Source organism: Streptomyces sp. TOM-9 (genome assembly GCF_056858595.1).
This window is the reverse complement of the sequence record NZ_JBXEQB010000001.1, coordinates 9,631,255-9,688,076: the sequence shown is the minus strand read 5'-3', so window position 1 is coordinate 9,688,076 and position 56,822 is coordinate 9,631,255. Positions and strand designations below refer to the sequence as shown.

Annotated in this window: 48 protein-coding genes, 1 tRNA gene and 6 pseudogenes (1 of these 55 running past the window's edge); 26 read left to right on the top strand and 29 right to left on the bottom strand. The window is 68.5% G+C overall.

The annotated features are described in order from the left end of the window. Positions 1–299 precede the first annotated feature (299 nt). Entirely contained in the window at positions 300–728 is a 429-nt protein-coding gene (locus tag AC1VWI_RS44250) for a BlaI/MecI/CopY family transcriptional regulator (RefSeq protein WP_499516659.1), read from the bottom strand. Positions 729–873: 145 nt separating this feature from the next. On the opposite strand from AC1VWI_RS44250, the gene AC1VWI_RS44245 reads away from it, so the two are divergent. The 4 genes from AC1VWI_RS44245 (at position 874) to AC1VWI_RS44230 (ending at position 5,571) form a co-directional block, all read left to right on the top strand. Then, a complete protein-coding gene (locus AC1VWI_RS44245; protein WP_499516658.1) occupies positions 874–2,316 on the top strand; it encodes a glycosyltransferase in 1,443 nt (480 codons plus the stop codon). Continuing rightward, positions 2,313–3,110, top strand: a complete 798-nt coding sequence (locus AC1VWI_RS44240) for a polysaccharide deacetylase family protein (RefSeq protein WP_499516657.1) — start codon at positions 2,313–2,315, stop codon at positions 3,108–3,110. The genes AC1VWI_RS44245 and AC1VWI_RS44240 overlap by 4 nt, the downstream gene beginning before the upstream one ends. A 428-nt stretch (positions 3,111–3,538) precedes the next feature. Continuing rightward, the gene (locus tag AC1VWI_RS44235) at positions 3,539–4,204 is read left to right on the top strand and encodes a response regulator transcription factor (RefSeq protein ID WP_499516656.1); all 666 of its coding nucleotides are present in this window, start codon (positions 3,539–3,541) and stop codon (positions 4,202–4,204) included. Then, positions 4,201–5,571 (top strand): sensor histidine kinase, encoded by a 1,371-nt coding sequence (locus AC1VWI_RS44230; protein ID WP_499516655.1) that lies wholly within the window; start codon positions 4,201–4,203, stop codon positions 5,569–5,571. The genes AC1VWI_RS44235 and AC1VWI_RS44230 overlap by 4 nt, the downstream gene beginning before the upstream one ends. Before the next feature lie 61 nt (positions 5,572–5,632). Here the strand turns inward: AC1VWI_RS44230 and AC1VWI_RS44225 are convergent, their stop codons facing one another. Then, positions 5,633–6,460, bottom strand: coding sequence for a COG4705 family protein (locus AC1VWI_RS44225; RefSeq protein WP_499516654.1), 828 nt, complete (start codon positions 6,458–6,460; stop codon positions 5,633–5,635). Between the two features lie 93 nt (positions 6,461–6,553). Here AC1VWI_RS44225 and AC1VWI_RS44220 point away from each other — a divergent pair, with 93 nt between their 5' ends. After that, on the top strand, positions 6,554–7,606 hold the full coding sequence (locus tag AC1VWI_RS44220; RefSeq protein ID WP_499516653.1) for a bile acid:sodium symporter family protein: 1,053 nt from the start codon (positions 6,554–6,556) through the stop codon (positions 7,604–7,606). Positions 7,607–7,725: 119 nt separating this feature from the next. Here AC1VWI_RS44220 and AC1VWI_RS44215 read toward each other — a convergent pair. Further along, a protein-coding gene (locus tag AC1VWI_RS44215; RefSeq protein WP_499516481.1) for an IS3 family transposase occupies positions 7,726–8,963 on the bottom strand; the annotation gives its coding sequence in 2 pieces (ribosomal slippage) (positions 7,726–8,669 and positions 8,669–8,963; 1,239 coding nt in all). A gap of 601 nt (positions 8,964–9,564) precedes the next feature. On the opposite strand from AC1VWI_RS44215, the pseudogene AC1VWI_RS44210 reads away from it, so the two are divergent. Beyond that, positions 9,565–10,766, top strand: a pseudogene (locus tag AC1VWI_RS44210) (IS3 family transposase). 428 nt (positions 10,767–11,194) lie between these two features. Here the strand turns inward: AC1VWI_RS44210 and AC1VWI_RS44205 are convergent. After that, the gene (locus AC1VWI_RS44205) at positions 11,195–12,484 is read right to left on the bottom strand and encodes a L,D-transpeptidase (RefSeq protein ID WP_499516652.1); all 1,290 of its coding nucleotides are present in this window, start codon (positions 12,482–12,484) and stop codon (positions 11,195–11,197) included. Positions 12,485–13,313: 829 nt separating this feature from the next. Here AC1VWI_RS44205 and AC1VWI_RS44200 point away from each other — a divergent pair. After that, positions 13,314–13,715, top strand: a pseudogene (locus tag AC1VWI_RS44200) (MmyB family transcriptional regulator); the annotation flags it as partial. Between the two features lie 218 nt (positions 13,716–13,933). Here AC1VWI_RS44200 and AC1VWI_RS44195 read toward each other — a convergent pair. The 4 genes from AC1VWI_RS44195 to AC1VWI_RS44180 form a co-directional block, all read right to left on the bottom strand. Further along, positions 13,934–15,009 (bottom strand): IS630 family transposase gene (locus AC1VWI_RS44195; RefSeq protein WP_499516651.1). Its coding sequence is split into 2 segments (ribosomal slippage): positions 13,934–14,560 and positions 14,563–15,009, totalling 1,074 coding nucleotides; the frame shifts between segments, so codons are not numbered across the junction. 148 nt (positions 15,010–15,157) lie between these two features. Continuing rightward, entirely contained in the window at positions 15,158–15,712 is a 555-nt protein-coding gene (tpg, locus tag AC1VWI_RS44190; protein ID WP_499516650.1) for a telomere-protecting terminal protein Tpg, read from the bottom strand. A gap of 102 nt (positions 15,713–15,814) precedes the next feature. Next, positions 15,815–16,066, bottom strand: a complete 252-nt coding sequence (locus tag AC1VWI_RS44185; RefSeq protein ID WP_499516649.1) for a type II toxin-antitoxin system RelE family toxin — start codon at positions 16,064–16,066, stop codon at positions 15,815–15,817. Next, the gene (locus AC1VWI_RS44180; protein ID WP_499516648.1) at positions 16,063–16,320 is read right to left on the bottom strand and encodes a type II toxin-antitoxin system Phd/YefM family antitoxin; all 258 of its coding nucleotides are present in this window, start codon (positions 16,318–16,320) and stop codon (positions 16,063–16,065) included. Before AC1VWI_RS44180 ends, AC1VWI_RS44185 begins: the two co-directional genes overlap by 4 nt. An 849-nt stretch (positions 16,321–17,169) precedes the next feature. Between AC1VWI_RS44180 and AC1VWI_RS44175 the strand changes: the two genes are divergently transcribed. The 4 genes from AC1VWI_RS44175 to AC1VWI_RS44160 all read left to right on the top strand — a co-directional run bounded on the left by AC1VWI_RS44175 (position 17,170) and on the right by AC1VWI_RS44160 (position 19,016). Continuing rightward, positions 17,170–17,589, top strand: coding sequence for a hypothetical protein (locus AC1VWI_RS44175; protein WP_499516647.1), 420 nt, complete (start codon positions 17,170–17,172; stop codon positions 17,587–17,589). Positions 17,590–17,755: 166 nt separating this feature from the next. After that, a complete protein-coding gene (locus AC1VWI_RS44170; RefSeq protein ID WP_499516646.1) occupies positions 17,756–18,070 on the top strand; it encodes a transposase in 315 nt (104 codons plus the stop codon). A 17-nt stretch (positions 18,071–18,087) separates the two neighbouring features. Next, the gene (locus AC1VWI_RS44165) at positions 18,088–18,819 is read left to right on the top strand and encodes an IS3 family transposase (protein WP_499517066.1); all 732 of its coding nucleotides are present in this window, start codon (positions 18,088–18,090) and stop codon (positions 18,817–18,819) included. Beyond that, entirely contained in the window at positions 18,729–19,016 is a 288-nt protein-coding gene (locus AC1VWI_RS44160; protein WP_499517065.1) for an integrase core domain-containing protein, read from the top strand. Before AC1VWI_RS44165 ends, AC1VWI_RS44160 begins: the two co-directional genes overlap by 91 nt. Before the next feature lie 315 nt (positions 19,017–19,331). On the opposite strand, the gene AC1VWI_RS44155 is transcribed toward AC1VWI_RS44160, so the two are convergent. Beyond that, positions 19,332–19,405: transfer RNA gene (locus AC1VWI_RS44155), tRNA-Met, on the bottom strand. Between the two features lie 200 nt (positions 19,406–19,605). Between AC1VWI_RS44155 and AC1VWI_RS44150 the strand changes: the two genes are divergently transcribed. The 4 genes from AC1VWI_RS44150 (at position 19,606) to AC1VWI_RS44135 (ending at position 21,073) form a co-directional block, all read left to right on the top strand. Then, positions 19,606–19,737 carry a hypothetical protein gene (locus AC1VWI_RS44150; RefSeq protein WP_499516645.1) on the top strand — a complete coding sequence of 44 codons (132 nt, stop codon included), beginning with the start codon at positions 19,606–19,608 and terminating at the stop codon, positions 19,735–19,737. Positions 19,738–19,929: 192 nt separating this feature from the next. After that, a complete protein-coding gene (locus AC1VWI_RS44145; RefSeq protein WP_499516644.1) occupies positions 19,930–20,166 on the top strand; it encodes a hypothetical protein in 237 nt (78 codons plus the stop codon). Beyond that, complete coding sequence (locus AC1VWI_RS44140) at positions 20,166–20,540, top strand: fic family toxin-antitoxin system, toxin component (protein WP_499516643.1); 375 nt, start codon at positions 20,166–20,168, stop codon at positions 20,538–20,540. The genes AC1VWI_RS44145 and AC1VWI_RS44140 overlap by 1 nt, the downstream gene beginning before the upstream one ends. A gap of 11 nt (positions 20,541–20,551) precedes the next feature. Next, positions 20,552–21,073 carry a hypothetical protein gene (locus AC1VWI_RS44135; protein WP_499516642.1) on the top strand — a complete coding sequence of 174 codons (522 nt, stop codon included), beginning with the start codon at positions 20,552–20,554 and terminating at the stop codon, positions 21,071–21,073. Here the strand turns inward: AC1VWI_RS44135 and AC1VWI_RS44130 are convergent. Then, complete coding sequence (locus AC1VWI_RS44130) at positions 21,045–21,386, bottom strand: hypothetical protein (protein ID WP_499516641.1); 342 nt, start codon at positions 21,384–21,386, stop codon at positions 21,045–21,047. The genes AC1VWI_RS44135 and AC1VWI_RS44130 overlap by 29 nt on opposite strands. A gap of 514 nt (positions 21,387–21,900) precedes the next feature. On the opposite strand from AC1VWI_RS44130, the gene AC1VWI_RS44125 reads away from it, so the two are divergent. Then, positions 21,901–22,200, top strand: a complete 300-nt coding sequence (locus AC1VWI_RS44125) for a transposase (RefSeq protein ID WP_499508795.1) — start codon at positions 21,901–21,903, stop codon at positions 22,198–22,200. Continuing rightward, a complete protein-coding gene (locus tag AC1VWI_RS44120) occupies positions 22,197–23,084 on the top strand; it encodes an IS3 family transposase (RefSeq protein ID WP_499508794.1) in 888 nt (295 codons plus the stop codon). Before AC1VWI_RS44125 ends, AC1VWI_RS44120 begins: the two co-directional genes overlap by 4 nt. Positions 23,085–23,165: 81 nt before the next feature. Here the strand turns inward: AC1VWI_RS44120 and AC1VWI_RS44115 are convergent, their stop codons facing one another. Both AC1VWI_RS44115 and AC1VWI_RS44110 read right to left on the bottom strand, forming a co-directional pair. Continuing rightward, positions 23,166–23,690: a ferredoxin gene (locus AC1VWI_RS44115; RefSeq protein ID WP_499516640.1), complete on the bottom strand. Its 525-nt coding sequence runs from the start codon at positions 23,688–23,690 to the stop codon at positions 23,166–23,168. 219 nt (positions 23,691–23,909) lie between these two features. Further along, the gene (locus AC1VWI_RS44110; RefSeq protein ID WP_499516639.1) at positions 23,910–24,650 is read right to left on the bottom strand and encodes an SOS response-associated peptidase; all 741 of its coding nucleotides are present in this window, start codon (positions 24,648–24,650) and stop codon (positions 23,910–23,912) included. A 125-nt stretch (positions 24,651–24,775) separates the two neighbouring features. Here AC1VWI_RS44110 and AC1VWI_RS44105 point away from each other — a divergent pair, with 125 nt between their 5' ends. The 3 genes and pseudogenes from AC1VWI_RS44105 to AC1VWI_RS44095 form a co-directional block, all read left to right on the top strand. Next, a complete protein-coding gene (locus AC1VWI_RS44105; protein WP_499516638.1) occupies positions 24,776–25,837 on the top strand; it encodes a DNA polymerase Y family protein in 1,062 nt (353 codons plus the stop codon). A gap of 15 nt (positions 25,838–25,852) precedes the next feature. After that, positions 25,853–26,359: a DUF6233 domain-containing protein gene (locus tag AC1VWI_RS44100; RefSeq protein ID WP_499516637.1), complete on the top strand. Its 507-nt coding sequence runs from the start codon at positions 25,853–25,855 to the stop codon at positions 26,357–26,359. A gap of 169 nt (positions 26,360–26,528) precedes the next feature. Beyond that, a pseudogene (locus AC1VWI_RS44095) lies at positions 26,529–27,173 on the top strand (NB-ARC domain-containing protein); the annotation flags it as partial. Positions 27,174–27,272: 99 nt separating this feature from the next. Here AC1VWI_RS44095 and AC1VWI_RS44090 read toward each other — a convergent pair. After that, a complete protein-coding gene (locus tag AC1VWI_RS44090; RefSeq protein WP_499516636.1) occupies positions 27,273–27,470 on the bottom strand; it encodes a hypothetical protein in 198 nt (65 codons plus the stop codon). On the opposite strand from AC1VWI_RS44090, the gene AC1VWI_RS44085 reads away from it, so the two are divergent. Next, the gene (locus tag AC1VWI_RS44085) at positions 27,469–28,665 is read left to right on the top strand and encodes a WD40 repeat domain-containing protein (RefSeq protein WP_499516635.1); all 1,197 of its coding nucleotides are present in this window, start codon (positions 27,469–27,471) and stop codon (positions 28,663–28,665) included. The genes AC1VWI_RS44090 and AC1VWI_RS44085 overlap by 2 nt on opposite strands. A gap of 169 nt (positions 28,666–28,834) precedes the next feature. Here the strand turns inward: AC1VWI_RS44085 and AC1VWI_RS44080 are convergent, their stop codons facing one another. Genes AC1VWI_RS44080 through AC1VWI_RS44070 form a run of 3 tightly spaced genes read right to left on the bottom strand, consistent with a single transcriptional unit; the run spans position 28,835 to position 32,638 of the window. Continuing rightward, complete coding sequence (locus AC1VWI_RS44080) at positions 28,835–29,944, bottom strand: glycosyltransferase family 4 protein (RefSeq protein ID WP_499516634.1); 1,110 nt, start codon at positions 29,942–29,944, stop codon at positions 28,835–28,837. Then, positions 29,941–31,326 (bottom strand): hypothetical protein, encoded by a 1,386-nt coding sequence (locus AC1VWI_RS44075; RefSeq protein WP_499516633.1) that lies wholly within the window; start codon positions 31,324–31,326, stop codon positions 29,941–29,943. Before AC1VWI_RS44075 ends, AC1VWI_RS44080 begins: the two co-directional genes overlap by 4 nt. Before the next feature lie 52 nt (positions 31,327–31,378). Then, positions 31,379–32,638 carry a nucleotide sugar dehydrogenase gene (locus tag AC1VWI_RS44070; protein WP_499516632.1) on the bottom strand — a complete coding sequence of 420 codons (1,260 nt, stop codon included), beginning with the start codon at positions 32,636–32,638 and terminating at the stop codon, positions 31,379–31,381. Positions 32,639–32,668: 30 nt separating this feature from the next. On the opposite strand from AC1VWI_RS44070, the gene AC1VWI_RS44065 reads away from it, so the two are divergent. Beyond that, entirely contained in the window at positions 32,669–33,442 is a 774-nt protein-coding gene (locus tag AC1VWI_RS44065; protein WP_499516631.1) for a glycosyltransferase family 2 protein, read from the top strand. Between the two features lie 126 nt (positions 33,443–33,568). Here AC1VWI_RS44065 and AC1VWI_RS44060 read toward each other — a convergent pair whose 3' ends face one another. Further along, entirely contained in the window at positions 33,569–34,468 is a 900-nt protein-coding gene (locus AC1VWI_RS44060) for a TauD/TfdA family dioxygenase (protein ID WP_499516630.1), read from the bottom strand. 451 nt (positions 34,469–34,919) lie between these two features. Between AC1VWI_RS44060 and AC1VWI_RS44055 the strand changes: the two are divergent. The 3 genes and pseudogenes from AC1VWI_RS44055 to AC1VWI_RS44045 form a co-directional block, all read left to right on the top strand. Then, positions 34,920–35,012, top strand: a pseudogene (locus AC1VWI_RS44055) (hypothetical protein); the annotation flags it as partial. Beyond that, positions 35,009–36,178, top strand: coding sequence for an NsdA family TPR-like regulatory protein (locus tag AC1VWI_RS44050; RefSeq protein ID WP_499516629.1), 1,170 nt, complete (start codon positions 35,009–35,011; stop codon positions 36,176–36,178). The pseudogene AC1VWI_RS44055 and the gene AC1VWI_RS44050, both read left to right, overlap by 4 nt. 137 nt (positions 36,179–36,315) lie before the next feature. Next, complete coding sequence (locus tag AC1VWI_RS44045) at positions 36,316–39,822, top strand: NB-ARC domain-containing protein (RefSeq protein WP_499516628.1); 3,507 nt, start codon at positions 36,316–36,318, stop codon at positions 39,820–39,822. A gap of 936 nt (positions 39,823–40,758) precedes the next feature. On the opposite strand, the gene AC1VWI_RS44040 is transcribed toward AC1VWI_RS44045, so the two are convergent. The 12 genes and pseudogenes from AC1VWI_RS44040 to AC1VWI_RS43985 form a co-directional block, all read right to left on the bottom strand. Further along, positions 40,759–41,163: a DUF6283 family protein gene (locus AC1VWI_RS44040; protein ID WP_499516627.1), complete on the bottom strand. Its 405-nt coding sequence runs from the start codon at positions 41,161–41,163 to the stop codon at positions 40,759–40,761. Between the two features lie 200 nt (positions 41,164–41,363). Next, positions 41,364–41,891, bottom strand: coding sequence for a hypothetical protein (locus AC1VWI_RS44035; protein WP_499516626.1), 528 nt, complete (start codon positions 41,889–41,891; stop codon positions 41,364–41,366). A 610-nt stretch (positions 41,892–42,501) separates the two neighbouring features. Then, positions 42,502–44,238, bottom strand: a complete 1,737-nt coding sequence (locus tag AC1VWI_RS44030) for an IS1634 family transposase (protein ID WP_499516625.1) — start codon at positions 44,236–44,238, stop codon at positions 42,502–42,504. A 213-nt stretch (positions 44,239–44,451) separates the two neighbouring features. After that, complete coding sequence (locus AC1VWI_RS44025; protein WP_499516624.1) at positions 44,452–44,883, bottom strand: hypothetical protein; 432 nt, start codon at positions 44,881–44,883, stop codon at positions 44,452–44,454. A gap of 378 nt (positions 44,884–45,261) precedes the next feature. Further along, entirely contained in the window at positions 45,262–46,113 is an 852-nt protein-coding gene (locus AC1VWI_RS44020) for a hypothetical protein (RefSeq protein ID WP_499516623.1), read from the bottom strand. 932 nt (positions 46,114–47,045) lie between these two features. Further along, positions 47,046–50,162, bottom strand: a complete 3,117-nt coding sequence (locus tag AC1VWI_RS44015) for an ATP-binding protein (protein WP_499516622.1) — start codon at positions 50,160–50,162, stop codon at positions 47,046–47,048. 7 nt (positions 50,163–50,169) lie between these two features. Continuing rightward, positions 50,170–50,565, bottom strand: a complete 396-nt coding sequence (locus AC1VWI_RS44010) for a hypothetical protein (RefSeq protein WP_499517078.1) — start codon at positions 50,563–50,565, stop codon at positions 50,170–50,172. A gap of 153 nt (positions 50,566–50,718) precedes the next feature. Continuing rightward, a pseudogene (locus AC1VWI_RS44005) lies at positions 50,719–50,841 on the bottom strand (double zinc ribbon domain-containing protein); the annotation flags it as partial. A gap of 179 nt (positions 50,842–51,020) precedes the next feature. Next, positions 51,021–52,259: a hypothetical protein gene (locus AC1VWI_RS44000; protein ID WP_499516621.1), complete on the bottom strand. Its 1,239-nt coding sequence runs from the start codon at positions 52,257–52,259 to the stop codon at positions 51,021–51,023. Between the two features lie 399 nt (positions 52,260–52,658). Continuing rightward, complete coding sequence (locus tag AC1VWI_RS43995) at positions 52,659–53,327, bottom strand: hypothetical protein (protein ID WP_499516620.1); 669 nt, start codon at positions 53,325–53,327, stop codon at positions 52,659–52,661. Between the two features lie 212 nt (positions 53,328–53,539). Further along, on the bottom strand, positions 53,540–53,764 hold the full coding sequence (locus AC1VWI_RS43990; RefSeq protein ID WP_499516619.1) for a hypothetical protein: 225 nt from the start codon (positions 53,762–53,764) through the stop codon (positions 53,540–53,542). Between the two features lie 533 nt (positions 53,765–54,297). After that, a pseudogene (locus tag AC1VWI_RS43985) lies at positions 54,298–54,941 on the bottom strand (ISL3 family transposase); the annotation flags it as partial. Positions 54,942–55,738: 797 nt separating this feature from the next. Here AC1VWI_RS43985 and AC1VWI_RS43980 point away from each other — a divergent pair. Next, on the top strand, positions 55,739–56,822 hold the 5' portion of the coding sequence (locus AC1VWI_RS43980; RefSeq protein WP_499516618.1) for a Pls/PosA family non-ribosomal peptide synthetase. Its footprint extends 1,721 nt past the window's final position; 1,084 of the gene's 2,805 nt are visible here — the first part of the coding sequence; the start codon lies at positions 55,739–55,741; the stop codon falls past the right edge of the window.

Here is a 56,822-nt window from a genome sequence, read left to right as displayed (position 1 = left end):
ACGCTTCGCTCCGGGCCAGCCGGAGAACTTCATCAATGGTGTGCTGAAGGTACCGCGACTGTTCCAGCGCCTCGCCGTAGCAGCCGTCAGGTCTGCTCCCGGAGTGGACAGTCAGAGTTGAGAGCCAGTCCGGCCGGTCCTCCATCCTTCGACCAGGGAACCGTACGGGCTTCTACTACATCTTGTAGATAGACATGAGACCCTGCCGACGAAGGGCATCCCGCGTGAGCAAAGGACCCCACACAAGCCAGACCTCAATCGCCGGCTCCACAGACGGAGCGACGCCCATCCAACGGGCCTTACCGCCCCGTTCGAGTGCGACGGGAAGCGGTCCCGTCGCGCGCCTCGTTGCCGGCTAGGAGTCGTTGCAGCATCTGCTCGTCTTCGCTGGACAGTTCGGAAACGAAGCGGGCGAGCACGGCTTCCCGGTCCGATCCTGCGTCGAGCAGAGTGCGCATGCGCTGTGCGGTGTGGGACGCCTCGTCGCGGGTGGCTTCGTAGACGTAGCCGCGCCCTTGACGTCGGCGGAGCAGCATGCCCTTGCCGTACAGTCGGACCAGGATGGTCAGGACGGTGGTATAGGCCAGGTCTCCCAGCAGCCGTTCCTGTACCTGGCCTGCTGTCATGGGGCCGTCGGCCGCCCAGAGTGCGGCAAGGACGTCGCGTTCGAGTTCGCCGCGTGCGCGGCGGGGTGTCGCATCGGTCTCGTCGCCCCTGGCTTCGGGCACTGGGCTTGCCCCCTTCTCGGCTCGGCCCTCCAGGTTACCGCCGGACCTACTACCGCCTGTAGAGGGCGGGGCATCGACGGCGGTCACGCGAACTACTACATGTTGTAGAGTTTCGCCGCTCCCATCAGCGCACGGAGGAAAGCCCATGTCGCACGTCGGCGGAACGGTTGACCCGAGCACGGCGGACGCCGCTCCAGGATCCGGGTGGCCGGTGCCACCAGGCAGAGTCGCGATCATCTCCGCCAGCATGGGAGCGGGCCATGACGGCGCTGCCGCCGAACTGGCCCGGCGCATTGCTGTCAGCGGCGCTACTGTGGACCGGTTCGACCTACTTAATCTGCTGCCGGGGCGGTTCGGCCGGGCGCTCAGTGACGGCTATCACCGGCTTCTGGTCCATGCGCCGTGGGCCTATCAGCGGATCTACAGCAGCACCGAGGATGCGGGCGGCACCAGTGCCCCGGCCCGCGCTCTGCTGCGTGCCGCCGAGCGGCCGGTGCTGAGGGCACTGTCTGCCGATACCCGCGTGGTCGTGTCGACCTATCCGGGTGCCAGTCGCGTCCTTGGCGCTCTGCGTCTCGATGGCCAGCTGGCCGTGCCCGTTCTCACTTACCTGACCGACTTCTCGGTGCATCCTCTGTGGGTGGCGCCTGGGGTGGACATTCATCTGGCGGCGCATGCTGTTCCCGCCGCGCAGGCGCGGGCTCTTGGCGCGTCCGATGTGCGGGTGTGCGGGCCGGTGACGGATCCGCGGTTTGTTCCAGGTGGCCTGCTGGAGCGGCAGGTGGCGCGTGCCCGGCTGGGGCTGCCGGCAGGCGTTCCGCTGGCGTTGCTGGTGGCCGGTTCCTGGGGTGTGGGGCCGGTGCGGCAGGTCGCTGCGGAGATTCGTGCCAGCGGTGCTGCGCTCCCGGTTGTTGTCTGCGGCCGCAATAGCGCTCTGGCTGAGCGGCTGCGGGCGGATGGTGTCGGGCATGTCTTCGGGTGGACCGACGACATGCCGGCGCTCATGCACGCCGCAGATGTTCTGGTGCAGAACGCGGGTGGTCTCACGTCGCTGGAGGCGTTCGCCTGCGGGCTGCCTGTCGCCAGTTATCGCTGCATACCCGGCCATGGCTTGACCAATGCCGCCGCTTTGGATGAGGCGGGTCTGGCTGCCTGGATTCGCGAGCCCGACGATCTCGCCCCTGACCTTGCCGACCTCATCCACGGCCCTCGCGGACTGCGGCAACGTGCTGCGGGGCTGGCCCTGTTCGCCGCCGGGCCGGACACCGGTCCGGCGGCCGTCGTCCTGCGGGCTTCCAACGGCGTCAAGGCCGTCGCCGCGGCGCCTGGCCGCGCGGCGGCTGTCAGCGCTGAGATCGCACGCACGGCGAGGCCGCTCCCCCGTACTCCTCGGCCGACCCGTCCGCGTCTGGCCTTTCAGCGGCTTGCCGCCACCGTCGTTGTGGCGTGCGCGCTGTGGGCGGGGGGTGTCGGCCTGGGCATGGCGGCTACCTCGCACGACTATCCCGGCCTGCTGCGTGCCATCGACCAGCGGCTCGACCCCGACGACTTCACGCCCGCGCCGACCTTCGAGGGAACCCAGCCGTGACCGCTGCCCGACTCCTGCGCGCCACTGCTCTCGTGGCGCTGCCTGCTCTCGCGGCCGCCCATGCGGCGCCCGTCGTCTCCACCTTCGGGCCGCTGCGCAACCGCGTCATGCCCCGCCTGTCCGGGCAGGGCCGGAGCGACCATGTGGCCCTGACCTTCGATGACGGCCCCGACCCGCTGTCTACGCCGTTCTTCCTGCGCTTGCTCGCCGCCCGCCGGGTGCACGCCACGTTTTTCCTCCTGGGCACCGAGGCACGCCGCTCCCCCGGGCTGGTCCGCGACATCGCCTTGACCGGGCACGAGATCGCCATCCACGGGTGGCATCACCGCCCCCTGCTGTTGCGCGGGCCTCGGGCCACCTACGACGAGCTGGCCCGCACTCGTGATCTTGTCGCTGACCTCACCGGCCGGCAGCCCCGGCTGTTCCGGCCTCCGTATGGGGTGATGACCACTGCCGCACATCTGGCTGCGCGCCGGCTGGGGCTCACCCCGGTGCTGTGGACCTGCTGGGGTGAGGACTGGCGGGCGCGTGCCACACCGCGGTCCGTCCACCGTACGGTCACCGCCGACCTGCGCGGGGGCGGGACGATCCTGCTCCACGATTCCGACTGCACCTCCGCCCCCGGTGCCTGGCGCTCCGCGCTCGGTGCCCTGCCGCGCATCCTCGACACGTGTCAGGAGCGTGGGCTCACTGTCGGGCCGCTGCGTGATCACTGGACCGGGAGGCGGCCGCCGGTCCGCGGTCCGGTGGGTGACATGCCTGGCCGGCCGACCGGATCGTCTACAGTGACGTAGAACTTCTACACACCTGTAGATGATCGTGGTGTGTGCGGCCCCCGCACTCGCCGGATCGCCGACCGTGGAAAGGGGCTCACGCCGATGTCCGTCCCGTTGCTCGCAGCGGCGCCTTCGCCACTGGCCAACACGGTCCTGCCCACCCCGGCCGGGGCTGTCGTCCGACATGCCGAGCGGCAGCGGGCGATCGCCGCCGAAGCCGCCGCGCGGCGCCCAGTGGCAGGCCGCACGGTGCCGGACGTGGCCGCACGTCAAGGAGCGCGTCCGCGCATCCTGGGCCGGACCGCACACGCTCAGCCTGCCGGTCAGATCGCCTGCCCACGGGGCGGTGCCGTCGTCGTCCGCGTGCTTCCCGGTCCCCCCACGGCGGGGGCGGGGCACCATGCCGGGGAGCAGGCCCCGAGGGCCGAGGCCGGGTGACGCGGCCCGTGAACCGCCGGCGCGTCCTGGTGGTGGAGGACGACGCGGCACTGCGCGATGTGCTGCTGCGAGGGCTACGGGACGAGGGGTTCGACACGGTGCCCGCGCCGGACGGCGCCACGGCATTGCGGCTGGTCGCGGGGACGGTCGACGCCGTGGTCCTGGACGTCGGTCTGCCCGACGCGGACGGGCGTGATGTGTGCCAGGCGATGCGCGCCAACGGGTTCCTCGCGCCCGTGCTGTTCCTGACCGCTCACCATCGGCTCACCGACCGCCTCAGCGGTTTCTCCGCTGGGGGCGATGACTACCTGCCCAAGCCCTTTCATCTGGAGGAGCTCACCGCCCGGCTGCACGCCGCGCTCCGGCGTGCCGGGCCGCCTGCGCCGGTGGCAGTGGGCGATGTGGTGCTGAACCCCGTGTCGTACACCTTCACTATGCGGGAGGCGGAGGTGGCCCTGACTCCTACGGAGTTCCGTCTGCTGGCGGCGTTCATGGCCGCGTCCGGGGTCATGGTGCGCAGAAGGGACCTGGTCCGGGCGGGCTGGCCCGAGGGGGCTCACGTCAGCGACAACACCCTCGACCAGTACCTGACCCGGTTGCGGCGCAAACTGCGAGAGGCCGGCAGCGAGTTGACGATCGGTACCGTCCGCGGCATCGGGCACCGCCTGTCATGACGGTGCTCTACCGCCGTCTGCGGCCCCGCACCCTGCGTGGCAGGCTGTCCCTGATCACGCTTGCTGCCGCGGCCCTGCTGATGATCATCTTGACCGTGGTGTTCAACGCCGTGGCGCGCGTCCATCTGCAGCATCAGGCAGACGACGAACTCCGTACCCGTGCCGCCGCGGTCATGGCCACGGTCGACACGCGCCACGTGCCGGTGCGCGTGATGGAGATGCCGGACGACGCGCTGTTCGACACCAACGTATGGATCTTCGACGGCACCCGGCTGATCGAGCACCCCGCCTCCGCCCCGATCAGCAGCCGGCTGTCCCAGGCAGCAGAAGGACTCGCGGCACCGCGTGGCCGCCGTTGCGTCACCGTCGCAGGCGGCGATCCGGTACGGCTTTGTTCGGCACCTGCCGGGGACACCCGCACCCAGACCGGTCCGGCAGCCGCGGTGGTGACCGCCTTGGACCTGTCCCCCTACCAGGCATCGGCCGACACCCTGCTGGCCGGCTCGCTCGCACTGGATGGCGCGGTCCTGGCCTGCATGTACGGTCTCGCCAGGCTGGCGGTCGGGCGGGCGCTGCGTCCCGTGGGAGAGATGACGGAACAGGCCACCCAGTGGAGCGCGGCTGCCTCCCAGGAGCGTTTCGGCGCGCCGGGCGGTCCGACCGAACTTGCCCGGCTCGGTGTGTCCTTGGACGCGTTGCTGGACCGCATACGCGCCGTGCTGCGCCATGAGCAGCAGCTGACCAGGGAACTGTCGCACGAGCTGCGCACCCCGCTCGCCCGGATCGTCGCCGAAGTCGACTGGCTTCAGGCACAGCCCCGCTCCGGTCCCGACACCCGCGCCGCGCACGCCGTCATCGCCGACGCCGCCCGGTCCATGGGCACCATCTGCGACACCCTGCTGGCGGACGCGCAAGGCGCGGCCCGCACCGCTCGTGGAACGACCCCGGTCATGCCGGTGCTGCGGCGGCTGGCGGACCGGCGGGGTGCCGCGGAGAAGGTCGCCCTCACCGTCGACGGTGGCGGCACGGTGGTGGCCGGAGTATCGGCGGCCCTGCTGGAGCGCATGATCAGCCCCCTGGTGGACAACGCGCTACGCCACGCCCGGACGCAGGTGACCGTGCACGTCCTGAAGGACACCCACCAAGTGCGGGTGGAGGTACTCGACGACGGCCCCGGCGTTCCGGTTTCCTTCGTCCCGCACCTGTTCCAGCCGGGCCGACGGGCCGACCCCGGCGACGGGCACCACGGAGCGGGCCTGGGCTTGCCGCTTGCGCGGCGCCTGGCCCGCTCGGCCGGTGGCGATGTCCACTTCGAGCCCCGGCTGCCGTCGGGAGCGCGCTTCGCGGTCACGCTGCCGGCCGGCTGACACCGCCGAAGCATGCGCAGGCGTACGCAGTGGCTCCGCGGCCCTGGCGGGTGGGCCTGTGTCAGTTCGCCTGCAGAGGGCGGCGGTCGGCTTCGATGACGTCGCGCCGGGACACGGTGAGGTGGATGACCAGTCCGAGGATGACTGCCAGGAACAGGACACTGGTGATCACGGTGCCCAGACCCAGGCCGCCGTCGGCTGTGGGCTGGGAAAGGTAGTCGCCGATCGACGCGCCCAGCGGCCGGGTGAGGACGTAGGCGATCCAAAAGCTCCACACCGCGTTGAGACCGAGGGCGAAGTGTGCCACCGCGACTGCGGCGATCGCCAGGGCGAACAGGCCGGCGGAGATCCAGTAGCCGAGGTTCATGCGCTCGGCGACCAGGTCGCCGGCGGCGGTGCCGAGGGCGAAGGTGAACAGCACTGCCAGCCAGTAGAAGGCCTCGCGGCGGACGGTGTCGACGTGGTGGATGGAAAGAGTGCGTTCGGTGCGGTACCAGGCGGCAAACACTGCCACGAGCGCGATGGCGAACACCGTGGTGCTGGTCTCCAGCGGCACGTTCAGGTTATCGGTAAGGTTGTCGCTGATCAGGGTGCCGACGACGCTTATCAGCGCCACGGCCAGCCAGTACACGGCGGGACGGTAGGCGCGGGTGCGGAACTGCACCACGAGCACCCCGGCCAACAGCACGCTCATCAGGAGCGACACCCCGGTCAGGCCCAGCCCCAGCTTCTCGTTCAGCAGGTCCGCGGCCGTCTCACCGACGGTCGTACAGAGCACCTTGATCACCCAGAAGTACACGGTCACCTCGGGCACCTTGTTCCACCGAATGTGCCGACCGGAGGCGGCGGCTCCGGAGGAGCCAGAGGTCTCAGACATCTCAGTAGTCATAGGGCCCGACGGTGCCACCGGGAACCTGAACGCATCCTGAGCGTCGGCCGGTCACACGGCCGCGGGCGCGTTGTGTGACGGAGCATGCCAGGCATGCCTGCCCGTACCCCGCTGTCTTCGCAGGCGCCTGCGGCTACCTGGCTGCGGCGCCGTCTGACAAGCGCCGTCGTCGTGGCCTACGTAGCCGCTGTGGTCTGGCCGTCGCCGGGTCGCTGGCTGCGCCGGCCGCTCGATCTTCGGGCGGCCGGGCAGGCGGTGCACTGGAACCTGCCCCAGGCGCTGCTGTGCCTGATCTTGTTCGCCGCCGGGTTGCAGGTGCCGCTGCGCATGCTGGGCGGCCGCCTGCGTCGGCCGGTGGCTCTGCTGGCAGGGCTGCTACTGCACGTGGCCGCCCCGCTGCTGGTGATCCCCATGGTCGCTTTCGTCCTGCACCACACGCCGGACACCGACGGCGGCAGCGGCATGATCACGGCGATGATCCTGATCGCAGCGATGCCTGTCGCAGCGGGCGCCACGGTGTGGACCGCTCAAGGCGGCGGCGACCAGGCAATCATGGTGGGCATCGTGCTCGCGTCCACCCTTGTCAGTCCCTTCACCATCCCCTGGACGTTCAAGATCCTGTCTCCCCTGCTCCGCGGCAACTACGCGGGCACGCTGTCGCGCGCTGCGCACGTCGCCGCAGACGGCTTCGCCATCACCTCCGTGCTGCTGCCCTGCGCCGCAGGCCTAGCCTGCGCGGTGATGCTGCCACGCAGCGTGCTGCATCGGCTCTCCAGCACGGTGCTTCCCGCCTCACTCGGGGGCTCGGTCGTCCTCACCTACACCAACGCCAGCGGCGCGCTCAGCTCCTTCTTCGCTCACCCACGGCCGGTGCCGTTCGTGGCGTCCCTGGCGGTGGCGTCAGCGCTGTGCGTCCTGTCGTTCACACTGGGCCGGACCGCCGCACGTTTACTGCGCCTGGACGCGGGTGCCCAGTCCTCTGTGACCCTGGCCTGCGGGATGAACAACAGCAGTGCGAGTGCCGTCCTGATTTCCACGGCGCTGCCTGACCGGCCGCATCTGCTGCTGCCGGTCCTCGCTTACGGCCTGTTACAGAAGGCCGCCGCCAACCAGGTCATGCGCAAGCACCCCTCCCATGGGAGATGACGCCTGCACCCTCAGGCGCCAGGCGACCTGTTTTGAGGACGCGTCGGCTGGACGGTGCCTGTCGTCGACATTCAGGAACAGCTCAATGAATCGCTCCGGGTTTGGTGTCGAGCGGGATGTCACGCGCTGACGGGTTCGTCGGCGTGGGTGTGTTGGTGATGGTAGGCGTCTTCGTACTCGGCTGGGGTGGTGTGGCCGAGGGCTCCGTGTAGGCGCTGGTGGTTGTACCAGTCGATCCACTCGGCAGTGGCGAACTCGACGTCGGTGAAGGTCTTCCAGGGCTTGTTGCGGTTGATGAGTTCGGTCTTGAACAGGCCGATCGCAGACTCGGCCAGGGCGTTGTCATACGCGTCGGCGACGGTCCCGATCGAGGGTGCGATGCCGGCCTCGGCCAAGCGCTCGGTGAACGCGATCGAGGTGTATTGACTGCCGGCATCCGAGTGATGGATCAAGCCGCTGACCTGCTCGTTCGGCCGGTAGCCGCGCTGCCACAGGGCCTGCTCGACCACGTCCAGGACCAGGGATGTCTGCTTGCTCCGCGACGCCTTCCAGCCCAGGATCCGGCGCGAGAAGGCATCCACGCAGAATGCGACATAGACGGTCCCGGCCCAGGTGGGCACGTAGGTGAAGTCCGCGACCCACAACCGGTTAGGCCGCTCGGCGTCGAAGTCACGGTTGACCAGGTCACCTGCCCGGCACCCATCCTTGCCCGGCAAGGTGGTCCGTATCCGTCGTCCGCGGACCGCTCCAGCCAGGCCTGCCTGGCGCATCAGACGCTCAACGGTGCACCGCGCAACCTCGGTGCCCTCACGCCGTAACTGATGCCAGACCTTCCGCGCCCCGTAGACGCCATAGTTGACCTGATGGATCCGCCGGATCTCCTGGATCAACTCGGTATCGCGCACCGACCGCGCCGAGGGAGGCCGACGCTTGGCCGCGTAGTAGGTGGAGGCCGAGGCGGGGGTGCCAGCCCAGGTCAAGGTGCGGCAGATCGCCTCAACGCCGAACCGTTCGCGGTGAGCATCGATGAAACGGATCAACGCGGCGGCTTCGGGTCGAGTTCGGAGGCGAAAAAAACGGCCGCAGCCTTGAGGATCTCATTCGCCCGCCGCAGCTCGGTGACCTCCTTCTCCAGTTCCCTGATCCGCTCACGCTCCTGCTGAGCGGCAGCCGCCCGCGGATCGGCCTGGGCCTCGGCCTTCTTCACCCAGTGCCGCAGGGCCTCGGGATGAATCCCGAGAAGATCTCCGACCTCCCGGATGATCCCCGACCGCCCCGGAGACTGCCCCCGCTTCTCAGCGACCATCCGCACGGCCCGCTCGATCAGCTCCGCTGGGTACTTCCTCTGCGCCGGCATGAGCGCATCCTTCCAAGGTTCAACGCTCTGCACCGAACCCGGAGCGATTCACAACGCCTGGCAAGGCAGACGCGCATGGCACCGGCCAGGAATGACCGCGTCGTCACCCAGGTGGCTGACTGCGCGTGCACTCGGAACAGCAGCGGCCCAGGCTGGACCAGGCAGGACAGGCTCGAAATCCATCAGGGTGTTCCCAGCCCGGTCAGTTGGCCCCCGCCTTGGTACTGCGGCGGGGGCCGGCCTCATTGCCCGGATGAGGCGGCAGTGGCGGCTGAGGTCAAAAGTGGTGGAGTCACTGCGTCGATGAGGACTCGCACGTCCAGCAGAGTGTTGTCAGCTGCGGCTTCCGGAGTCCGGGCGAGGCCGCCCCGAGGCCATCCGGGTGGCCTCGAAGGAGGCGAGTGCCCCCGAGGCCAGCCGCCCGGTGAACACGGCGCGGTGGTGATCGGCCATCGCGTACCCGACTACCTCGCGGGTCGCCAGGTCGATGACCGTGGCCAGATACCACCAGCCGGCCAGCGTGGGTGAGCTGCACTGATCTTCGTGGAGTCCCTGAAGTCTGGGTTTGTTACGATCCAGGCGTAAAGGAGAACTACCAGCAGTGCCAGCACCCCGTAAGTACCCCGATGAACTGCGCGAGCGCGCCGTCCGTGAGGTCCGCTCGACCGGTCGTCCCGTCGTCGCCCGTGACCTCGGCATCCACAAGGAGGCCCTGCGCTCCTGGGTCCGCCAGGCCGAGGCAGACGCCGGCGAGCGCGACGACCGACTCACCACCGCCGAACGCGACGAGCTGAAAGAACTCCGCAAGGAGAATGCCGAGTTGCGGCGGGCGAACGAGATCTTGAAGGCCGCCTCGGTGTTTTTTACCCAGGAGATCGACCGTCCCCGGACGAGGCCGAGCAGGTGATCGACCATCTGCGCGACATGGGCCTCGGGGTCGATCTCCCCCAGAGGGGGCACCCCCAGTCTGCCGGGTGCTGGACCTGTCGCCGTCGACCTACTTCGCCCGCAAGACACGACCGAAGTCGGCCCGCCGCCTGCGCGATGAAGAGTTGATTCCGCTGGTCAGAGCTGTGTGGGAGGACTCAGGTCGCACCTACGGCGCCCGCCGGATCACCCGCGCGCTGGTCCGCTCCGGACGCCAGGTGGCGCGCTGCACGGTCGAGCGGCTGATGCGCGAGCTCGGGATCGAGGGCGTCATCCGCGGACAACGGCGTCGCACCACGATCCCGGAGCCGGCAGCGCCGCGCCCGCCGGACCTGGTCAACCGGCGTTTCACCGCCGAGCGCCCGAACCAGCTATGACTCGCGGACCTGACCTACATCCGCACTTGGTCAGGCTGGGTCTATGTGGCGTTCGTCCTGGACGCGTACTCCCGCCGGATCGTGGGCTGGCAGGCCGCCACCCACATGCGCACCGACCTGCCACTGGATGCGCTGGAGATGGCGCTGTGGCGCCAGAAGATCAAGAAGGACGCGGGGATCCACCACAGCGACCGCGGGTCGCAATACGTGTCCATTCGCTACACAGAGCGATTGGCAGAAGCCGGCGCCTCCGCCTCGGTCGGGTCCGTCGCGGACAGCTACGACAACGCGATGGCCGAGGCCCTGAACGGCACGTTCAAGGCTGAATTGATCGAGCATCAGGGACCGTGGCGGGACTTCGACCAGGTCGAGCGCCCTCGTCCAATGGGTCGCATGCTACAACAGCGAACGACTCCACTCCGCCCTCGGCTACGTCCCGCCCGACGAATACGAACAGGCGTACTGGGCGCAGCTAGAGGAAACCCCGCAGACCGCTTGATCACACGCTCGCGGACTCCACGAAATTCGGGGCAGCTCAGACAGTGGATGGAAAGGTCGCCTGGGCCGAAGCATGTGACAGGCGCGGATGTCGTTCTCGCGTGCCGTCGTAGCTTCCACGCCGACTGCGCTCTTCCAGAACGACCGCCGTCCGTCAGCGACGGTGAAGAAAGCCATCTGCGCGCCTGTGATCGCCAGGGCTAGGTGCGCGATGTCGTCGAACGCCCGCTCGGGCCCGGTGTCCAGCAGCCCGGTAGCGGCCACTGCCTCCAACCGGGCCGGGTCGAAGACCGCTTCGGGCAATTCTCGGGCTGCGGTCGTCTTCGCTGTCATGCGCTGTTTCCTGTCTTGCCGATCCCCCCGGCCGGCTGCCTGGGTGTCATGCGTTTGTGGGCGTGAATGCCGGGGAGATGTGGTGCGGCTGCGGTCTCAGACCGCGCTGCCCGCCTTCCAGGCGCTCCAGGACATGTTCCAGCCGTTGAGGCCGTTCTCCGGGTCGACGGTCTTGTCCTTGGAGTTCTTCATGATCACGACGTCGCCGATGATCGAGTTGTTGAAGAACCAGTACGCGTCGGTGCTGGTGTCCTTGGCGCCCTTGGTGTCGTTTAGACCGATGCAGCCGTGGCTGGTGTTGACGTTGCCGAACACCGAGTCGGCGCCCCAGTAGTTGCCGTGGATGTAGGTGCCGGAGGTTGTGAGTCGGATGGCGTGCGGAGCGTCCTTGATGTCGTACTCGCCCTTGCCGTCGTCGTCGGTGAAACCGACCGTGGCGCCGTTCATCCGGGTCTCGGTGAACTTCTCCGACATCACCATCTGGCCGTTGTAGGTGGTGTTCTCGTCCGAGCCGGCGGAGATCGGGATGTTGCGGATGACCTTGCCGTCCCGGACGACCTTCATCCGGTGGGTGGCGGCGTCGACCGTGGAGACCTGGCTGCGGCCGATCTTGAAGCTGACGGTCTTCTTCTGGACGCCGTAGACGCCGCTGGAGCCCTCGACGCCGTCGAGGTTCAGCTTGAGGGTGACGGTGGAGCCGGCCTGCCAGTAGGACTCGGGGCGGAAGTCGAGCCGGGTGGAGTTGAACCAGTGGCCGACGACCTCCTGGCCGCTGCTGGAGGTCACCGCGATCGCCGACTGGACGGCCTTCTCGTCCTCGATCGCCTTGGTGAAGTTGATCGAGACCGGCATGCCCACGCCGACGGTCTGGCCGTTCTCGGGCGTGTAGTAGCCGATGAAGCTGTGCGCGGAGGTGACCGTGGTGAAGGTGGAGTTCTCGGCGGCCTTGCGGCCCTTGCCGTCCTCCGCCTTGGCGGCGATCTTGTACTGGGTGGCCCGCTCCAGCGGGGCGTTGGGGGCCCAGCTCGTGCCATCCGCGCCGATCGTGCCGGCGACCTCTTTGCCGTCGGCGACCGAAGTCATGGTGACGGAGGTGAGCTCGCCGTCCGTCACCGAGACTTTGGCGCCGCTGAAGATGCTCACGTCGCTGGCGCCGGTCTTCGGGCTGATCTTTATGCGGGCGTCGGAGGCGCCCTCGGCGGCCGCCGCGTCGACGGAGGCTTGCGTCTTGACAAGGTTGTCGGAACCGGTGTCGGACTCGTCGCCCCCACAGGCGGTGAGATTGATCGCCCCGAGCGTCAGCAGCGCCGCCGCCAGTCCTGCTCGCCGATTACGGAGGGGCTTGGAATCGGTCACGGCTCGGCGCGCTTCACACTGATCTCCCATGGCTTCGGTACGCGTTTTCCCGGCCCATGCATCCACGGGCCATGGCCCTCGATCGAGGCTCACTTTGCATAGGTACGACCTGCCAGGGTCCGCGGTCCGTGACTCGAGCTCGGGAAGTGTGGGGAAGACCACGTGCGAGGATCGCGCCAGTGATCACCGGCGGTGCCCGCGCGTGGGCGGCAGTCGGTCGGACGGCAGACGAACAGCGTCCAGCCTCGAACCCGTTCCGTCCACCCGGTCACGGCCTCCCTCAGCAAGTCTGCGGGGGTGCTCACGCGACACGGCTCGAGATCAACCAGGCTGGAAACAATCGCGGACGCGCAGGTCCAGGCCACGCAGCCGCCATGCCGGGCGCCAGGCATACCGGCGGCGAAGCGCACCCTCGTCCACCACGGCTGCCGTGCCCCTCCGGGCCTCGGCAGCCTCCAGGTCGCCAGGACGTCGGGCTCCCGGCGCATCGCGTCGGGCATCATGCCGTGCCTCACGATCACAGAAGGCGCGACGCAGCTCCGCCCAAAAAGGTCGTCACCACGCCACTCCTGACCTCCGGCGGAACCGTCCGCGTACAGCTGTCGCCGTCACCGTAGCTCTCCGTGCGGGTCTTTGATCACGCAGACGTCTCCGCCTGCAGGCGGGGTCGGGGCGCGGGCATGACTGGTCCGGACCGTGCCTGGGTGCGGCTGCTCCAGCGCCGACTGGGTCGTCACTGACCCGCTCCAATCGCCCGCCTCCGCCAACCACACCAATGCCTCATGAACAGATCGAGGGCACCGCGGCGCAGCTGCTGCTCTCCGCCAGCGCTGGCCCTCGCCCTTCGCCTGACGGAGGCGGCGAGGTCCTGGCCCAGAACGCGCTGTCACGGGCGCTGAGCGGAGACGTCCTCGCCCGCCCGCCCCAGCGCGCCCGCGAGCAGGTCGCCGGCCTGCGAGCGGTGGCCTCGGCCCGCCCCACGGACCCCGAACCCTCCTCCCTCGTCGCCGAACTACGCGTCGCGAGCGAGGAGTTCGCCCGCCTCTGGGACGAACACGAGGTCGCCGTACGCCGCGCCGCCACGAAACGCTTCCGGCACCCTGCGATCGGCATCCTCGAACTCGACTGCAAGGTCCTCGTCAACTCCGACCACAACCAACAGCTCGTCATCCACACGGCCCGCCCGGGCACGGAGTCGTACCAGCGCTTGCAGTTGCTGCGGGTGGAGGGCTTGCAGGACCTGACGCCGACGAGCTCCTGAACGCGTGCACGCCTTTCACGTTCGCTCCCTGCCCACCGCACATCGCCCACGATCCCGATGTTGGTGCCATCTGGCGCCGAGAGCGGCACACCGTCTGCCACTGGCACAGGCAGACAGACGACCACGCCTACTACCGAGCGCTCAAGCCCCTACCTGACGGCCACGCCGGACAGCTGGCCGAAGCGATCGACAACACGCCGCAGCCCCGCTACTGAGGATTAATGCGTGATGTCGCCGGGGCTTATGGCGAGGCCGGTGCCGATGAGGCAGCCGGTGATGATGGTGGGCCGGTACTGGATCTGGCGTAGGCCCCGGCGGACTGCGGTGACCAGTTGCGTGTAGTCGGTGAAGGCGATGTTGGCCAGGCTGGTGCGCCGCAGGCTGGACCAGATCCCTTCCACGGGGTTGAGGTCGGGTGCATAGGCCGGCAACTGGAACACGGTGAGCCAGTCCCGGGCCGTGATCCAGGCGCGCATCGCGCGACTGAGGTGCAGGCCGACGTTGTCCCAGACCAGCACGATCGGTCCGCCGAGCTTGGTGTGGGCGGCGGTGAGCAGGTCTCGTAAGTCCTTCCAGGAGAAGCCTTTGCGGCCGTCGACCCGCCGGTCACCGGTGTGCCGGAAGACCAACCGCGGCCGCTCGCCCGGCTTGTAGCAGCACAGAGCGGCCACCGACAGGTGCCGCCTGCTGCCGCCGTTGACCCGGATCACCGGGGTAACACCTGTGGGGGACCATGTGCGGGCGATGTGCGGCGTCATCGAGAACCCGGCCTCGTCGGCGAAGACGGTCCAGGCCCCGAGCGCCGCCGCGGTAGTTCCACGGCCGGCCAGGTCTCCTTCACCCACGTCGCAACCGCCTCATCGTCGCGCTGCACCGCCCTGCGAGCCGGGACCTGGGGCGACCAGCCGTGCCGGTGCAGCAACAGACACACCCCGGGCACGGTGTAGCTCTTGTGGAACATCCGCCCGATCAGCGTCCTAATCCGCGCGAGCGTCCAGCGCTCGTCAGACCAGCCGTGCGCCACCGCCCCCAACGCCAAAGCCGCCTCCAGCTTCACGAACAACTCGTCGCTGAGCTTGGGCAAGGACGCCGGCCCCTTCGAGACCAGGCCCGCCTCACCCCACTCAGCCCACTCACGCCGCCAGCGCTGCACCGAACGCACATGCACCCGCAGCACCCTCGCCACCTCGGCGTTGTCGCAACCGGCCGCGAACATCTCGCCCGCGTCCAGACGGATCTGCTCGCGAAATGCCCTCCGCTCGGCAGTCAGCCCGCCACCCTGCGCATACCTCATTACCGTGGTGTACCGCGACGATCACGACCTGTCAGCACCCCACGACATCACGCATTACAAGTCAGTAGTGACAACAAGCCTGCCTATGTGACGACTATCGTGCTTCGGCTCAGGGTGTCTGCCCAGCCGCACCCGGCGCCGCCCTCCCTTACAGCTCAAAGTCGATGTAGTCGATGTCGGTGAACTCAACCTCTAGGCCGGCGGCGCGGCGGCCGCGGTCGCGGAAGTAGATCTCCTGCAGGCCCTCGGCGGCGATCGCGCGCAGCTGCTGTTCGCCGGCGCCTTGGTCCTGGGCTTCGAACAGGCGGGCCGCGTACTGCGGCGGCAGCGCCTGGGTGATCAGGCGGAGGCGGGCGTCGTCGGTGGATCCGGGGGCGGCGGTGAAGCCGAAGCGGGCGCGGGTGTCGATGACGATGCCGCCGGTGGTGGCCGCGGCTTGTTTGGCGCGGGCGCGGACGTGGGGCTGCCAGCGCTGTCGGACTTCGTGTTCGAGGCGGGCGGCGAGGTCGGTGCGGGGGCGTTTGATTTGGTCTTTGACGTAGCGCTCCACGGTCCGCTGCGAGATTCCGAGGAGTTGGGCGACGGCCCGGGTGTTCTTGAGCTGTTTGACGAGGTAGCGCATCTGGGCTGGGGCCGTTTTAGGGATGGGTCGGGTGAACGCAGCTTCAACAGCGCGGTCGAGGCTGTCCCCGAGTGTTCCCACCGGTGGTCCTTCCCTGTGTTGCACTGTGCAGATCCGCCTTGGACTGGCTGTCGGCTGCACGCTGGTACACGGCGCGGCCCCCGGGTGCTTGGCGGCGAGGCCTCAGCCGGTGCGGCCGATGTGGATCACGATGATCGTGACGGTGGCGTCGGTGATCTCGTACATCACGCGGTAGCGTCCCACGTGCATCCGCCGCAGGTCCGGTGAACCGTATTCGGCGCTGCCGGGTGGGCGTGGCTGGTCGGCGAGCAGGTCGACGGCGTCCACCACTTGGCGCAGGCCGTCGGGGTCGTCCTTGAGGAACCGGGCGGCGACGTCGATGGCCGGCTCGTCCCAGATGATCGTCCAGGTCAAGAAGCCTGCTCCAGGCCGAGCCGGGCGCGGACCTGGTCATGCGGCACACTGGTGGTCTCGCCGGCTGCCTGCCGGGCCCGGTACTGGGCCAGTGCCAGGGCGTCCTCGATGTCGGCGAGTTCCTGCGGGTTGATCAGCACGGCGGCGGGCTGTCCGTGGTCGGTGATCGTGATCCGCTCACGGGCATGGGAAGCCCGCCGGACCAGCGATCCGAACCGGGCCCGGGCCTCGGTGATCGGCAACGTCTCACTCATGTACAGAACTGTACACTTCACACGCCACGAGGGAAGACACCTCCGCCACGATGATTCCCCGACCCGCATCCCCGGGCCGGACCAGGCACTGCCCGATACCGGTGGACGGGTCCGTGATACGCCTGAACGCAGCATTCACCGCCTGCCCCCGGCGGCGTGAGCCGGTGCGGGCGCAGGCGCAGCAGGCAGTGAGGCTTATCGCTTTCACGCCACGCTGGTCTCGGCGACCGGATCGGGGAAGACGATCACCGCCGCGCAGCAGGCGCTGGACCTTGGGCGGCACGGAAGCGTTATCCGAGCGGCAGCCGTGCCTTGGCCATGCGGCCGTGGGTGGGAGTACCGGCGCAGAGTATGCACGGCGCGCGGAACCTTGGACGCAGGCGCCTCGGCGGTAGCACGTCTCACCGCAGCGACCCTATGATCTGGCTTCGCTCGTGATCGCCAAGCCAGGGTTACTAGCCGCGGGCGAGCGCGGTCCTACCCCTCGATTGCCGGCGCGACCTCCATCTGTCTGAGGTGCCCGATACTGTCGCCAGGTCAGCGGCGGCGGGGGCCTGGCCGTCTCGCTGCCAATGCAGCGCGACCGTGATCACTGAGCAGGGCTACCGTATGACAACCACTTCTTATGCTGACGTTGCCCGGCCCATACCGACCAACCGGCGGCCGAGGGGCTCCAAGGTGCGGCACGGTCAGCCGTCGTGTGCGGATTACGGCTGCCGACGCCCCGAGTGCCGGGGGGCTGCTCAACGGGCGCGGCGCCAGCGTGATGCAGATCAGCGCAATGGTCTGAGCGCTCGGGTTCCGGCGGAGCCGGCGACCGCGTGGGCGCAACGTCTGCGGGGACGGGGCATGTCGGCCCAAGACATCGCCGGCCGTTCCGGATTGTCGGTGACGCTGATCCGCCGTTTGTTGCGCGGCAGCAGCCGTCCCATCGCGCGCACCACCGCTGACGCCGTTTTGGGCGTGGCGATGCCGCCTCGGTGCTTGCCGACGGCTCCCGGCCTGACCAGCGCGCTGGAGGCTTCCCGGCTGCTGGGGGATTTGGAACGCGCCGGCTGGCCAGCTACCCAGCTCGCCCGCCGTCTTGCCGTCCACCCCCGCACCATCGCCGAACTCCGCTTTGCACGCCGCGTCAGGCTCCACCTCGACCTCGACGTCCGCATTCGCGAACTCCACCGACGACTGATCTGCATCGATCCCGTCAGCGAAGGTGTCCGCCCGATCGACGCGGCACGGATACGCGCCCTGGCTCAGCGTCGTGCCGCATAACTGTCCGGTCTCTTGTGCTTGCGGCTCGACCGCGCTGCGGACCGGCCGCATGCGGGTGTCCCGGCTTCGGTCAGCCCTTGAGAGCGGTGTGAACCTGTCGCGCGTCAGACTTTGTGGCAGGGCTCGTTTCTTGCGGGTCCTGACCTGTGAAGGAGTCTGATCGATCATGGTGAGGCCGCCGGCGGTGCCGCCGGAGGAGAGGGTCCGGATCGTGCTGTCGATCCTGGCCGGTGAGATGAGCGTCGCCGAGGCCGCGCGGCGGTCAAAGGTGTCCGAGCAGTCGATCGGGAACTGGAAGCGCCAGTTCCTGGAGTCCGGCCGGGTCGGCCTGGCGGGCAAGTCCGGACCCAGCAGTCGAGAACAGCAACTTGAGGCCCAGGTTGCGGACTTGACGCAGGCGCTGGGCGAGGCCGCGGTCGAGCTGCGGGTGTGGAAGAAGTCCGCTGAGGGCCGGCTGGGCCCTTCGAGGACCTCGAGGTGATCCGCAGGGATGCGGGCATGCCGACCGCGAGGTTCTGTCGGCTGATCGGCGTGCCCGAGCGGACCTGGCGGCGCCACCAGGCCCGAGCCCGCCAGGGCACGCGGGCGAGGAGGGGACCGTGGCCGCGGCCGGTCCGTGAGGGCGTCCGGGACGCCGCCCGCCGGCACGCACTCGCGCACCCGGCCTGGGGTCACCGGAAGGTCTGGGCGATGTGCCGCCACGACGGCCATCGGGTCTCGCAGGCCACCGTACTGCGGCTACTGCGGGACGAGGGCCTGCTGCTGGAGGCGAACTATCAGCGAGAGAGACGGCAGCTGGCCGCCCGCCGCAAGGCCGCCTTCGCGACCGAGCCGAGCGGGCCGAACCAGGTCTGGCAGCTGGACTTCTCCGAGTTCGAGACACTGCGGGCGGGACCTGGCGGCTCGCGGGTTGCCGGGACTACTGGTCGAAGTACGAACTGGGCTGGCACATCTCGCCCACCGCGAACCAGCACGACGCCATCGCCGCCGTCGAACTCGCCCTCAAAGAGGCCGAACTGCCGGCCGGCAGGCCGCTGGCGGAGCTTGCTCCGCGCGACACCGACGGCGCGGTCCAGCCACTGGTCACCATCGTCACCGACAACGGCGGTCCGTTCCGCTCGTTCCGGTTCGAGGCGTTCATCGCCACCCGCCCCGAGCTGTGGCACGTCCGCACCCGGGTCCGCACGCCGGGGCAGAACGGATCACGCGAGCGCGGCTTCGGCTCTCTGAAATACGAGAAGCTGTTCCTGGAAGAGATACCCGACGCCCTCGACCTGGTCCGCCACGCCGAGGACTACCGGCTCGAATACAACACGGTCCGCCCGCACGAGGCACTCGCCTGGAACCGGCCCCACGACGTCCACACCGGCCAGGCCGACCCACTCGTCCCCAAGTTTCCTGAACCAGAAAACCTGCCAATTACTTGACGCGGGACAAACCGGGCAACGAGCAATGCTCAGTACCTGTGGATCATCCTGACGGAAGGAGGCCGGGTCTTCCCTCGTTGTGGTGGACACGCTTTGTTGATCACGCGGCGGCTGATCACGAGCACCGTCCCGAGCAAATCCGGGTGATCATGAGCACTGACTCAACGACCTGCCTCGGGTCGCGGGGGCAGATTGCCGAGGCAGCCCAGTACGTTGACGCCTTCTGCGACCTCGGTGCCCTGTTCGCCGAGAACCAGGTGCGAACCGTCCCACACGCAGTGAAGGCCCGGTGGATACCGGGCCTTCACGTATGAGTAGCGGGGACAGGATTTGAACCTGCGACCTCTGGGTTATGAGCCCAGCGAGCTACCGAGCTGCTCCACCCCGCGTCGGCACGGTGAACTGTACGGCACCGACCCGGATCGTCCCAATCGGCTTTCGCCTGCGCTCGGACTGAGCCTGATTGCTCATGATCGACCGACATGGCCACTTCTCACCCAATCCGGATTCTGACGTTCCCGCATGAGCCAGTGCTCACGGAATTGCGGACCCTACACAGCGGGCTGACCCGACAGGAACTGGCCGGAGCGTGTTCCAGGTCATGGCCAACTGCGTCGGCGTCACGGAGCTGGAGGTCGGCCCGCATGGCTGGCGCCTCCTGGCCCTCTGCGACGGCGAGGACCTCGCCACGGTGCGGCCATGGAGCGGCGTGACCATCTGACCGGAAGACGGTGCCCGGCACCCCTCGCCCGCATCGGACAGCCCTCTCCCCTGCGGCTGTCGCGCCGGGAAGGGGGCGTCGCCGTCCCGCACCGGCTTGCCCACCGGCCGTGATCAGCGGCAACACCCCCACGTCCTGCCGTCCGGCGGGGGTGGCCTCGCCGACATTGGTAACAGCTGTTACCATCCGGGTATGGCTAAAACCCAACTCGGAGCACGTGTCGACGACGAGGTCGCGGAGATCGCCCGGAAGCGAGCGGCGGACCGTGGGCTGTCGATCGGTGACTACCTGTCCCAGCTCGTTCTGGAGGACGCGAGTGGCCTGCGGGCCTGCGCTATGGGCGCGGCCGAGCGGTTCCTCGCCGAGCACCAGGAACTCTTCGACGAGGCTGAGCAGGGCCAGGACGGGGCGGGGGCGCACGCCGCCTAATGGAACTGCACATCGACGTCCCCTGGATCCTGCAGGTGGCCGAGCTTGCTGGAGCCGGCGATCCGGCGCCCGACGACTACGGTGTGCCGGTCGCGGCGTGCGCGCGGCATCAGGCCGAGCTGCTGGAGCAGCCGGTCTATGACGGGCCGTACGCGCGGGCCGCGGCACTGGTGCACACCCTGGGCCGATGCCGGTGGCTGGAGCGGTCCAACCTCGCCGTCGCAGCCGCCACGGGTGTGATGTACCTCGAGGCGTCGGGGATCTCCGTCAAACCCTCCCATCAGGACGCGGTCGCCCTGCGCGACCTCCTCCTCGACCCCGCCTGCACCGCGAACAAGATCGCCGCTGTGCTGCGGGCCTGGCCGGCGACCTGATGTGAGGTGCTATGGGGAACGACCTCACCCACGAGGACAGCGGCTTCATCAACTTCCGGAACTACACGTTCCAGGATCCTTGGGGGCATGGCTTCCGGTGGGTCGACAGCAAGCATCTACCCCTCCCTACAGGGTCTGCCGACGGTGAGGAACTGCTCGCGGCGCTCATCGAGCATGAACAGTTCCGGGACGACTACGCCGGCGGCGGGGTGCTGCCGGACGGGCCCCGGCAGGGTCCGTACTGGCTGAGGATGATCACCCCTGCTGTCTACGAGAGCGTCGGGCGAGAAGAGGGCGCGGACATCCTCCGTGAGTGGGTGGGCCCGCGTGAGGAGGCGCCCGCCGACCTGGAGGCGGACCTGCAGCGGGAGGTGTTCAACCGCGTGGCTGCGGCGGACCACATCTACTACCTGGGCGAGCTCGGGGACGAGGCCATCCACGTCTGGGGACGGGTGCACGAGGAGTTCCACGAGTTCGTGCTCGTCGACCGATCGGCTGGGCGGCTCACACTGCTGGTCGCGGCCGACGACTGAGCCCGGGGGCTTGCCTTCTCAGCGAGTCACGACGGCCAGGACCGCAGCACCGTGACCACGGTTGCACCGTGCAGTCCTCCCGGCGCAGCTCGTCGACCAGGGCCCCGATCTCTTCCCGGCCCGGCTTCACCGCGCGGCCGGCTGCCTGCAGGTAGGCCACGGTCGCCGGGACCGCGACCGTCATGTTGGAGCATTCCAGCCCTCGCGGGCGGCCCAGCGTGTGGGCGAGTGCTGCCGCGCGGGCGACCGTGCCGTGGTAGACGTCTTGGTCGAAGAGCTGGACCTTGTGCCGGTCGACCGCCGACAGTGGCACGCCGACGTCTTCGGGGTCGTCCTGTCCCGCGTGTCGGGCAACTTCCAGGATCCAGCGGTCCCGCCCGGCCAGAGCCAAGGGGAAGCCCAGCGGGACCGCCCTCTCAGGATGCGTCCAGGCAACAGTCGGGGCACTCTGATTCAGCGAGTCGGGTGGTCGTCCAACCGCCTCCGACGAGCGATAGCCGGCGCGTCCGTGGATCGGGCAAACGCCCTGGAGGCTAAGGCTTCCGGGACTGCTGGGCGCGGCGGCCATAAAGCAGGCCCCTCCGCGTCGCCGCGGAGGGGCCTGTCTCGCGTGCGAGTACCACGTCTGGGGGGGGGGAGACGGGACCCTCAAGCACTCGGAGCAGTATCGCACCCGCCGAACCGAACAGCACGCCTACGAACCCGGGTGTAGCGCGGGCCCGCCCGATGGATGTGTGCGTATGGGGGGTACGCCGGACGTGAAGCTTCCCCTCGATCGTGGACACCTGGAGACTGGGATCTTGAGGTTCCAGAGGAAGTAGCACCAGGTGGGAAGTAAGTACACGAAGCGTTACACCGAGGAGTTCAAGCGGGATGCGATCGCGCTCGTTGATTCCTCGGGCAAGACGGTCACTGCCGTCGCTCGGGAACTCGGCATCAGCTCCGAGTCCCTGCGCGGCTGGTACCGCCGGGCGAAGGCAGACCAGGGCGAGGGCAAGTCCGGTGAGCTGACCAGCGCCGAGCGCGAGGAGCTCAAGCGGCTGCGCAAGGAGGTCCGCGAACAGCAGCAGACGATCGAGATCCTGAAAAAAGCGACGGCCTTCTTCGCGAAGGAGAACGACCGGTGAGCGAGCTGTACCGGTTTATCCACACGGAGAAGGCGAACTATCCGATCATTCTGCTGTGCCGGGTGCTGAAGGTCGCCCGGTCCTCCTACTACGCCTGGTGCGAGGGCGAGGCCGCCCGCCGTGCCAAGCGGGCCGCCGACGACGCACTCGCACACGAGATCACCGTGGTGCACATCGCTTCCCGGCACACCTACGGCGTCCCGCGCATCCACGCCGAACTGCGCCGCCTGGGCCGACGGGTGAACCGCAAGCGCGTCGCCCGCGTGATGCGTGAACGCGACATCCGCGGCGTCACCCGGCGCAGACGGCGTTCGCTGACCCGGCCGGACGCGAAAGCGAAGCCGGCCCCGGACCTGATCGGCCGCGACTTTCATGCCGAACGCCCCGGGACCAAGCTGGTCGGCGACATCACTTACCTGCCCACCGCCGAGGGCTGGCTCTACCTCGCCTGCTGGCTGGACCTGGCCACCCGCGAAGTCGTCGGCTACGCCATGGCCGACCACCACCGCGCCGAGCTGGTGGTCGACGCTCTCGACATGGCGCACGGCCGAGGCGGACTCGAGCCCGGCTGCGTGGTCCACAGCGATCGCGGCAGCGAATACACCTCGACCCAATTCCGTGAGCGCATAGGGAGGTTGGGGCTGCGGCAGAGCTGCGGACGCACCGGATCATGCTTCGACAACGCCGCCGCGGAGAGCTTCTGGGCCCTGCTCAAGGAAGAGATCGGCACCCGCACCTGGCCCGACCGGGCCACCGCCCGCGCCGAGGTCTTCTCCTTCATCGAGACCTTCTACAACCGCCGCCGCCTACGCAAGCACCGCACGTTCGGCTACCTCACCCCGGCCGAGACCAGGCAACGTCAGCAGCACACGCTCGCGGCATAACGATCACGTGTCCGAGATCACGGGGAAACTTCACCTCCGACCAGCCGCCAGCGCGCCATGGAGCGCCGATCTGCTGCCTAGCTAGAGCCGCGGCAGCCGGTCGCCGGGAGTGGGCGAGATCCCCTCTTCCAGCCAGTGAAGGTAGACCCGCAGGTCCGTCGCAAGCCCGTCCTCGATGTACGCCGTGTAGTCGGCGACGGCGACGGCAAGGCCCTGTCCGGCCCAGTCCGCCTCCTCCCAGCGGCGTTCCCCAGCCGACAGGTACGAGGTGATCCGGCCGCGCTCGCGCCACCACTCCCGGACGGACTCGACGGTCCAATGTGCGTCGCCGTCGCAGGCGTACCCGAGGACGGGGTCCTGGTCCGCCGCTTCGACGAGCCGCGCCAGCTCGTCCGGCGTCCGGGGTTGCCGGTAGACGTACTCCGTCATGTACTCGCCCCCGTAGAGGACGTGACAGGGCGCGTGCAGGCGGCCCGTCCAGCAGTTGTCGGTCTCGGCGCCGTAGAAAGGGCCGGGAACGTTGAGCCACATGCGGTCCTCCCAACGCCCGCGGAACGCCATACGGTCGTCGCCGAGAAGTGGGACGGGGTCGAAGTAGAGGGTCATCCGCCGACTCTAGCTAGAGCTGGATACTCCGACGTTGGTCGTAGAGCGCCCATGCGCGCCCGGTGATGAGGACGACCGCTGACGCAGCCAGGCCGACCTCGGTGATTCGGCCCAGGCGGGCTTCCCACGACGCATGTTCCGACATGGCCGGAGGTTAGCGAGTCGGAGGTTGGAGGAGCCAGGCAGTTTTCTGCACGCGACGACCCCTGACTGCGCGCCTCAGGCAAGAGCCACAGCGTCCAGGAGGTGGGGTCCGTTGTTGCGGACGCTGTTGACCGCCGTGCCGACGGGGCGGGCGGCCAGGTGGCCGTCGGCTGGCGCGGTCAGGAGCGCGCGGAGTTCGTCGACGTCCTGGTGCTCGGGATCAAGCCAGGTGTCGTAGTCGGCGGCCGCGATGGTCAGTGGCATCCGGGGGTGGACCCGCCCGGCGGCGTCGGTGGCCTCGGTGGTGATGATCGTGCAGGTGGCCAGCCAGGCGCCGGGATCGTCGTCACCGGCGACTTCTTTGTTGCGCCACCACTCGTACAGGCCCGCGAAGGCCATCCCCTGCCCGGAGTCCTCGGGACTGATGAAGTACGGCTGCTTGTAGGCCTTCCGTTCCTTGGTCGCCGGGACCGGGACCCACTCGTAGAAGCCGTCGGCTGGCAGAAGACAGCGGCGTTTGGCGAAGGCGCGGCGGTAGGCCGGCTTCTCGTGGACGGTCTCCATCCGGGCGTTGATCATTTTGGAGCCGATCGACACGTCCTTGGCCCACGAAGGGACCAGCCCCCACCGCAGCGGCCGTAGCTGCCGCTCCAGCGCGCCGGTGTCCCGGTCGACACCCTCCATGACAGCCGCCACCTGGTTGGTAGGGGCCACGTTCCAGTTCGGCGCCACGAGGGCTTCGGGGTTCCAGTCGGTGACCCGGAACTGCTTGACCAGGTCGTCGGGGCGTCGGGTGGAGACATAGCGGCCGCACATGCCGACCAGCCTGCCACGCCGCCCAGCGGTAGCTATGCCGGGCCTGGTCTGGCGCTGTCACCTGCACGTTTCTGCGTTCACCCGTGAGGGTGGATCCACGGTGTGCCGCTGGCTCTCATTCGAAAATGTGTGCGAATATGGGTGTGAGGGAGGCGGTGACTATGGACGAGGATGCCTGTCGCGCCGAGCAGGGCGCGCATGTTCTACATGTGCGGGTGGCGGACCGCCGGCTTCCCGAGCCCACCTACCGGGAGCTGCTCGCGCTGCTGGGGGATGTCACGCCGGTGGTGCAGCCGCTGCCGCCGACTGCGGCGCTCGCCGACGTCGCCGGCGCCACGCGGTACTGGGACCGCACCCCCTACGAGCTGGCAGTACGGATCAGGACCCGCGCGCTCGGAGCGCTGGGACTTCCCGTCCAGGTGGGTGTGGCCAGCTCCTGGGCGGTGGCGGCGATGGCATCCGCCCGCCCGGACCGCGGGGGTATCCGCGTCGTCCCGGACGACCATCAGGCCGTGAGGGCCTTCCTTGATCCACTGCCGGTCGGTGAGTTGTACGGGGTCGGCCCAGCGCAGGCCGCCACACTGGAGCGCTATGGCCTGCGCACCGTCGGGCAGGTGGCGCGCGTGCCGCTGGCAACCCTCCAGCGAGTCCTCGAGGGCCGGGCGACAGCACGACTGGTGCACGAGCGTGCGCGTGGCATCGATCCACGGCCGGTGGTCGCCACGGCCCTGACGCAGAGCATCAGCATCCAGCGGGGCCTGGACGCCGACACGCTCGACCCGAGCGTGATCGGCCGGGAGGTCCTGCACGCCGCGGTCGATGTCGCGCACCAGCTGCGCGAGCGCGGCCAGGTCGCCCGCGTGCTCACCCTCGCGGTGGCGTTCGCCGGCGGCAGGAGCGTCAGCCGGTCCAAGACGCTCCCCGAAAGCACGGCCTACAGCGATGATCTGCGCCTCGCCGCGGCGGAATTGTTCGAGCGCATGGGGCTTCAGCGGGCCCGGGTTCGCGGCATCTCGGTTCGTGTCGAGCAACTCAGCTGCGCCACGGGAGCCTCGGTGCAGCTGAGCCTCGACCCGGAGCGCGAAGCCGGCCACCGCCTGGACCCCGTCGTCGACGCGGTCATCGCCCGCTTCGGCCCGGGCGCTCTCACCTGGGCACCACTCGCTCACCGCCGTCGCAGTGCCTGACCCGAGTGGAGCGACGTGCACGAGGACCTGCCCACCGATCCAGATGAGCTCCGCGTCATCGAGGCCCACCTGGTCCGACTGATCGCCCGAATCCGCGAGCAGCACGACGCACCCGCCCCGCTACACCCAGACCTGCCCGCCGACCGCGCCTGGCTGCGGATCATCGAGGCCCACACAGCAGAACAACTACGCCGCGCTGGCGACCAGGCCTACGAGGTCGAGACCGGCGACCGACCCTGGATCTCGGGCCCCGCCCCCGGCTGGAGACTGCAGCACCTGCCCACCGCCGCCGGTCAGGCACCCCGCGAGATCCTGCACAGGATGGACTGCTGGATCGACAGCGGCGAGGACCTCACCACGGCGGAAGCCTCCCAGCACGCGGCCCGGCCGACGGTGGAGCTGTGCCAGCTGTGCCGCCCGGCCCCCGGGAGCCGCCCGTTACAGACCGAGGCATCTGCCGCCGCCTTGGGTCGGACCACGCGGCGCAGCGCCGAAAAGGAATTCGCAAATTCTCCAGGTTAATTGGATTCGCAAATTCTGGGCTTATCCCGGCTTCCAGCGAGCCCGACCCGGGACCCCATTCGGTGGCGACCTCAACGCACCCGGCGGCACGAGCCAGGTCGCGTGGCCGACCAGCCGGTACGCTCCGGGTGCCACAGAGGGTAGACGTGTGTACTGGGGGAGTGAGTAGATGCGAGGACGGGCGTTCGCTGTCGCCATGGTGGGGCTCTCCATCCTCGGCTTCCTGCTGTCGACCCTCTTGGCGCTTGCAGCCAACGCGGCAACCAACCAGGACCGCTGGCCGGATGTCCTGGACTTGCTGCGTCAGCACGCGTGGCCCTCGGTCGGGATCCTGGCAGGGCTCTCCCTCATCCCCATCATCCTGGTCGTCTGGGCACAGGTTCGTCCTCCGGCCGGCCAGAACGACCCGCCTCCACCGCGGCCCGAGAACGTGCCGGAATGGTTCGTGGGGCGATCCGAGACACGGCAGGCCGTCACCGCCGTCACACGCTGGCGCATCCGGCCTGTCGGTATCACCACCGGCTTCTCAGGGGCCGGCGGCTTCGGGAAAACCACGCTCGCCACCGCGGTGTGCGCCCACTGGCGAGTGCGGCTCTTCTTCCGCCGCCGGATCTACACCGTCCCCATCGGCCGTGACATTCGAGGCCGGGCCGCCATCGCGGCCAAGGTCGCCGAGGTGACCCGGTTCATCACTGGAGATGCCGAAGAGTTCAGCGACCCCGTCCTCGCCGGGCAGCACCTGGGCCGGCTCCTGGACCAGCGACCCCGCATGCTGCTCGTCCTGGACGACGTCTGGGACGACGAACAACTGGCCCCCTTCCGGTACGGCGGCCGCCGCTGCACACGCCTGATCACCACCCGCAACCCGAACCTTTTTCCCGCCGACACCGTACAGATCCTTGTTGACCAGATGTCAGCCGAACAAGCGCGTGCAGTGCTGACCTGGCGCCTCCCGCACATCCCTGCTGATCTGATCGACGACCTGCTGCAGGCGACTGGCCGCTGGGCGCTGTTGCTTCGTCTGGCGAATCGGGTCATTGCCGAACAGATCGCTGCCGGGGCCACCCCGGTCGACGCGCCCCGCACCGTGCTGCAACAACTGCGCGCGCATGGCCCCCGCAGTTGTCGACGACCCTGGCACCGCCTGGAGCCTCGACGATCAACAGGAACGCAACCAGGCCGTCAGAGCCAGCATCGAAGCCGCCACGTCGCTTCTGCCGCTTGGCGGAGCCGACCGCTTCACCGAACTCGCCATCTTCGCCGAAGACGAAGCCATCCCTGTCTCCCTGGTCGCCCTGCTCTGGCAAGCCACAGCAGGGCTCACCGAGACACAAACCCAGGCTCTATGGCGGAAGCTTCGAGACCTATCCCTGATCACCCTGACCCCCAGCCACGGTGGCCGGATCGGCCTCCACGACGTCATCCGGGACTACCTGCGCGCCGACCTCGGCACCGCCGCCCTCACAACGCTACATGCCCGGTTCGCGGACGCCGTCGCCGCAACCCTGGCTCCTGCCGCGCCGCTTACCCCCACGGCCCCAGCCCCCGGCCACGCCTGGTGGGAACTGAGAGACGGATACATGCTGGACCACCTCATCGAGCACCTCCGGGCAGGTGGCCACAACACACAAGCCGAGGCTGTGGCCAGCGACATCCGATGGGTAGAGGCCCGGCTAGTTCAACGAGGGCCCACCGCCCCATGGAGCGACCTCACGCAAATCGATACCCCCCATGCCCGTACGCTGGCCCATTCACTGGCGCAGGCCGCTCATCTCCTCACCCCTGTCGGCTCTGATCGCCTTCTGACCTGCGTGCTTCACGGACGTTTGCAGCATCATCCGCTCTGGCATGAGCAAATCGTCGCTCGCCAAAACGACTCCGCCCGGTGGCCATTGCTAACAGCTCAATGGTCACTGCCCGACCAGCCTGGCCACGCACTCCAACGCGCCCTCACCGGCCACACCGCCTGGGTGCTCTCGGTGGCGATTTCCCCCGACGGCACCTGGCTCGCCACCAGCAGCTACGACCAGACGGTGCGGATCTGGGACCGCGCCACCGCCGCCTGCACTGCCACCCTCACCGGCCACACCGGTGCAGTGACCTCGGTGGCCATCTCCCCCGACAGCACCTGGCTCGCCACCACCAGCAACGACCAGACGGTGCGGATCTGGGGTGCCGGGGGATGGCCCGTCGTCGCCGCCCTTCGCGTCGAAGGGGAGCTTGCGCACTGTACGTGGGGGGCGGACAGTCGCAGTCTGGCTTTGGCGGGAGCACGCGGCGCGTACCTGCTGGAACTTCTCACCTGAAGTGGCGCGTTCGGGTCAGAGCCGGGCGGGTTGGCTGTCCTCGCGCAGGTCCGGGCGCTGCCGCTGGTACTGGCAGGTCGTGGCTGCCTCGGTCAGGACTGGCCGCGGGTTCGGGCTGCCAATGGGACGTTGGCGGAGTGCTCCGGCCAGTGGTGCAAGGGCTGCAGGATTAGGAGGTGAGGCGGAGCGTAAGTTGCCGGAGTTGGCGGCCGGTGGTTGTGATGTCGTATCGGCTCGCGTTACTGAGAGCCGCCTTGGTCAGGGCCTTGCGGCGGTGGAAGTCCCCGCCCAGCTTGTCGAGGGCCACGGCCAGTGAGCGCGGGTCGCCGGGAGCGTAGGGAACGCCGGCGCCCCCGAGGATCTCTCCCACACCGGGAAGATCGGAGTAGGCAACCGGAAGGCCATGGGCCTGGGCCTCAATGAGGACGAGCCCGAAAGCCTCCAGACCCCTGGTGGTGAAGACAAAGGCATCGAAGCTCGGCAGGCGCCGCCACAGTTCGGCGCGGGGCAGGAACGGATCAAAATGGACCCGGTCCCGGAGCCCGAGTGCGTTGGCTCGCTGCTCCAGTTGCTCCCGGAGGCTTCCTTCGCCGATCACGGTCAAGTGGTGCGGCTGATCGGTCAGAGCGAGGGCGTCGATGGCGGTGACCGTGTTCTTGTTGTCGTCCAGTCGACCGGCGTGCACCAACGACAGCGGTCCGGGTCCGGTGGGCAGGTGCTCACATAGCCGGGCATCGCTCAACCGGATGCCCCACGGGATGACGGCGAGCCGATCGGTGTATCGGTATCCGGTGAGACCGTCGATGCGGTCGGCAAGGGCGGAGGTCGGAACCACGATCGCCGCGCTTGCGGCAGCGACCTCAGTCAGGCTCTCGCGCTCCGATGCGTCGCGCTCGGCCGCCATCACCTCAGGGCCGTGGGCGATGGAGACGATCGGGACGTCGCCGGCGGCTCGGGCGAACGCCAGGCTGAGCGCGAACCCGAGGTACTGGGCGTGAATGACATCCGGCTTGACCTTCTCGATGAGCGCACCGACCTCGCGCGTCAACTCATCCACGTAGGGGCCGAAGTCCGAGCCCTGGGGGCGTTTCGTAGTGGACAGGGCGATCAGCTGATCGAACGCAGCTGCCCACGCCTGATCGACCGGCGTCCTGCCCAGGAAGGCCGTGCGGATGTCAGGCATCGTGCCGTAGAGATCGTTGACGAGGATCATGCTCCCGGACGAAGGCGCCGCAGTGCGGTTGATGCCGGTCAGGATGCTCAGGATCTTGCCGGTCATGCGGACACTCCATTCATGGATGACCGCAGGGGCGGAACCGGGGATCGGGCTCCTAGGGCCAGCCCGACTCGCGAGTCATCGATGGCGATCGGCCTGTCGCGCTGACGGGGTGGCGCCCACCACGACGCCAGGTGCGGCATGAAGACGGCCGTGACCTCCTCGGCCGGATGCACGTAGCCCTTACCGTCCAGTTCTGCCGTCCATACCCTGACCGCCGATCGCGGGTAGACGGGATTGACCCCGATCTCCCCCTTGGGGAGGACTCCGTTGAAGGGGGTGGCGATCCCCTCGCTGTTCCAAAAATCCCATGCCTCCAGCGCCTTGGCCTTTTCGAAGACGTGGTAAAGCTGCTGGTAGCGGGGCATGTACCGGATCTCGCGGAAGATCATCTGGCCGATCAGTCCGGGCGCCGCTTCCCGGAGCGTGTCGAGATCGGTGCCCTGGAAGGTGACTGCTGCCGCGTCCTGGGACGGGTGCAGCGCGGTCCGGGCGAACAGGTGCGACAGTCGTCGTCGGACGTACTCGGCGACTCCCGGGGCGAGGGCCGGTTCGATGCCGTCGACGAGCCGGACGAGCCGCTGGTGGCCCGGATTGAAACGGGCCAGGTCGAACAGCTGGTCCATGCCGTCCACGGCGGTGAAAGCGAGGCGTTTGTAGAGCCAGTTGTTCAGCTCTCCCGCCTCGGCGCAGGCCCTGGTCTCCGGAGCCACGGAGTGGAGCATCAGGTATTCGGAGACGACCTCGAAGTACAGGTAGCCGAGGAACGGTACGTCGCTCACGGCGGCCGACAGTTGGTCGATGAACTCGGGTGCCGGCGTGGCGTGGCCGGTGGCGTTCTGCAGCGCGAGGTCGAGGAACGGTGCGGCGGCGCGCAGCCCGGCCAGCACGGTGTGGTCGAGCTGGTCGTTCTCGGCCGGGGTGAGGAAGCTCTGGTAGCGCTGGTAGGTGCGCAGGTGGATGCCGCCGAGGTGCAGGTAGTCGACGCCCTTGGGCGGAATCGGGGCGTCCGGGGTGACCTCAACGATCACGGGCGTGGTGGAGGGTTTGGTCCGCAGCAGGTAGGCGCCGAGGTTGTGGGGACGCAGTCCCTCGCGCTGACTGGTGAGAGGTGCGCAGTACAGGGCCCCGACCAGGCATCCGGTGGAGACGTGCAGCTGCCGGCTGGTGCGGATGGCGTCGATGCTCCTGGTGGTGTGCAGCAGGTACATCGGCCTGCCACTGGCGAGCGCTTCGGTCATGGCGTTGTGCCGGATCAGCCAGCCGTTGGGGGCCGAGCTCAGGTGGTGGCGCCAGTCGCTCTCGCTCTCGGCCAGCGAGGCGGGCATGTGGCGCTGCGCGGGCACGGTGTAGTCCGTGTGGGCGTGTTCCCATTCGGCGCGCAAGAGAACTCCCTGGAGGAAAGGACGGGTCGGCAGCGGGGTTGGGGGCCAGGAGCTAGAGGGTCTCGACGTTCGGTCCGGACAGGCGGTTTCGGCAGTCGAGGACGTAGGACGCGTGTGTCTCGATCACTGCGAGGTCGAACCGTGCGTGGTCCATGAGGAGCACCACGGCGTCGGCGGCCGCGATCTCCTGCGCGTTCGCGTCGACCAAGGGCACGTTGAGCTTGGTGTGGTCGCCGGCCGGAACGTTGGGATCGGCGCCGCGGACCTCGGCGCCGAGGTTGATCAGGAGTTCGGCGACACGTGCCGACGGCGACTCGCGGAGGTCGGTGGCGTTGATCTTGTAGGTCAGGCCGAGCAGCAGGATCCGGGATCCGCTGACGGGCATGCCGCGCTTGGCCAGTGCTTCCGTCAGACGCCGGACGACGTAGTCGGGCATGTGGCGGTTCACGTCGGCGGCGAGCTCCACGAACCGGCAGGGGGCGCCGAGCTCCTGCTGCACCTTCCAGCTCAGGAACATCGGATCGACGGGCAGGCAGTGCCCGCCGACTCCGGGTCCCGGGGTGAACCGGGTGAAGCCGAAGGGCTTGGTCGCGGCGGCGTCGATCGCCTCCCAGATGTTCACGCCGAGGGGAGCCGCCAGCGTCGCCAGCTCGTTGACCAGGCAGATGTTGACGAACCGGAAGGTGTTCTCGATCAGCTTGGCCATCTCGGCGACCCTGGTTCCGGACACGGGGACCGTGGTCTGGAAGATGCCGTCGTAGAAGCCCTTGATCGCATCGAGCGATGGGCCGTCGATGCCTGACACCAGTTTCGGCGTCCCGTCGAACGACCACCTCGCGTTCCCCGGCGCGATGCGTTCCGGACTGAACCCGGCCAGGAAGTCCACCCCGCCCTTGAGGCCCGAGGCCTTCTCCAGGATCGGCAGCAGCAGTTCCTCGGTGGTGCCGGGATAGGTCGTGGACTCCAGGACCACCGTCGCGCCGGGTCGGAGGTGCTCGCCCAGCGTCCGGGCGCAGGACTCGATGTAGGTCAGGTCGGGCACGCCGTCGTCCCCCAGCGGGGTCGGTACGGTGATCAGCGCGATGTCGAAGCCGGCCAGCATGGCGGCGTCGGCGGTCGCGGAGTAGGCCCCGGTGTCCAGTACCGTGCGGAGGCGTGCGGAGGTCACGTCCTCCACGTACGACTCGCCCGCGGTGAGGCGCTTGATGCGGTCGGGGTCCACGTCGTAGCCGACGACGCGGTGGCCGACCTCGGCGGCGCGCACGGCGAGCGGCAGTCCCACGTAGCCTTGGCCGGCGACAACAACATCCATGACGACTCCATCTGGGTAAGGAGCACCGCTGTGCCCCTGGTTTCTGTGGTGATGCCGGTACACAATTCGGCGGCCACGCTCGGGACCTCAGTGAGGTCGGTGCTTGGGCAGACCCATCCCGATCTCGAGCTGCTGATCACCGACGACGGGTCCACGGACGACTCGATGGATCTGCTGAAAGAACTGGCCCAGCAGGACGAGCGGGTCCTGCCGGAGGCAGCGGCACAGCAGGGGGGCGCGGCCCGGGCCCGGAACCTGGCCATTGAGCGGGCCCGGGGTGACTACATCGCGTTCCTCGACAGCGACGACATGTGGCTGCCGACGAAGCTGGAGAAGCAGGTCGCCTTCGCCGCGACGGCCGGGACGCCGCTGACGTTCACCTCCTACTACAAGGTCGACGCCCTGTACGCGGGCGAGGCCGCCGACTTCGTCGCGAACGAGCGTGTGGTGTGGGCGCCGGAGTACGTGGACTACAGCGCGATGCTGGTCCATGACCACATCGGCGCCCTGACCGCCATGTACGACCGCAGGGTGGTCGGGACGAGGCTGATGCCGGACATGCCGAAGAGGCAGGACTACGCGCTCTGGTTGTCGATCATGCGGGATGGGACTCCTGCGCGGGCGCTGCGGGAGCCGTTGGCGCTGTACCGGGCGCAGCGGGCCGGGTCGCTCTCGTCGAACAAGTTGTCGCTTATCCCGTACAACTGGGACCTCTACCGCCGGCACGAGCACCTCTCTGTGGTCCGATCGGCTCGGGCTCTGGCCGGGGCGGCCTGGCACTCGGTGCGGAAGTCGCGCATCTAGCACCCGTTCACGACCTCGGGGTCCGATCGGGGCGGCGCCCGACCGGGCCCCGCCCTCTGGCTTTGCCGCGTGTTCGGCGGCCCGCCATGGGGCGGGACTCGGTGGGTCACCGGTGTCGTCGGCCGCCTACGCGGCCGAGCCGTCGCCGGCCCGCTCGCGCAGGAACAACTGCAGGAGCAGCCGACGCTCGGCAGCGGGGACGGTCTCCTGCCCGTTGTGGAGCGGCTCTCGGCCGTGCAGGAAGCACCGCTGGTTCACGATGAGGTAGTCCCCGGCCTGGAGCATGAAGGAGACCTGTCCCCGCACCAGCTCCTCGGCGAGCTCCCGCGCGGCGTCGGCGTGCGCCTTGCTCAGCTCGGACCGCTCCAGCATCTTCGCGGTGAACCGGACGAACCCCTGACCCCGGTCGGAGCCGTCCAGGATCGGGAACGGCTTGCATTCCTCGCCGACGCCGTGCAGGTCGAAGAAGGTCCCGTAGTGGTAGGCGGCCTCGGCCAGCAGAGCGCGGCTGTTCTCCGGCAGCCGCGCCACTGCCGCGTGGGGGTCTGACAGGATGCTGGGGCCGCCGCCGAGCGGGTCGGGGCGCACGCACAGGAGCGTGGTGTACTCCGGGGGCCGGGTGGCGTTCACCAGGTCCATGTGGAAGGCGTTGTACCCGGTGCCGGAGGACTTGCCGGGGTCCTTGTCGACCTTGACCCCGATGTCCTTCCACTCCGGCCACCGCGGGAAGGGCGAGAAGGGGACGGCCACCTCGGCCGCGATGGCCATCGCCAGCCGCCGGAACCGGTCGCCGGTCCCGAGGGACTTGGCGAGGTTCCCCAGGCGCAGCACGGCGTATCCGCCGCCCTCCCCGGTCAGTGCGTGGCGCAGGGCCACGACGGTCTCCTCGAACTGCGGGACGGCCGCCAGTTCGGCCCGGTACTTCTCCATGGTGGACTGCGCCAGGAACGGTCCGTCCAGTTCCCAGGGTGGGAGGGAACGGCCCATCAGATCGGCTTCGAGTTCGCGGGGGAGGTCGATGCGCACGCGGAGCTTCCTTCTCTCGTGGGGTTCTCGGGTGTCGTTCGGGTGCTGCTGCTGTCGCCGGGCGCGAAGGGCGGTCCGACAGCGGGCTGGTCTTCTCGTCACCGCCGCACACCGTCGGCCGGCAGTTGCGGAGACGGGTATGAAGTGCCGGAAGTGAGGCGAGTGATAACTCGCTAGAATTGGTTCGGCGCTCGGGGGTGTTTCCGGGGCTGCTATTTGTCCGTCAGAAATGGGAGCGGAGTCCTCTCTCCTGTCACGCAGACCGCTCCCGCCCCAGGTCTGACAGTTCGATTTTCGGTCAACTGTGCTACCTGGTCGAGGGATTGGCGGGAGTCCCGCGGGAGTCCCTCCCTTTCCATCGCTACGCTGACATCACGTCCGGTGATTGGAATTCGTCGTGGACGAGCGCACCTGCGACCACCCTTTGGCCTACGCCCGGACAGCACGCGGCATGACCCGCGTGGACCTGGCGCAGCAGATCCGTACGGCCGCACAGCGGCGCGGGCTGCGCTGCGGCGTGGACAAGCAACGCATCCGGAAATGGGAGGTCGACGGCGTCACGCCGGACCGCGATTCCCAGACCTACATCGCCGAAGCATTCGGCATTCCCGTGAGTGTCGTCGATACCGGCATCTGGCCGCAGTGGCTGCACGGCACCAGCGCGGGCGTGACCCCGCTTGGTCCCCACAGCACCGTTCCCGCCCTCCGAGAGGCCTTAAGTTCATGGATCGCCGCATCTTCCTTTCCGTTTCCGGCGCCGCACTCACCGCCCTCGCGGCCAGTTGGGCCACCGGCGACACCCGGGCCCTGACCGAAGCCCACACCGGAAAATCCGTCGACGAAGAATTCGTCTCGTTGCTGGAGCGGGCCAGCGCCGAGCTGAACAGCCTCCCCACCGAGAGGCGCCAGCACGTCCCCGCACTGCTCCACGCCCACCTGACCACCGTCACAGAGCTGCTCGAACACGGCCGCTACGCCCGGCCGGTCGGCCTGCGCCTGCACGCTCTGGCAGCCTCGCTGGCGCAGACGGTCGGCTGGCACCGCTTCGACATCGCGGACCATCCCGCGGCCGCAAAGCTCTGGGTTGCCGGCCTGCACAGCGCCCACGCCGGCGGCGACCGCGACATGGGCGCCGCACTGCTGGGCGATTTGGCCTACCAGGCGGCCTGGCGCAAGGACCACACCACGGCCGCCGGAATCCTCCAACACGCCCTGGCCCGCACCGAACACCCCGCAGCGCAGTCCCTGCTCCACCTCCGCCTCGCGCGGACGCTCGCAGCCCAAGGAGAACGCCGCGCCGTGCTGCGCTCGCTGAACGCGGCCGAACGACTGCTGGACACCACCTCCGGCCGCGAACGGCCCGCCTGGTGCTCCTGGCTGTCCGAAGCCGACCTCGCCGTCGACTCCGGCCAGGCCCTGCTCGACCTCGGCGACACCGCCCGCGCGCACCGCCTCATCGGTGAGGGACAGGCCTTGCTGCCCACCGCCCGCGACAAGACGCGCGGTGTCTTCTTCGCCTACCGGGCCGAAAGCCACCTCAACCTGGGCGAACCTGAGCTCGCCGCGACCGCCGCGCGTGAATCCCTCCAGCTCGCACGCCGTATCGGCGCACCCCGCTGCGTGCAGCTCGTCCAGGACCTCGTCCCCGCCTTCCGCACCTACCGTGAAGCCGAAGGCGTACCGGAACTGCTCCACCTTGCAGCCAGTTGAACTCGGTCCCTGGTGCAGGGCCATCTGCTTGCGCATCACGCTGATCCGGTAGGGGAATGCCGGTAGTGTCCCGCTGCGATACGGGACGGTGTGCGCACCAGGGGGCGGGGATGGGGAGACGGGCGTATCGCGTGGTCATGACGGCGTCGTCCGCCATGGACCTGGTGCTGGCAGCCGCGCTGGGCATTGCAGCCAACGCAGCGACCAGCGAGGACCATTGGCCCGGACTGCTGGACGAACTGCGCGAGCACTCGTGGCCCGCGGTCGCCGTGCTGCTTGTGCTCGCTGTGATCACCTTCTTCGCCCGGACTTGGAAACAGGAGGCTCCCCAAGTCGGCCGGGATGACCCGTCGCCCCCGCCTCTCGCAGTCGTGCCGGAATGGTTCGTGGCACGGTCCGAAACCCACGAAGCGGTCTCGGCTGTCTGCCGGAAGGACAGCAGCTCGGTCGGTATCACCACAGCCCTGTCCGGGGCTGGCGGCTTCGGGAAGACCACCCTCGCCACCGCGGTGTGCGCCGACCGTAAGGTGCAGCGCCACTTCGGCCGGCGGATCTACACCGTCATTATCGGCCGCGACGTCCGCGGCCGGGCGACTGTGGCGGCGAAGGTTGCCGAGGTCACCCGGTTCATCACCGGCGACACGATGGAATTCAACGACCCCGACATGGCCGGCGCGCATCTGGGCCGTCTCCTCGACGAACGCCCCCGCACACTGCTTGTCCTTGACGACGTCTGGGAGAGCGAGCAACTGGCCCCGTTTCTGCACGGGGGCCGCCACTGCGTGCGGTTGGTCACCACCCGCAACTCTGCCCTTCTCCCACCAGGCGCCCTGCCGATTCAGGTCGACCAGATGTCAGCCGAACAAGCCCGGGCATTGCTGACCTGGCACCTCCCGCCCCTCCCGGCCGACACACGTGAACACCTCCTGCAGGCGACCGGCCGCTGGGCGCTGCTGCTCCGGCTGACCAACCGGCTCATCGCCCAACAGACCGACACCGGTGCTGATCCCGCGCAGGCGGCTCGCAACGTGCTCGGGCAGCTGCGCGCTCGCGGCCCTGCCGCTGTCGATGATCCAGCCGCAGCCTGGAGTCTGGACGATCCCCGAGAGCGCAGTCAGGCTGTACAGGCCACCATCGAGGCAGCCACCTTGCTCCTGCCCCCCGGCGGCGCCGACCGCTTCGCTGAACTCGCCATCTTTGCCGAAGACGAAGCCATCCCCATCTCTTTGGTGGCGCTGCTGTGGGGGACCACCGCCGGGCTCACCGAAGCGCAAACCCGCACCCTGTGCGGTGCCCTGGAACGCCTGTCCCTGATCACCCTCACCCCCGACCACGGCGGCAGAATCAGCCTCCACGACGTCATCCGCGACTACCTCCGCGCAGACCTCGGCTCTGCCACCCTCGCCGCCCGGCATGGCCAGTTCATGGACGCTGTCGCCACAACCGTGCCTACTGCAGGCCCACTCACAGGTACAGCACCAGACCCCAGACATGCCTGGTGGGATCTACGCGACGGCTACCTGCTCGACCACCTCATCGACCACCTCCGCGCAGCAGGTCGCACTACGCAAGCCGAAGCCGTGGCCGGCGACATCCGGTGGGTCGAGGCCCGCCTCATCCAACGCGGCCCCACCGCCCCCTGGAGCGATCTCACCAGCATCGGCACCTCCGACGCCCAGGCACTCGCCCGCCCGCTCGCCCAGGCCGCACACCTGCTCACCCCCGCTGGTTCCGATCGCATCCTGGCTGGCGTCCTGTATCTCCGTCTCCAACACCACCCCCACTGGCACGACCAAGTCACTGCGCGCCAGCACGATCCGGCCCAGCGACCACTACTCGTAGCCCAGTGGCCCCTCCCCGACCAACCCAACCAGGCCCTCCAACGCACCCTCTCCGGCCACACCAACATGGTGTACACGGTGGCGATCTCCCCGGACAGCACCTGGCTCGCCACCACCAGCCAAGACGAAACGGTGCGGATCTGGGACGCCGCGTCGGGCACCTGCACCGCCACCCTCACCGGCCACACCAGCTACCTAAAGGCGGTGGCGATCTCCCCGGACAGCACCTGGCTCGCCACCACCAGCCAAGACGAAACGGTGCGGATCTGGGACGCCGCGTCGGGCACCTGCACCGCCACCCTCACCGGCCACACCAAAGCGGTGACGTCGGTGGCGATCTCCCCGGACGGCACCTGGCTCGCCACCACCAGCCTCGACAGGACGGCGCGGATCTGGGACCCCGCATCGGGCACCTGCACCGCCACCCTCACCGACCCCGACTACGTAACCGCGGTGGCGATCGCCCCGGACGGCACCTGGCTCGCTACCACCAGCCGCGACAGGACGGTGCGGATCTGGGACGCCGCGTCAGGCACCTGCACCGCCACCCTCACCGGCCACACCAGCTACCTACAGGCGGTGGCGATCGCCCCGGACGGCACCTGGCTCGCCACCACCAGCCTCGACAGGACGGTGCGGATCTGGGACCCCGCCTCAGGTACCTGCACCGCCACCCTCACCGACCCCGACTACGCAACCGCGACGTCGCTGGCGATCGCCCCGGACGGCACCTGGCTCGCCACCACCAGCTCCTACAGGACGGTAATCTGGGACGCCGCGTCGGGCACCTGCACCGCCACCCTCACCGGCCACAACACCGAAGCGGCGACGTCGCTGGCGATCGCCCCGGACAGTACCTGGCTCGCCACCACCAGCAGCCGCGACAAGACGGTGCAGATCTGGGACGCCGCGTCGGGAACCTGCACCGCCACCCTCACCGGCCACACCTTCTACGTAACCGCGGTGGCGATCGCTCCGGACGGCACCTGGCTCGCCACCACCAGCCTCGACAGGACGGTGCGGATCTGGGACCCGACGGCTTTGCCATCCGTTGTCGCTGCCGGCGGCCAGACCGATGGCATTGCCGGGATGGCGATCACCCCGGACGGCAACTGGCTCGCCACCACCAGCCGCGAGACCTTCTTCGCCGACACCGGAGACGACGCGAGGGCGCAGATCTGGGACGCCGCAACAGGCACCGTCCACACCGACACGGCGCGCGCGGTGGCGATCTCCCCGGACGGCACCTGGCTCGCCACCGCCAGCGACGACAAGACGGTGCAGATCTGGGACGCCGCGTCGGGCACCTGCACCGCCACCCTCACCGGCCACACCGACACGGTGACGTCGGGGGCGATCGCCCCGGACGGCACCTGGCTCGCCACCACCAGCCGCGACAGGACGGTGCGGATCTGGGATGCCGCTTCAGGCACCTGCACCGCCACCCTCACCGGCCACACCGACACGGTGACGTCGGTGGCGATCGCCCCGGACGGCACCTGGCTCGCCACCGCCAGCGACGATGAGACGGTGCGGATCTGGGACGCCGCGTCAGGCACCTGCACCGCCACCCTCACCGGCCACACCGACACGGCGCGCGCGGTCGCGATCTCCCCGGACGGCACCTGGCTCGCCACCGCCAGCCGCGACAGGACGGTGCGGATTTGGAACGTCGACGGGAGGCGTGCTGAGGCGCTGGCGCGTTTCGACGGGCCGATGGCCGCATGCGCATGGTGCAATGACGGCCGAACCCTCGTTGTGGGCGGTGAACGCGGCATGTACCTGCTCAAGCTCCTTGACTGAACGGCGGAGCGCGCTAGTGCCGCATCAGACACGTTCGCCCTGTCGATGGCTACTCTGACGACGTGGCCGATGAGAAGGACAGTGGGAGCGGCCGAAGAGGGAGGCGCCGGACGGATGAGCCGGTGTCGGCGTCGGCCGGGGTGGCGGCGGTTGGCTCAATCTGTCGTGGACGCGCCCAATGTCGGCCAGGAGACTAGGCGTTCAGCCACCGGACCGGCCTCACTCCTGGAGACGACTTGCGCACCCATCTCGCCGCTGCCTTCAGCGCCGTCACACTGACCACGGGCATGCTCCTGACCGCGCCCACAGCCAGCGCCCAACCCGCGGCCTACCCCACCACCCCCTTCAACGTCACCGTCACGAACACGTACACGACTGGCACGTTGACCTGGTACGGCCGGTCGGTCCTCGTGGAGGGGGTCCACAAGTCGGCTGACCAAGAGAATTGCCGAGGCACCACGGCGTTCACCCTTGACGCCGGCAACGGGCAGCTGGGAGTCGGATACAGCGACACCAGGTCGTGTGCCGGCGAGGTCGTGCCGTTCAGTTTCACCGTGCCGGCTGACGTCCCTGGCGGAGCTGCGGTCGTCCGGGTCTGCCTGGATGACGGGTCCGCGCCTCCGCCCACGTACTTCAAGTGCGTGCGCTACGGGCATCCGTAGGCTGACCGGCAGACATTCCGGCATCCGAGTAGTGCGCTGGATCGCCCCCGTCTCCGTCGAGGCGGGGGCCGTTTCATGTCCGGACGGGGGCCGTCTCGACCGACCGCGACCCGGGTGATTCAATCGAACGCATGTCCGAGCAGCCGCCCAATTCGCGCTCACCATCGACGTCTTCCTGGATACCCTGGCTGGGTGAGCCGTTCAATGGCCCTTAGCCACGACGCTACTCAGGCTGGCCGGCAGGCCAAAAGCTGCGCTATTCAGGCGCCCCGTGTCAGAGGATGTTCCACTGGGCTTGCGAGTCCTGGCGATGCAGGCCCTCGACCCGACGCTGCACTTCCGGCCAGTCCGCGCCAGGGGTGAGGACGTCGGCGGGCAGGGCGCCGGTGATGACGGCGATGCGTACGGACAGGTTCTGGGTACCGGCGACGGCGAGCCATCCGGGGCAGGCGAGGTCCTCACCGCTGCCGGGGGCGCCCTTGTGGCAGCCGAACTTGTCCTGCTGGCCGATCGCGGCGCCCTGGTACGCGTCGGGGCTGGTACGCGGGTCGGGTTGGACGCTGGTGGCGCGGACCTGCTCGAAGCGCTCCTGGGGGAACTGGCAGGGGGGCACGTCCAGGCGCCAGGGGCATTCGTTGCAGGGAAAGGTGCGGTGCGGCATGGCGCGGCGAGCGGTCACGGGTACGGGCCTCCGAGGGGGCGGTCAGCGAGGGGCTGCACTGTGCCGGTGGCGGTACCAAGGGCCGCCACCCCGGGAAGGGGCGTGGGCGGGTGTCGGGTCTGCTCGCTGGGGCGCGGGGGGTGGCATGACGACGGCCCGCCCCAGCCGACAGGTAGGCAGGCAGGGGGCGGGCCGGGGTCGTGGTGGGGCGGCGGCAGTCAGTGGCGGCGGACTGTGTCCGCCCACTCGTCGGCGCGCGCCTGCAGGTCGTACAGCTTGGCGATGAGGAACGAGCTGGCGCCCAGGAGTGTCATGCGTGGCGACAGCCGTAGCTCGTAGAGGGCTTGGGTGCTTCGGAATTCCCCGATGGCGGGGTCCAGGAGGAGGACGGTCGTGCCGTCGGCGTGGTAGCGGACGGTGATGTCGGTGGTGACGCCGTCGGGGGAGGTGAAGAAGCAGCCGCGGTCAGCCCAGTAGGTGTCGTGGCACCACGCGGTGCCGAGGATCTCGGCGGTACGGGCCAGGGCCGGGTTGATGTCGAGCGGCGGGGTGGTGAAGTCGATGTAGGCGCAGCCGTTGGGGTTGAGGCCCATGGCGTGGAACCAGTCGAGCAGCCAGTCGACGACGTCGCCGCCGTTCCAGCCGCCTTCGTCGTCTTCGATGTCGTCCTTGATTCCGTTGAACAGGCGGATGATTGCGCGGCCTTCGGGGCTGTCAACGTTGAAGGTGGGCTTCTGGAAACGCATGCGGGGGCACTCCGGGGAGGGGCAGGGGCAGGGCGCCGGCGGGCTGGTGCCGTGGCGTGGTCCCGGGTCCGGGGCGGCAGGTCGTGTGGTCACTGCCGTCCCGGCCCGGCACCCCGGACACTGGCCTGCTGTTGGTCAACGCCCGCAACCCCGCTCCCCCGCCGCTCACTCGCTCGGCCTCGTGGCGCCGCCAGGGGGGATCGGAAAGGGGGGAGCGATCCACGCCCCGGGGGCTGCGGGGTCCGGCCCGCTGGTCAGGACTCTGACGGGCGCGGGGGCAACACCCGCAACCCCCTCCCAGGGCCGCGGACTTCGGTGACGCGGCCACCGACCGTTACGGCAGACCCCCGCACCCGCGTCGATCGGGCGGCGGGCGGCGGGCAGCGGGCGGCGGGCGGCGGGCGGCGGGCGGCGGGCGGCGGGCGGCGGGCGGCGGGAACAACGAACAGCCCGGCACCCGGCGCCGCGTGGGCACGGGTGACGGGCCGTTCGTCGTGCCTGCGTTCCGCGTAATTCAGCGGCATAGAGTCACGAATCTGTGGGCTGACCTGCGCAGACATGGGTGAGGGCGCCTGAGAGGCGTTTCTCTAGGCGCTGGTGTTCGTGCTGGTCAGCGGGGTGCGGGTTCGAGCGTGATGATCTGCTTCGGTGCGGGGATGCCGAGCTTGGCCAGGAGGTCGGTCTGGGGCTTGGTGAGGGTGGTGACCTGGCGGAACAGGCCGGTGGGGCCGGTGAACGTGCCGAGGTGGAGACGGTCGAGTTCGCGGCGGACGGTCTGCCAGGTGTCGTTGGTGGTGGTCTCGATGATGCGGATCAGCAGCAGGGCGAGCCAGCAAAGGACGACGTGGGCCCGTATCCGTTCTTCGAGCCGGTGGTAGACGGGTCGCAGGTCGATGATCTGCTTCATGTCCCGCCAGCCCCGCTCGACTTCGAGGAGCTGCTTGTAGCCGAGCGCGATGTCCTCGGCGGAGAGGTCCGGGTCGGAGCATCGCAGCAGGTACTTGCCGTCGAGGTTCGCCTTGGCCTTGGCCTTCGCGTGGTCGACGCGGAGCTTGCCGGCCGGGGTGGTGCGGAGGTAGCGGTTGAGGCCGGGCCGGTCGGCGATCTTCCCGCGGAGCTCGCCGCGTTTGAACTCGCTGAGCCGGTCGGTGTCTTCGATCAGGGTCGTGAGCTGGGCGACGAGCTGTTCGCGTATGTGCTGGTCGCGGGTGGCGGCCTCGGGGTTGTGGCAGATCACGAACCGTTCGGTCTCCGAGATCTTCACCTCCTTGACCCGCATGTTCCCGGCGATCTCGCTGTAGCGGCCCTGCCGGGACATGGCGGCCTTCACCTCCGGGCTGCCTGAGCGGAGTTTCTCGCCGACGATGTAGGCGTTGTCTCCTTGGCGGAGGTAGCGGCGGTTGCGTTCGCTGGAGAATCCACGGTCGGTGACCCACACGATCTTGCTGAGGGTCCAGTCCCGCATGTCGTCCTTGACCTGGCGGATCAGTTTCTGGTCACCGGTGTTGCCGGGCCAGGACCAAACGCGAACCGGGATGCCGTCGCGGGTGACGGCCATGCCGATCACGATCTGTGGCAGGTCGTCGCGGGAGTCCTTCGACTTCCCGAAGGTGCGGAATCCGGCCTGGTCAGGGACGTCACCGCTGTCGTCCGGGTCGGTGGGGGCATCGTCGGCGGCGGTCAGGAGGCGGCCCTTGTCGTCGCGGGCGGCGGGCTCGTCGGGCTCCTCCAGTTCGAAGTAGGTGCTGGTGGTGTCGAAGAACAGCAGGTCGACCTCGAGGTTGAGGAGGTTGGCGACCTCGTCGAACACCCGTTTCTCCAGGTCGTCCTGGACTTCGTGGAGCCAGTCCATGGCCCGGTAACAGGCATCGTCGGCGGTGGCGGGAAGGCCGTCGACGTGGACGTCGTGCGTGATCCAGTCCGCGGCGGCCAGCTTCGAGGACGGGGCCAGGGCCCGGTTGGCGACCAGACTGAACAGCACCCGCTCGGTCACCGACATGTCCCGGCGCCTGCCGCGCTTGGGCTGCCCCACCTGCCCGACGATCCTGTCGATCCTCAGCCGCCGCCAGAGATGATCGAGGACGTAGGTGCCGCCGAACGGGACTGACGAGACGAACTCCAGGTCACCCGCCGCGGTCGACGCCAGTGCCTCGCCCGGTTCCAGCAGCCTCGATAGAGACGCGACCAGGCGTTTCACCGCGTCTCGGTCGAGGTCGTCCTCACGGCCGAACGTGAACAGGACCTTCGGGACCGCCCGGCCCTTCACCGGATCCCACTCGTTGTGGGCCAGATGCAGGTACCGGACCGTGCCGGACTTGTTCTCCCGCTTCGTCGTCTTCACGTACACGGCTCCAGACCCTACGGAGCATCTCCAGGTCAGCGCAGCCAAATCCGCAAAATCGCGTCTCTAGGCCGATTCGCCCGTGTCACCAGGCTCTAACCCGCTGACCTGCACCTTCAGCCCAGGAGGGACTCCAGAGCCCCTGAATTACGCGGAACGCAGGTCGTGGGCGGAGCCGGTTACAGGGGTATGCGCAGCAGGTCCCGCAGGACCGCGAAGTCACGGCCCGGGGCCGGGGCCGGGGGCGGGCGGCGGTGTGGCCGCGCGCGGTGCGGGTTCGGGCAGTCGGGTCGCGGGGACGTGCAGGACGAGTTCGGTGCGGGGCTTCACGTCGCATGCCCCGTCCCACGGGTTGCCCGGGGCAGCCTCGTGGGTCAGCCGGACCGCGGGCGTGGCGGCGTCGCGGCAGTGGGCGCAGTGGGCCGGGTCGGGCGCTGCGGGAACCGCCGGGTACGGGTTGGCGGCGTAGTCGGTGACGGCCAGGCGGTGGCCGGGGTGGTGGGTGTAGATGTCGCCGACAACCAGGTCCTCGTGCCGGATCGATCCGGCCGGGGCCAGACGCAGATGCACCGGGTCGTAGGGGTAGGCGTCGTCGCTGGGAGGCGGGGCGCCGGTGACGATGACGGGGGAAGAAGTCGGCGGGTGCGGCAACCATGAGCGGGCTCCTGACCGGGCAGTGGTGGGAGCACCGACAGTGGCGGGTCGACCCGCAACACCCGCAAACCCGGCGCCGCCCGCCGGCTCGCCCGCTCGGCTGACTCACTCGCCGGTACGCCCTGGGCGGCGGACACGCGGCGGCCCGCCCCGGGCGGGCCGGGGGCGGGCCGTAGCGTCACGCAACTCGGTCAGGCACGGCCGCTCTCGTCATGCGGACCCGTCGGAACGCCGTCGCCTCCTGGTTCTGTACTCCCTGGAGGACTGCACAACGCCCCTGGTCGAACTGCGGCGCGTACTGAAGCACCCCTTCGTCAGCCAGATGGCGCCTCGCACGGAACTGACGAGATGATCACCAGCAAACTTGATCGACCCTCACTTGTGCGATTTGGGGACCACCTCCGGTTTCGTGGTAGTGAACTCGCTGGTTTCACCCGCCTTGTGTTGACCGTCGGCGGAGTCATGCTCATATACCGTCGTCGCAGTCTCCGTTGTGGTCTTCACACCCTTATTTGCATCAATTTCGACAGATGTTGCTTTCGTATGCGTGTTGCCGTCGGGGTCTGTCCGCGCCGTCGAGTCAAAGGTGTTCGTCACATTGCCGCGAGTCGCCACCGAATGGACCTCCCTGGTCTTCCCGTCTGCCGAAGTCTTCACAGTTGTATCGACGGATGCAGGGACTTTGCCGAAGCGTTCGAAGTGGGTGTGCCGCTCCGTGCTACCATCCTGGTTTCGACGATCCTCGCGCGTGGTGCGCTCGGTGACGTTTTTCTGCCCGTCACGGCGGGTTTCTACCTGGGTAGTCGTACGCCCATCATTCGATATTCTCTCACTTTTCGTGATGGTGCTTCCATCTTTACCCTTCTCGATAGTCGTCTTGGCGCCGCCCAGCAATTCTTTACGTGTATTTTCTTGTTCTTTCTTGCCGCCGCCCTTGGCCTTCTCACCTTCACCGCCCTTGGCCTTCTCACCTTCACCGCCCTTGGCCTTCTCACCTTCACCGCCCTTGGCCTTCTCACCTTCACCGCCCTTGGCCTTCTCACCTTCACCGCCCTTGGCCTTCTCACCTTCACCGCCCTTGGCCTTCCCTCCCTCACCGCCCGCCCCCTTATCCGACTTTTCGCCGCCCGTCGCAACGCCAGACAGGCGGGTATTTTCGCTGGACCTAGGTTCAGCCGAGCCTTGCTCCCCCCTACTGCTCTCTGCTGGCCCAGTCCTGCCATCCACGTGCTCAGCAGTACCCCCAACTCCCCCGTGCGGTTCGCGTGAAGTTTCTGTCCCGCCACCCAGTTGAGGTCGTTCACCCTGGTGAGATCCTCCGCTTGAATCCGCTCCAGCCGGTGTCTTTGAGCTCGAATCCCGGGCATTATCAGTAGATGAATGAGCCAATTCTGGCCGCTCGGACCGGGTCGCGGAGTCAGTGCTTTGATGAGCCTGCTCTGCGGTGGTTGAGGCCTCCGAGTGACGCTCTGACATCACGACCGCCTTCGGCTAAACTAGACGTGACTTCGCCGCAAAGGAAGCCATCTCAGACGGATCAGCGGAGATCAAGGCCTGCGGAGCCAGTGGACCGGAAGGCAGTGATGCCGGATCAACCACTGACGAAAGCCCCGAGAGCCTGCCATCTCCGACTGCCAATTCCAATTGACTCTCCTGAGTCAGGCCGACCTTCGGGTCGGACCCTCCCTTTTCCAAGGAAGCGTATCCCTCCCCGATCCTCAACTCGCTAGTCGATGCAGACATCGATACAGGCAAGCTGTCGACGTCCATCGAGGAGGCGGAAGTCGGGAAAGGACCCGGACCCAGTCCCGAGGGAAGCCTTGGGCCAGAGTTCGGGTCGAATCGATCAGGCAGTGCAGGCTGCCAGGGCGCCCCCGTGTATTTCCCCTCCATTTCGGATTCTCGGGGAAGTCCGAGGACGGCACCTTTTTCCATGGGGGCGTACCCTTCTACGCCCCGACCGTCCCCGCTCGAGCCAAACATCGACACATGCCTACCGCCGGGGTCCTCCGAGGGGCCCGAACCGTGCGAGAAGTCCATCGTGGCAGGCGTCAGTCCGGCAGCTCGGTCCATTTGCTCCTGGTTTTCCGCTTTTCGCTTACTGTCCTTTTCGGCTGCATCCCTCTTCTGATCTGCGTCCATCCGGTCGCGCAAGCCCATCACAGACCCCCCTCCTTCATTACGCGCGCCAGGATGCGGCGCGTTGTGCGGGGTACCTTGTGGCGGTCGTCCGCGAGCATCTGCTGCTCAAAGCAGAGGCAGACCCGCCGGGCGGCAGTGTCTAGTTTCTGCCTGGCTTCTTCCGGCGCGTCTTCGGTTGGGAACTCGACGAGTTCGTATGCGGCGTCCTGGCAGACGTCCCAGGTGCGGACGCGCCGTTTGTCTTCGGAGGCGCCGTCGTTCTGGTCTGCCTCGCCCCATGCCGGGTGGTAGCGGTGGCTGGCGACCAGGTCGGCCACCGCGGACCGGTAGAGGCACAGCGGCGGGTCCTGGGTGCAGACGAGGTGGCATGCCGGATACGGTTCGAACTGCCGGGCGTGGAGGCGATGCACGGTCTGCTGGAGAGCGGTCACGAGGGTGGTGGCGTTCTGGCCTCCGGCGTCAAGTTTGTCTAGGAGCAGGGTGCGCATTCGGTCGCGCAGTTCTGCCGTGTCGTTGTAGGTCCAGGAGCGTTGAGCGCCGCGCCGGGTTGCGAGCCAGTCGGTTCCGTGGCCGATGTAGGCGCGCAGGAGGTCGTTGGTGGAGACGGTGGGCGGGCGCCGGGATCCGATGGCTGTGGTCAGGTCGTCCCAGAGGCGGTCCAGTGCACCGGGCTCATCGACCGTGGTGGTCACGATGCGCGAGAGATTGCTCTGTACGTATTCGTCGCTGGCGAGGATCCGGGCGGTGTCGCAGGCTGCGGGTGTCCGGCATGTCTCGGGGCAGTAGGGGCGGGGCCGGAAGAGTCGGTCGTAGGAGTTGTTGTCCCTCCAACGCTGCATGTGGGCCTGGACCTGGTGGTCTGGCGGGGGTTGTGGCGAGAGAGGGTCTTTCACTGCTGGTACGCGCACCAGCAGGGGGGCGTCGTCGCCGCCGCTGAAAACAACGGCATGCCCGACCGCGAGGGTGGTCAGCGCTTTGGCCTGGAGTTCGTCCATGGCCATGGCGCCGGCCAGGGCTGCACGGTCGTCTGCGGAGATGATGCGGTGAGCGATCTTCAGGTTGGTGTTTTTCATGACGTCGGGGGCGAGCCGGACGGGGATCTGGTCGGCGATGACTACTCCCTGGCCATAGGCGCGAATCTCCGATAGCAGGTTGGAGAAGGTTTCCACGGCCTGGCCGCGGGGGTTTGCGGTTTCTTCGGAGGATTGGGTGTCTACATTGGCCAGTAGTCGGTGGGCTTCTTCGATCACGAGGAGGTGCACCAGATGAGGCCGTTGTCCTTGCGCCCGGCGGTGTTCGACAAGGCGAATGAGTAGCAGCCCGATGAAGAACGCCTTGTCGCTGTCATCGCCGAGTGCTTCCAGTTCCACGACTGTGGGTGTCTCGAACAGCACCGCGGTCGGCAGGGAGTGGGAGACGTCGAGCATCGCGCCCTTGGCTCCTCTGCGGAGGGCCTGCAGGCGGGTGACCAGGGCGGCTCGCAGGTCGCTGGCGATGCGGTCCTCGTAGCCGAGGGCGGGGATGACCTCGCTGACCTTGGCGACCAGATCGGACAGGCTGGGGAAGGCATCCGTGGCATCGGATGCTGGCATCTCGTCCAGGCGGGTGTTGGTGTTGGTGCGCAGGTCCCAGCCTCGGTCGGCGTACACCTCGTGCAGACATTGCTCGAGGATTTGCGGCAGCGGGGTCCACATGCCAAAGGACGCGGTGAAAACAGCGCGGAGCAGGTCGAGGTGCTCGCTGACGGTCGTACCTGCGGGCACCTCGAAGGGGTTCAGGACGAACGGGCCCACAGTGGTCTTGCCGACGGTGAAGATCTGCACATCCCGTCCGAGCACCGGGTGGGAGATCAGCGAGCGGTATTCGGCCTTGGCCGGTTCGATGACCAGGAACGGAACGCCGTGGTCGCTGGCTTCCAGCAGCAATCCCATGATCGTGTTGGTCTTCCCCGAGCCGGTGGTCCCCGGGATAAAGACGTGCCGGGTCAGGGACTTCAGCGGCACCTCGTACCGGCCGCCGGTTGCCCGGTGGTGGTCCAGTACCTGTCCGACGAGCAGGTGCGGCTCTTGGGGGTCCACCGGCGGGGTATCGAGGTCGAACCGCGGGACGGGGCTGATGGCAAAGCCTGGGGTCTCCATATTGGGCAGGTGCACGTACGCCGCGAGCTGTGCCGAGGTGAGCAGCGTCTGGGCGGCATAGGGGTGCCGGTAGGCGTTCGGGCCTGGCTGCTCTGGGTCGTCGGGCAGCGCCCATTGTGCGGCGAGGTCGGCGACTGCCGGGTGTGCGATGGTCCGCACGGGTTCGGGCACGGATTTCGCGCCGGAGAATACGGCCCGCCATGCGCCAGTAAGGGCTGTCAGGTCATCTGGCTGTGCACCGACCAGGTAGACGGCCGCGCGCCAGCCGCCGCGGGCCTGCGCATCGGCGAGTGCCGTCAGCCGGGCTTTGAGCAGCAGCAGGTAGTGCTCGGCCAGCGGACTGCTAAGGCCCATGGCCTCTACGGCAGCTGACACTTTGCGCATCTCGTTGAGTACCTGGTTGCGGTCGGCGCTCAGCGCCGCCGCGCTGACGGGCTGGGCCATGACGAGCGCCGCCCAAGACCGGCTGGTGACGGATCGCAACAGTCGGTCCACGGGAAGAGATCCATCGCGGGGGTCGACCTTCGCCTCTCCGGGCATGCCCAGGGCCAGCGCACCGTGGGCGAGGCGCGGTGTGGCCACCCCTGCGGCTGCCAGGTCGACGGCTGGGTAGCAGCCGTCGAGCACCGCCAGGAGCGTTGTCAGCCGTGTGTCGGGCCCGGGGGCGTTGCTGTCGTCGGCGGTCCAGGTGCCCAGGCGGACCGACAGACCGTGCCCGCTCCCGTCGAGCAGGAATGCGACCGGTGTGTTCGCGCCGGCGAGTCCGACGAGCAGGGGCAACGTGGGCGGGTCGGCCCCGGTCTCCTCCGGGCGGGCGGCGTTTTCCGGTGAGGCCAGCTGGGCGGGCGCCCGGATCGGCTGGCCGACGCCGGTCAGCCGCACTATCCGCCGCGCGGCCATCGGTACCCCTATGCAGAGGGTGCCGGGCAGTGGGGGAGCCAGGTGCAGCCGCTGCAGGTAGTCGACGGCTTCCGTGGTGACGGGGTCGATGGTCATCTTAGGCCTACGGTGTCGGCCATCCTGGGGGCGGCCCGCCGGTGTCGTGGCAGCCTGATATCACAAGGCTCACGATTCCACCGACAACGATTAGTCCGATGATGATGACGAACACCGTAGCCAGTGTCTGGAGGCCTTTGTAGGATTTGGCACGCACCTGAGCGCTCGTGCTGAGGTTCGTGACGTTTTCAACTTGCAAAGTGCCGTCACGCCAGCGCCCATGGACACGCACTTCATCGCCATTGCTTACTGAGCCGCGGTAGGAGAGTCCTCGCATCTCCACTGGGATGGGTACGAGCTTGTTTCCATCAGCGTCAAAACGCTCGACGCGGAATTGCCAAATATCCCTGTGCCCTTCGCCCCAAGGCTCTTGCCGCGATGTAAAGCCGCGCACTACACCCATGAACTCGGTTTCTCTCGAGGGCTTGGTGGTCCTCGGAGAGTCCGACGCCGTCTGATCGGTACGGTCGGAATCATGCGCGGTGCCATGGGGTGTATATCCCGGTTCATGCCGCAGCGGTCCGGTTGACGCAGGAGGTGCGTGGCAGGTCGGGCAGGTACTGGCGCCTACCGGGACCGGATCACCACAGGTTCCGCACGGCTGGGTGAGCGTTGTCCCGCACTGACTGCAATACGCAGCGTTGGCGCGGTCCTCGTAACCACACGATTGGCAGCGCATAGGCGAGCTCCTCAGTTCCACGCTAGCCCACGATGTGGCGGTCCGCGATGCTGATATCGGCGGCGCGGGCCAGGCCGCCGGAAGGAGTGCGGGCCGGACCTTGCCGCCCCGCACCGGGCGCTGCGTGGGCAACGCGCGGCACGGGGGCCCGACCGTGGCGGCGAGCTTGGTGGGGGTGGTCAGTGGCCCGGGCAGGAACTGTTCCCCGCTGCGGCCAAGGGGATGCCGCAGCCCGGGCAGTACCCGCGTTGGTAGTCCAGCAAGAGCCCCGTGGGTACGAACCGGACCGACCGGAGACCGTTGGAGGCATAGATCACGCCCTCGACGTCGATAGCGACCCGGGTCGGGTCCAGCGGGAAGCTCTGGTGAAGGTGGGCGATGCCCGCGGCGACCCGGTCGCGGGTCTGCACGATCGGCTCGCCGTGCGGCGGCAGCGTCCACCCCTTCCCGTGCTCGAAGACTTGCGTGACGTACGCGTCGGTGTCGGGGGCGGCCACGGGCAGCAGGCACGCCGCGGTGGCGAGGAGCTCGGTGGCGACCCGGCGGCCGGGCATGTCCTCGAAGACGGTGCCGTCCACGGGGATCGGGGCGTACGTCAGCGCCGTGTCGGTGACGTCCAGGCGCAGGGTGTCACCGGCAGCGGGCGGCTCTATCTCGGTGAGCGTGTCCAGGACAGCGCGTAGCGCGGGCGTGCCGTGGGAGACGTCGGTGCGGGTCAGTCCGCCCGGGTAGCGGGTGGTGAGGTCGGTGAATGACCACCGGTTGCGGCCGGCGGCGTAGGCGGGGTGGAAGGTGACGCCGATGGGGCGGAGCTTGTTGTCGGCGTGGGCGAGGCGGATGGCGGTGGCGGCGGTGTAGCGGAGGAACGCGGCGGTGGCCATGGTGCCGTCGTGGACGTGGTACTCGCGGGCACGGCGTTGGAGGCGCGCGGTTTCCTTTTTGGAGGTGGGCTTGTCCAGGGGGCCGGTGCGGTAGTGCGAGCCGTGGTCGGCGGCCTCGCGGGCGGCGAAGGCGAGGTCGTGGAGGGTGAGGAGTTCGGTGTCGGTGAAGCCGGGCAGCCAGCGGCGGCGGTGGGCGGCGTCTTGTGCGTGGATGGCCAGGACGTGCAGGGCGGTGCGGTCGTCCAACGTGATCGGGTCGCGGGCGGGTTCGGGGGCGAGCAGTGTCACGGGGGCTGGTTGCTGTTCGTGGCTGGTGGTGGCGGCAAGGGTCTGAGCGAGGTCGGTGTCGCTCAGGTCGATCAGGTTCGGGGTGCCGCGGTTGAAACGGACCTCGGCGTTGACCGGGTCGTACAGGGTGCGGCCGTTCAGGTGGTGGGTGGGCACGGTCACGGTGACGACGTGGCGGCCGGGCGCAATAGCGGGCAGGCGGCGCCCGAGCGCGGTGACGGCCAGACGGTGCAGGTGAGTGACGTCCATCAAGAGGGGCTCCAAATCAGATAGGGGCAGGCCGGAGGCAGGACAGGAAGGGGTGGTGAACGGCCCGCCGGGGCGCAGGGCTGTCGGTGGGCGGGCAGGCACGGCCGCATCCCGCCGTAGTGGTGGCTGGGGACGGTGGATGCGGCCAGCAGAAGACGCGGGCGGGGCCGCACGGCTGGCCCGCCAGGGGATCGGAGAGGGATCCACACCGGGGTGCGGGGCCCGGCCCGCTGTCCTGAACACTGCCGGGCCCGGGGCCAACACCCGCAACCCCGTGTGTGCCGCCTGCTCGCCGCCGCCCGGTCGGCCGCTGCCGGTCGAGCCCGGACAACAATGGCCGCGACCCACCCCCGGGAGCAGGGGTGGGCCGGTCGGTCGTCGCGGGGCCGGATGGCGCGGTCAGGAGGGCTCGGTGTGAGCGTCGCCGGTGCTGTACGCGACGGTGCCCGTGGTCAGGTTCACGGTGAGGAGGGAGTCGCAGCCGATGTCGGAGTCGAGTTCGGACAGGTCTCTCAGCCAGTCGTCGGCCGGCGTCGCTTCGATCGTGGTTTCGGTGATTGTGCCGTCGGTGTGGTGGAAGCGGGCTCCGTGCTCGTCGTAGCGCAGGCCGCTGCGGTAGTCGGCGGCGGCAAACTGGACGTGGGTGAGGGGCTCGGCGCTCATGTCGCCTTCGCTGACGGCCTGCTGGATGACGTCGCGCAGGGCACGGACGAGCGCTGTTTCGGTGTTTCGGACCAGGGCCGCGCGTAGGTCGCTGTTGTTCAGGGTGGTCAGGGCGGCGTCACGCGCGTCGTTGTCGGCGAACAGACGCTCGAGGAGCTGTGCGCGCTGCTGCCGGGTCATGAGGGCTGGGTTCAGACGGTCCAGCTCGAGCCAGGGCTCGCCTGGCACGCGGGACACGAGGTCCCAGTGCGGGTACTCCGCGGCGTGCGCTTCGGCCAACTCACGGCTTGCGGCGGGAAGGAAGCAGGGGGCGAAGGTGACAACTGCCCAGTCTCGCGACCCCTCGTCCGCTGCGTCCGTCTGCGGGGATCTGGCGATGCCGGGGGTCGCGGTCGTTTCGTTCATGGTGCTGGGCGCTCCTGGACGTGTTGGTTTGGGTGGGTGCCTGTGTCGGCGGTCCGGGGTGACGGTGACTTAACCGGGCCCAACTCCCGCAACCTCGTGGACCGGTCCGAACAGCCGACGGCCCGGCATCGGACGGCGGCGGACAGGGAACGGCTCCCCCGGACCCGGGCTCTGGGTCGGGGGGAGCTGAGGCCAGCACAGGATCGAAGGGCTTAGACGGCTGTGAGGGCGCTGAACAGGCCGGTTTGAACGGCCGTCGGGCGCGGCTGGGCAGCCGGGGCTGCCTGCTGCAGGTGGCGGGCGATGGTCCACCGCGCCCACTCCTCCCGGACGCCCCGCATCCCCTCGATGAAGAGGTGCCCGGCAGGAACTTCGTGGACGGTGCCGTCGAGCCACAGCCACACCTCGCTGTTGGGCAGTCCGGGCCGGGTGATCATGGCGAGGTGGTGGATGTCGCCCCAGCCGGGGTGTAGTCCGCCGGGCCGAACCCACGTCCAGGTGCCCGGGCGGATGTCGCCGGGCCCGGCCGGGATGTGCCGGTAAGGGGGCTGCTGGCGGCAGGCCCGCCGGGGCTTGACCGGGTAGTAGTGGCTCGGTGGGTAGTGCGGCGGCCTTGGCGGCGTCGGCTGCGCGGGCGGCGACGGCCTCGGCTGCGGTGTGGCAGCGCGGGCCGGGGTGCCAGCGGAGGGGCCACGCGTCTCCCACCAGGTGGAGCTTCCGCAGCCGCACTGACCAGGTGTCAGGTACGAGGCGGCGGTCTCGCACGGCCAGGGCGCCGCGCACTGGCGGCAGGCCCAGGTCGCTTCGCGGGTCTGCGGGGGGTGTGCGTCGGGGAGCCGGACGGGGTGCATCGCGCTGTCCCTTCCTTCGGGGGTGGCTGGAGTCGATCGGGCGGGGATGCCTAGTGGCTCGGCTCGGATGGTCGACCAGGTAATTGATCGGCCATCGGTCTCCCGGCAGGGTGTCTCCAGGAGCCGTCGCGGCACACGACCTCGACGCCCGGATGCTCGCGCAGCCACGCTTCAAGCGTGTCGGCCGTGCGGTCGGGCAGCACGTCGATCCGCTCATGGGTCTCGGCGTCGATCACCACGGTGGCATAGCGGTGCCGCCGGCGCAGGGCGAAGTCGTCGATGCCGATCACACGAGGCGTCCGCCCGGTGGGCAACGGGATGCGCAGCAGGGTGCGCAGGGCCGTGTGACGGGACAGGCCCACCGCGAGTATCGCCAGCAAACGCGCTCCCGCTCGGCCCGCTAACTCTTTGACCACGGCCTTGACCTGCGCGGTCAGACGGGGCGTGCGTCGCTGGTATCGCTCCAGCACTCCGGGCACCTGTTCGCGGAAGGTGTGGCGGCAGCCTCGCGTGGGGCACACCAGACGCCGCACCCGCACACGGACCACCACCCGTCGCCCCCCCCGACCGGAACGTCGGCGACCGTCCGCCAGTGATAGCCGTGCACCCGAACTGACGAGGCCCCGCACACCTGGCAGACCGCGGTGTCCAGCGGCGTCCGGGCCCGCACCACGATCCGCTCACCCTCGTCGGCCACATCCTCCATGACCAGCGGGAACAGACCCGAAAACACCATCTGCACAAGCTCGTTGACATCCATCATGTGAAGGTCAACGACCTTCGCAACTCTCTGTCACCACCGAATGTGAGACAGGGCCGAACGTTTTACACTCCCATCACCAACAAGCTCGACCCTTACGGAACTTGATCAAGCCCTGGTCGATAGCCGAGCTGATGCCCCCACCGACTGGCGCCGAAGCCTTGAACGCCACCGTCAAGGTCGAACTGATCGAGCATCAGGGGCCGTAGTGGGACGTCGACGAGGTCGAGCGGGCCGTCTTCCCGCGTCCGCGTCGTACAAGAATAAACGTCTCCGCCCCACTCTCGGCTACGCGCCATTCGACGAGTACGAATACGCATACTGGGCGCGATTGAAGGAACCTACCCCCGCAGACCGCCTCATCACACGATCGCCGACTCTACGAAACGCGGGGCAGCTCACACAGTCGTACTCTGAGAAAAGGCCCGTGGTTTTCTGTTCTGGCGGCCACTGCTCAGGGGACCAGGATGCGCCAAGGGGACGGGTAGGGGATCGAGGCGGGACTGGCCGCAAAGTCCGGTTTGATCTTTCCGCACCTCGACCAACCCCTTGCAGCTGCGGTCGAGGGAGGCGTTGCGCGTAAACAGTATTGTCGATCTAGTCGGCCGGATCAGACCGTCGAGTAGGGGCCAACCCAAACCCTCCACGGTCAAGGCGAGCGATCACGGAGCCGCGTTCCGGCCCAAGCTCTTGTAGCAGTCCAAGCAAGTGCGTGGATCTCGTTCATGTAGTTCAGCGTGCCTGCATCGACCACTGTGATTTCTCAAGGGACCCAGCTGATGGGGAACTCTCACGACGTCTTGACCGCCGAACCGGCCGGCAATCCAGCCACTCTCGCCATATGCGAACGACGCTTCGCCGAAGTCCTGGCCGACATCGTGCACACCGAACACGTATCAGTCGACAGCCACTTCTTCAACGACCTCGGCGCAGACTCCATGCTTATGGCTCGATTCTGCGCCCGAGCACGCAAACAAGCCGACCTGCCACCAGTATCCATGCCGGACATCTACAAGCACCCCACAATCCGAACGCTCGCAGCCGCCCTCACCAACGACGTCTTGACCGCCGAACCGGCCGGCAATCCAGCCATACTCGCTACACGCGAACGACGCTTCGCCGAAGTCCTGGCCGACATCGTGCACACCGAACACGTATCAGTCGACAGCCACTTCTTCAACGACCTCGGCGCAGACTCCATGCTTATGGCCCGATTCTGCGCCCGAGCACGCAAACAAGCCGACCTGCCACCAGTATCCATGCCGGACATCTACAAGCACCCCACAATCCGAACGCTCGCAGCCGCCCTCACCGACACCAAGCCCGACGCCAAAGCCAGGCCCGCCTCGCAGCCGGCGACTCCGGCAGCTCCCATTGCGCCGCCGAGGCGGGCGCGCAATGCCGAGTACGTCCTCTGCGGGGCGTTGCAGCTCCTGTTCCTCTTCGGCTACCCCGCCCTTACCGCGATCGTCGCGGTGAAGGGCTACGAATGGGTCTCGGCCAGCCCGAACCCGGTCGACATCTACCTGCGGGCGGTCGCGTACGGCGGCGCGATGTTCCTCGGCCTTTGCGCCCTCCCGATCCTGCTCAAGTGGGTGCTCATTGGCCGGTGGAAGCCGCAGCAGATCCGCGTCTGGAGTATGGCGTACTTCCGCTTCTGGCTCGTCAAGACCCTGGTCCAGCGGAACCCGATGGCGCTGTTCGCCGGTTCACCGCTCTACGTGCTCTACCTGAGGGCACTGGGCGCGAAGGTCGGTCGCGGCGCCGTGATCTTCTCCAGGTCCGTGCCCGTGTGCACCGACCTGCTCAGCATCGGCGACGGCACGGTGATACGCAAGGATGCGTCCTTCAACGGCTACCGGGCCCACAACGGCATCATCCAGA

Excerpts from the sequence above, each read along its gene's own strand:
- AC1VWI_RS44245 (WP_499516658.1), top strand. The coding sequence starts at position 874 with ATGTCGCACGTCGGCGGAACGGTTGACCCGAGCACGGCGGACGCCGCT.
- AC1VWI_RS44230 (WP_499516655.1), top strand. The coding sequence starts at position 4,201 with ATGACGGTGCTCTACCGCCGTCTGCGGCCCCGCACCCTGCGTGGCAGG.
- AC1VWI_RS44225 (WP_499516654.1), bottom strand. The coding sequence starts at position 6,460 with ATGACTACTGAGATGTCTGAGACCTCTGGCTCCTCCGGAGCCGCCGCC.
- AC1VWI_RS44220 (WP_499516653.1), top strand. The coding sequence starts at position 6,554 with ATGCCTGCCCGTACCCCGCTGTCTTCGCAGGCGCCTGCGGCTACCTGG.
- AC1VWI_RS44205 (WP_499516652.1), bottom strand. The coding sequence starts at position 12,484 with ATGGGAGATCAGTGTGAAGCGCGCCGAGCCGTGACCGATTCCAAGCCC.
- AC1VWI_RS44180 (WP_499516648.1), bottom strand. The coding sequence starts at position 16,320 with ATGAGTGAGACGTTGCCGATCACCGAGGCCCGGGCCCGGTTCGGATCG.
- AC1VWI_RS44175 (WP_499516647.1), top strand. The coding sequence starts at position 17,170 with ATGTCGGCCCAAGACATCGCCGGCCGTTCCGGATTGTCGGTGACGCTG.
- AC1VWI_RS44170 (WP_499516646.1), top strand. The coding sequence starts at position 17,756 with ATGGTGAGGCCGCCGGCGGTGCCGCCGGAGGAGAGGGTCCGGATCGTG.
- AC1VWI_RS44165 (WP_499517066.1), top strand. The coding sequence starts at position 18,088 with ATGCCGACCGCGAGGTTCTGTCGGCTGATCGGCGTGCCCGAGCGGACC.
- AC1VWI_RS44145 (WP_499516644.1), top strand. The coding sequence starts at position 19,930 with ATGGCTAAAACCCAACTCGGAGCACGTGTCGACGACGAGGTCGCGGAG.
- AC1VWI_RS44140 (WP_499516643.1), top strand. The coding sequence starts at position 20,166 with ATGGAACTGCACATCGACGTCCCCTGGATCCTGCAGGTGGCCGAGCTT.
- AC1VWI_RS44135 (WP_499516642.1), top strand. The coding sequence starts at position 20,552 with ATGGGGAACGACCTCACCCACGAGGACAGCGGCTTCATCAACTTCCGG.
- AC1VWI_RS44115 (WP_499516640.1), bottom strand. The coding sequence starts at position 23,690 with ATGACCCTCTACTTCGACCCCGTCCCACTTCTCGGCGACGACCGTATG.
- AC1VWI_RS44110 (WP_499516639.1), bottom strand. The coding sequence starts at position 24,650 with ATGTGCGGCCGCTATGTCTCCACCCGACGCCCCGACGACCTGGTCAAG.
- AC1VWI_RS44105 (WP_499516638.1), top strand. The coding sequence starts at position 24,776 with ATGTGTGCGAATATGGGTGTGAGGGAGGCGGTGACTATGGACGAGGAT.
- AC1VWI_RS44085 (WP_499516635.1), top strand. The coding sequence starts at position 27,469 with ATGGCCCCCGCAGTTGTCGACGACCCTGGCACCGCCTGGAGCCTCGAC.
- AC1VWI_RS44090 (WP_499516636.1), bottom strand. The coding sequence starts at position 27,470 with ATGCGCGCGCAGTTGTTGCAGCACGGTGCGGGGCGCGTCGACCGGGGT.
- AC1VWI_RS44080 (WP_499516634.1), bottom strand. The coding sequence starts at position 29,944 with ATGACCGGCAAGATCCTGAGCATCCTGACCGGCATCAACCGCACTGCG.
- AC1VWI_RS44070 (WP_499516632.1), bottom strand. The coding sequence starts at position 32,638 with ATGGATGTTGTTGTCGCCGGCCAAGGCTACGTGGGACTGCCGCTCGCC.
- AC1VWI_RS44050 (WP_499516629.1), top strand. The coding sequence starts at position 35,009 with ATGGGAGGTCGACGGCGTCACGCCGGACCGCGATTCCCAGACCTACAT.
- AC1VWI_RS44045 (WP_499516628.1), top strand. The coding sequence starts at position 36,316 with ATGACGGCGTCGTCCGCCATGGACCTGGTGCTGGCAGCCGCGCTGGGC.
- AC1VWI_RS44035 (WP_499516626.1), bottom strand. The coding sequence starts at position 41,891 with ATGCGTTTCCAGAAGCCCACCTTCAACGTTGACAGCCCCGAAGGCCGC.
- AC1VWI_RS44015 (WP_499516622.1), bottom strand. The coding sequence starts at position 50,162 with ATGACCATCGACCCCGTCACCACGGAAGCCGTCGACTACCTGCAGCGG.
- AC1VWI_RS44010 (WP_499517078.1), bottom strand. The coding sequence starts at position 50,565 with ATGGGTGTAGTGCGCGGCTTTACATCGCGGCAAGAGCCTTGGGGCGAA.
- AC1VWI_RS44000 (WP_499516621.1), bottom strand. The coding sequence starts at position 52,259 with ATGGACGTCACTCACCTGCACCGTCTGGCCGTCACCGCGCTCGGGCGC.
- AC1VWI_RS43995 (WP_499516620.1), bottom strand. The coding sequence starts at position 53,327 with ATGAACGAAACGACCGCGACCCCCGGCATCGCCAGATCCCCGCAGACG.
- AC1VWI_RS43990 (WP_499516619.1), bottom strand. The coding sequence starts at position 53,764 with ATGATCACCCGGCCCGGACTGCCCAACAGCGAGGTGTGGCTGTGGCTC.